The 57671-nt window shown below is 46.3% G+C and carries 55 protein-coding genes (2 of these 55 only partly in view); 20 read left to right on the top strand and 35 right to left on the bottom strand.

From position 1 onward, the window contains the following. Positions 1-662 carry the 5' portion of a M20 family metallopeptidase gene (locus GVN16_RS03925; RefSeq protein ID WP_166562521.1) on the bottom strand. The gene continues 526 nt to the left of window position 1, outside the view, so the window shows 662 of its 1188 coding nt (coding positions 1-662); it begins with the start codon at positions 660-662; the stop codon falls past the left edge of the window. 342 nt (positions 663-1004) lie between these two features. On the opposite strand from GVN16_RS03925, the gene gndA reads away from it, so the two are divergent. Together gndA and GVN16_RS03915 are read left to right on the top strand one after the other, a co-directional pair. Further along, the gene (gene gndA / locus GVN16_RS03920; protein ID WP_310587412.1) at positions 1005-2897 is read left to right on the top strand and encodes an NADP-dependent phosphogluconate dehydrogenase; all 1893 of its coding nucleotides are present in this window, start codon (positions 1005-1007) and stop codon (positions 2895-2897) included. A 91-nt stretch (positions 2898-2988) separates the two neighbouring features. Further along, positions 2989-3543 carry a DUF255 domain-containing protein gene (locus GVN16_RS03915; RefSeq protein ID WP_166562520.1) on the top strand — a complete coding sequence of 185 codons (555 nt, stop codon included), beginning with the start codon at positions 2989-2991 and terminating at the stop codon, positions 3541-3543. A gap of 714 nt (positions 3544-4257) precedes the next feature. On the opposite strand, the gene nth is transcribed toward GVN16_RS03915, so the two are convergent. The 5 genes from nth to GVN16_RS03890 form a co-directional block, all read right to left on the bottom strand. Continuing rightward, entirely contained in the window at positions 4258-4944 is a 687-nt protein-coding gene (gene nth, locus GVN16_RS03910) for an endonuclease III (protein ID WP_166562519.1), read from the bottom strand. Next, positions 4937-5248, bottom strand: coding sequence for a hypothetical protein (locus GVN16_RS03905; RefSeq protein ID WP_166562518.1), 312 nt, complete (start codon positions 5246-5248; stop codon positions 4937-4939). Before GVN16_RS03905 ends, nth begins: the two co-directional genes overlap by 8 nt. A gap of 160 nt (positions 5249-5408) precedes the next feature. Continuing rightward, positions 5409-6512 (bottom strand): VWA domain-containing protein, encoded by a 1104-nt coding sequence (locus GVN16_RS03900; protein ID WP_166562517.1) that lies wholly within the window; start codon positions 6510-6512, stop codon positions 5409-5411. Between the two features lie 107 nt (positions 6513-6619). Next, complete coding sequence (locus tag GVN16_RS03895; RefSeq protein WP_166562516.1) at positions 6620-6979, bottom strand: hypothetical protein; 360 nt, start codon at positions 6977-6979, stop codon at positions 6620-6622. Between the two features lie 512 nt (positions 6980-7491). Next, positions 7492-7686, bottom strand: a complete 195-nt coding sequence (locus GVN16_RS03890) for a hypothetical protein (RefSeq protein WP_166562515.1) — start codon at positions 7684-7686, stop codon at positions 7492-7494. A gap of 132 nt (positions 7687-7818) precedes the next feature. On the opposite strand from GVN16_RS03890, the gene GVN16_RS03885 reads away from it, so the two are divergent. Next, complete coding sequence (locus GVN16_RS03885) at positions 7819-9366, top strand: helicase HerA-like domain-containing protein (RefSeq protein WP_166562514.1); 1548 nt, start codon at positions 7819-7821, stop codon at positions 9364-9366. Between the two features lie 12 nt (positions 9367-9378). Continuing rightward, complete coding sequence (locus GVN16_RS03880; protein ID WP_205748771.1) at positions 9379-9930, top strand: uridine kinase; 552 nt, start codon at positions 9379-9381, stop codon at positions 9928-9930. A 56-nt stretch (positions 9931-9986) separates the two neighbouring features. Here the strand turns inward: GVN16_RS03880 and GVN16_RS03875 are convergent, their stop codons facing one another. From GVN16_RS03875 to GVN16_RS03825, 11 genes are read right to left on the bottom strand one after another with little or no spacing between them, the layout of a single operon-like run. Then, on the bottom strand, positions 9987-11495 hold the full coding sequence (locus GVN16_RS03875; RefSeq protein WP_166562513.1) for a hypothetical protein: 1509 nt from the start codon (positions 11493-11495) through the stop codon (positions 9987-9989). Positions 11496-11509: 14 nt separating this feature from the next. After that, entirely contained in the window at positions 11510-13441 is a 1932-nt protein-coding gene (locus GVN16_RS03870; RefSeq protein WP_166562512.1) for a hypothetical protein, read from the bottom strand. Between the two features lie 25 nt (positions 13442-13466). Next, complete coding sequence (locus tag GVN16_RS03865) at positions 13467-15263, bottom strand: hypothetical protein (protein WP_166562511.1); 1797 nt, start codon at positions 15261-15263, stop codon at positions 13467-13469. After that, positions 15260-15766 carry a hypothetical protein gene (locus tag GVN16_RS03860; RefSeq protein ID WP_166562510.1) on the bottom strand — a complete coding sequence of 169 codons (507 nt, stop codon included), beginning with the start codon at positions 15764-15766 and terminating at the stop codon, positions 15260-15262. Before GVN16_RS03860 ends, GVN16_RS03865 begins: the two co-directional genes overlap by 4 nt. Before the next feature lie 4 nt (positions 15767-15770). Further along, the gene (locus tag GVN16_RS03855) at positions 15771-17750 is read right to left on the bottom strand and encodes a hypothetical protein (protein ID WP_166562509.1); all 1980 of its coding nucleotides are present in this window, start codon (positions 17748-17750) and stop codon (positions 15771-15773) included. Positions 17751-17763: 13 nt separating this feature from the next. Beyond that, the gene (locus GVN16_RS03850) at positions 17764-18465 is read right to left on the bottom strand and encodes a hypothetical protein (protein WP_166562508.1); all 702 of its coding nucleotides are present in this window, start codon (positions 18463-18465) and stop codon (positions 17764-17766) included. Next, a complete protein-coding gene (locus GVN16_RS03845) occupies positions 18453-19112 on the bottom strand; it encodes a hypothetical protein (protein ID WP_166562507.1) in 660 nt (219 codons plus the stop codon). The genes GVN16_RS03850 and GVN16_RS03845 overlap by 13 nt, the downstream gene beginning before the upstream one ends. Position 19113: 1 nt before the next feature. Next, entirely contained in the window at positions 19114-20841 is a 1728-nt protein-coding gene (locus GVN16_RS03840; protein ID WP_166562506.1) for a hypothetical protein, read from the bottom strand. Positions 20842-20874: 33 nt separating this feature from the next. Next, the gene (locus GVN16_RS03835) at positions 20875-22677 is read right to left on the bottom strand and encodes a hypothetical protein (protein ID WP_166562505.1); all 1803 of its coding nucleotides are present in this window, start codon (positions 22675-22677) and stop codon (positions 20875-20877) included. A gap of 17 nt (positions 22678-22694) precedes the next feature. Further along, positions 22695-23798 carry a hypothetical protein gene (locus GVN16_RS03830; protein ID WP_166562504.1) on the bottom strand — a complete coding sequence of 368 codons (1104 nt, stop codon included), beginning with the start codon at positions 23796-23798 and terminating at the stop codon, positions 22695-22697. Positions 23799-23818: 20 nt separating this feature from the next. Beyond that, positions 23819-25972: a hypothetical protein gene (locus GVN16_RS03825; RefSeq protein WP_166562503.1), complete on the bottom strand. Its 2154-nt coding sequence runs from the start codon at positions 25970-25972 to the stop codon at positions 23819-23821. Between the two features lie 607 nt (positions 25973-26579). Here GVN16_RS03825 and GVN16_RS03820 point away from each other — a divergent pair. The 6 genes from GVN16_RS03820 to GVN16_RS03795 all read left to right on the top strand — a co-directional run bounded on the left by GVN16_RS03820 (position 26580) and on the right by GVN16_RS03795 (position 31436). Then, positions 26580-27275, top strand: coding sequence for a DUF1080 domain-containing protein (locus GVN16_RS03820; protein ID WP_166562502.1), 696 nt, complete (start codon positions 26580-26582; stop codon positions 27273-27275). Between the two features lie 144 nt (positions 27276-27419). Next, positions 27420-27761 (top strand): helix-turn-helix domain-containing protein, encoded by a 342-nt coding sequence (locus tag GVN16_RS03815; protein WP_166562501.1) that lies wholly within the window; start codon positions 27420-27422, stop codon positions 27759-27761. Next, a complete protein-coding gene (locus GVN16_RS03810; protein ID WP_166562500.1) occupies positions 27754-28845 on the top strand; it encodes a type II toxin-antitoxin system HipA family toxin in 1092 nt (363 codons plus the stop codon). Before GVN16_RS03815 ends, GVN16_RS03810 begins: the two co-directional genes overlap by 8 nt. 219 nt (positions 28846-29064) lie before the next feature. Next, positions 29065-29547 carry a hypothetical protein gene (locus GVN16_RS03805; protein ID WP_166562499.1) on the top strand — a complete coding sequence of 161 codons (483 nt, stop codon included), beginning with the start codon at positions 29065-29067 and terminating at the stop codon, positions 29545-29547. A gap of 64 nt (positions 29548-29611) precedes the next feature. Further along, positions 29612-30172, top strand: a complete 561-nt coding sequence (locus GVN16_RS03800) for an RNA polymerase sigma factor (RefSeq protein WP_310587411.1) — start codon at positions 29612-29614, stop codon at positions 30170-30172. A 1-nt stretch (position 30173) separates the two neighbouring features. Further along, the gene (locus tag GVN16_RS03795) at positions 30174-31436 is read left to right on the top strand and encodes a hypothetical protein (protein WP_166562498.1); all 1263 of its coding nucleotides are present in this window, start codon (positions 30174-30176) and stop codon (positions 31434-31436) included. Positions 31437-31467: 31 nt separating this feature from the next. On the opposite strand, the gene GVN16_RS03790 is transcribed toward GVN16_RS03795, so the two are convergent. The 4 genes from GVN16_RS03790 to GVN16_RS03775 all read right to left on the bottom strand — a co-directional run bounded on the left by GVN16_RS03790 (position 31468) and on the right by GVN16_RS03775 (position 35922). Further along, entirely contained in the window at positions 31468-33402 is a 1935-nt protein-coding gene (locus GVN16_RS03790) for an SGNH/GDSL hydrolase family protein (RefSeq protein ID WP_166562497.1), read from the bottom strand. A 78-nt stretch (positions 33403-33480) separates the two neighbouring features. Next, positions 33481-34014, bottom strand: coding sequence for an SRPBCC family protein (locus tag GVN16_RS03785; RefSeq protein ID WP_166562496.1), 534 nt, complete (start codon positions 34012-34014; stop codon positions 33481-33483). 95 nt (positions 34015-34109) lie between these two features. After that, complete coding sequence (locus GVN16_RS03780) at positions 34110-35234, bottom strand: NADH:flavin oxidoreductase (protein WP_166562495.1); 1125 nt, start codon at positions 35232-35234, stop codon at positions 34110-34112. A 67-nt stretch (positions 35235-35301) separates the two neighbouring features. Further along, the gene (locus GVN16_RS03775) at positions 35302-35922 is read right to left on the bottom strand and encodes a Crp/Fnr family transcriptional regulator (protein ID WP_166562494.1); all 621 of its coding nucleotides are present in this window, start codon (positions 35920-35922) and stop codon (positions 35302-35304) included. Positions 35923-36205: 283 nt separating this feature from the next. Here GVN16_RS03775 and GVN16_RS03770 point away from each other — a divergent pair, with 283 nt between their 5' ends. Then, on the top strand, positions 36206-38614 hold the full coding sequence (locus tag GVN16_RS03770; protein ID WP_166562493.1) for an ABC transporter permease: 2409 nt from the start codon (positions 36206-36208) through the stop codon (positions 38612-38614). 445 nt (positions 38615-39059) lie between these two features. Here GVN16_RS03770 and GVN16_RS03765 read toward each other — a convergent pair whose 3' ends face one another. Further along, positions 39060-39254, bottom strand: a complete 195-nt coding sequence (locus GVN16_RS03765; RefSeq protein WP_166562492.1) for a hypothetical protein — start codon at positions 39252-39254, stop codon at positions 39060-39062. A gap of 93 nt (positions 39255-39347) precedes the next feature. Continuing rightward, positions 39348-40898, bottom strand: coding sequence for a DUF262 domain-containing protein (locus GVN16_RS03760; protein WP_166562491.1), 1551 nt, complete (start codon positions 40896-40898; stop codon positions 39348-39350). Between the two features lie 160 nt (positions 40899-41058). On the opposite strand from GVN16_RS03760, the gene GVN16_RS03755 reads away from it, so the two are divergent. Together GVN16_RS03755 and GVN16_RS03750 are read left to right on the top strand one after the other, a co-directional pair. Further along, positions 41059-41622: a uracil-DNA glycosylase family protein gene (locus GVN16_RS03755; protein ID WP_166562490.1), complete on the top strand. Its 564-nt coding sequence runs from the start codon at positions 41059-41061 to the stop codon at positions 41620-41622. Beyond that, the gene (locus GVN16_RS03750) at positions 41619-42242 is read left to right on the top strand and encodes a hypothetical protein (RefSeq protein ID WP_166562489.1); all 624 of its coding nucleotides are present in this window, start codon (positions 41619-41621) and stop codon (positions 42240-42242) included. Before GVN16_RS03755 ends, GVN16_RS03750 begins: the two co-directional genes overlap by 4 nt. Before the next feature lie 163 nt (positions 42243-42405). Here GVN16_RS03750 and GVN16_RS03745 read toward each other — a convergent pair whose 3' ends face one another. The 3 genes from GVN16_RS03745 to GVN16_RS03735 form a co-directional block, all read right to left on the bottom strand. After that, a complete protein-coding gene (locus tag GVN16_RS03745) occupies positions 42406-42762 on the bottom strand; it encodes a hypothetical protein (protein ID WP_166562488.1) in 357 nt (118 codons plus the stop codon). Between the two features lie 156 nt (positions 42763-42918). Then, complete coding sequence (locus GVN16_RS03740; RefSeq protein ID WP_166562487.1) at positions 42919-43494, bottom strand: MOSC domain-containing protein; 576 nt, start codon at positions 43492-43494, stop codon at positions 42919-42921. Between the two features lie 117 nt (positions 43495-43611). Next, positions 43612-43836, bottom strand: coding sequence for a DUF2798 domain-containing protein (locus tag GVN16_RS03735; RefSeq protein WP_166562486.1), 225 nt, complete (start codon positions 43834-43836; stop codon positions 43612-43614). A gap of 103 nt (positions 43837-43939) precedes the next feature. Here GVN16_RS03735 and GVN16_RS03730 point away from each other — a divergent pair, with 103 nt between their 5' ends. After that, complete coding sequence (locus GVN16_RS03730) at positions 43940-45001, top strand: CocE/NonD family hydrolase (protein WP_166562485.1); 1062 nt, start codon at positions 43940-43942, stop codon at positions 44999-45001. A 1-nt stretch (position 45002) separates the two neighbouring features. Here the strand turns inward: GVN16_RS03730 and GVN16_RS03725 are convergent, their stop codons facing one another. The 4 genes from GVN16_RS03725 to GVN16_RS03710 form a co-directional block, all read right to left on the bottom strand. After that, positions 45003-45443 carry a hypothetical protein gene (locus tag GVN16_RS03725; RefSeq protein ID WP_166562484.1) on the bottom strand — a complete coding sequence of 147 codons (441 nt, stop codon included), beginning with the start codon at positions 45441-45443 and terminating at the stop codon, positions 45003-45005. A 7-nt stretch (positions 45444-45450) separates the two neighbouring features. After that, positions 45451-45696: a redox-active disulfide protein 2 gene (locus GVN16_RS03720; RefSeq protein ID WP_166562483.1), complete on the bottom strand. Its 246-nt coding sequence runs from the start codon at positions 45694-45696 to the stop codon at positions 45451-45453. Positions 45697-45769: 73 nt separating this feature from the next. Next, positions 45770-46384 carry a DUF2306 domain-containing protein gene (locus tag GVN16_RS03715; protein WP_166562482.1) on the bottom strand — a complete coding sequence of 205 codons (615 nt, stop codon included), beginning with the start codon at positions 46382-46384 and terminating at the stop codon, positions 45770-45772. Positions 46385-46915: 531 nt separating this feature from the next. Next, a complete protein-coding gene (locus GVN16_RS03710) occupies positions 46916-48343 on the bottom strand; it encodes a serine hydrolase (RefSeq protein WP_166562481.1) in 1428 nt (475 codons plus the stop codon). Between the two features lie 183 nt (positions 48344-48526). Between GVN16_RS03710 and GVN16_RS03705 the strand changes: the two genes are divergently transcribed. From GVN16_RS03705 to GVN16_RS03695, 3 genes are all read left to right on the top strand, one after another. Continuing rightward, positions 48527-48733 (top strand): hypothetical protein, encoded by a 207-nt coding sequence (locus GVN16_RS03705; RefSeq protein ID WP_166562480.1) that lies wholly within the window; start codon positions 48527-48529, stop codon positions 48731-48733. A gap of 138 nt (positions 48734-48871) precedes the next feature. Beyond that, the gene (locus tag GVN16_RS03700; RefSeq protein WP_166562479.1) at positions 48872-49528 is read left to right on the top strand and encodes a hypothetical protein; all 657 of its coding nucleotides are present in this window, start codon (positions 48872-48874) and stop codon (positions 49526-49528) included. Between the two features lie 195 nt (positions 49529-49723). After that, positions 49724-50434 (top strand): hypothetical protein, encoded by a 711-nt coding sequence (locus GVN16_RS03695; RefSeq protein WP_166562478.1) that lies wholly within the window; start codon positions 49724-49726, stop codon positions 50432-50434. On the opposite strand, the gene GVN16_RS03690 is transcribed toward GVN16_RS03695, so the two are convergent. After that, on the bottom strand, positions 50424-50867 hold the full coding sequence (locus GVN16_RS03690; RefSeq protein ID WP_166562477.1) for a hypothetical protein: 444 nt from the start codon (positions 50865-50867) through the stop codon (positions 50424-50426). The two genes, GVN16_RS03695 and GVN16_RS03690, sit on opposite strands and share 11 nt — an antisense overlap. 192 nt (positions 50868-51059) lie before the next feature. Between GVN16_RS03690 and GVN16_RS03685 the strand changes: the two genes are divergently transcribed. Together GVN16_RS03685 and GVN16_RS03680 are read left to right on the top strand one after the other, a co-directional pair. Then, on the top strand, positions 51060-52196 hold the full coding sequence (locus tag GVN16_RS03685; RefSeq protein ID WP_166562476.1) for a hypothetical protein: 1137 nt from the start codon (positions 51060-51062) through the stop codon (positions 52194-52196). Positions 52197-52208: 12 nt separating this feature from the next. Beyond that, positions 52209-53372 carry a hypothetical protein gene (locus GVN16_RS03680; RefSeq protein WP_166562475.1) on the top strand — a complete coding sequence of 388 codons (1164 nt, stop codon included), beginning with the start codon at positions 52209-52211 and terminating at the stop codon, positions 53370-53372. A 62-nt stretch (positions 53373-53434) separates the two neighbouring features. Here the strand turns inward: GVN16_RS03680 and GVN16_RS03675 are convergent, their stop codons facing one another. The 3 genes from GVN16_RS03675 to GVN16_RS03665 form a co-directional block, all read right to left on the bottom strand. After that, positions 53435-53875: a low affinity iron permease family protein gene (locus GVN16_RS03675; RefSeq protein WP_166562474.1), complete on the bottom strand. Its 441-nt coding sequence runs from the start codon at positions 53873-53875 to the stop codon at positions 53435-53437. A 61-nt stretch (positions 53876-53936) separates the two neighbouring features. After that, positions 53937-55046: a DUF748 domain-containing protein gene (locus GVN16_RS03670; protein WP_166562473.1), complete on the bottom strand. Its 1110-nt coding sequence runs from the start codon at positions 55044-55046 to the stop codon at positions 53937-53939. A gap of 15 nt (positions 55047-55061) precedes the next feature. Next, positions 55062-56027: a YihY/virulence factor BrkB family protein gene (locus tag GVN16_RS03665; RefSeq protein WP_166562472.1), complete on the bottom strand. Its 966-nt coding sequence runs from the start codon at positions 56025-56027 to the stop codon at positions 55062-55064. Positions 56028-56562: 535 nt separating this feature from the next. Here GVN16_RS03665 and GVN16_RS03660 point away from each other — a divergent pair. Next, positions 56563-56982, top strand: coding sequence for a hypothetical protein (locus GVN16_RS03660; protein WP_166562471.1), 420 nt, complete (start codon positions 56563-56565; stop codon positions 56980-56982). Between the two features lie 142 nt (positions 56983-57124). Here GVN16_RS03660 and GVN16_RS03655 read toward each other — a convergent pair whose 3' ends face one another. Then, positions 57125-57671 carry the 3' portion of a TraB/GumN family protein gene (locus GVN16_RS03655; protein ID WP_166562470.1) on the bottom strand. 335 nt of this gene lie beyond the right edge of the window, so 547 of the gene's 882 nt are visible here — the last part of the coding sequence; the start codon falls outside the window, past its right edge — the gene reads right to left on this strand; the stop codon is at positions 57125-57127.

Genomic DNA, 57671 nt, shown 5'->3' with positions numbered 1-57671 from the left:
ATGATATGAGAAGCAATTAATACCGGGTCAATGAGCTGGTCGGGAGCCGCCCCGTGTCCGCCTTTGCCTTTGACGGTCAGGTACAGTTCGTCCGTGCTGGCCATGTACATACCCTCTCTGAAGCCGATCTTACCCACAGGCACATTGGGAGCCACATGCTGCCCGATCATCGACAGCGGAGCCGGGTTTTCGAGCACCCCCTCTTTGATCATGATAGAGGCCCCGCCTGGAGCTTTCTCTTCAGCAGGTTGGAATATCAGCTTGACCGTCCCTTCAAACTCCCCTTTGAGTTCCTGAAGGATGCGGGCAGTGCCCAGCAGCGAGGAAGTGTGCACATCATGTCCGCAGGCATGCATCACACCCTCATTCAATGATTTATAGGGAACGTCGTTTTGTTCGAAAATCGGCAGGGCGTCCATGTCGGCCCTCAGTCCGATGACTTTCTTGTGGGGATTTTTACCTTCAATAATGGCTACGAGGCCCGTTCCGGCAATGCCCGTCTGGGGCGTCAGCCCGATGGCCTTCAGCTTTTCGGCTACAAAGGCGGCCGTTTTGTGTTCGTCAAAAGAAAGCTCCGGATGCTGGTGTAAATGTCTGCGGGTAGCTACGGCATCAGAAGCGTAAGAAAGGGCTAATTGTTTTATTTTCTCTTGAAACTGCATATCTATTGGGTCTTTATCCGGGTGGCCGGTATGCCGCAAAATTAAGGCTTTGGTGTTTCAAATCCTAAAAAATATGTCAATCAGTATTCTTTTGTGGTTTGGGGCGGTAATGCCCGTCTGTTCGTCCTGAAAATAAAGGGGGTGTGAGTCATTGGTTATCCTTAAAATTATTGTTTTCTTTACCGATATTATCTCTGACCTGTGAATAAGCATGCTTTTTTATCCGATAATCACCTGGTGTGTACCTGTTATAAATAGTGCCTAAAATGTCAGGAATGTGCTATAGTCTTATAGATAGTTTTTTGTTAATTTCGCAAAATATTTTTTAATACTCATACTGGTGTGCAGCAAACAATTTTTTTTATAATGGGCGTGTCCGGTAGCGGCAAAACTACCGTCGGCAAACTTCTAAGTGAGCATTTATCTGTCCCTTTTTATGATGGAGATGATTTCCATCCGAAAGAAAACGTCGACAAGATGCGGGAGGGTATACCCCTGACAGACGACGACCGTGTAGGCTGGTTAAACGCCATCAATGAGAAAGCCCGCACCCAGACCGGCGGAGCGGTGTTTGCGTGCTCGGCCCTGAAAGAAAAATACAGGGAGATGCTCTCACACAAGCTGTCTAAAAAGATCGAGTGGATACACCTCAAAGGCGATTTCAAGACCATCGTCGAAAGGATGGAGAAAAGGACCGACCACTTTATGCCCGCCAAACTGTTGCAATCTCAGTTCGAAACCCTCGAAGAACCCTCAGCGGGGATTTCGGTGGATATATCACAAAGCCCTGAAAAGATATTAGAAACGATTATGGACAATACAAAGAAAACAAAAACCGAATTCGGCCTCGTCGGATTAGGTGTGATGGGTAAAAGCCTCAGCCGCAACCTCGCCCAGAAAGGTTTCAGGCTGTCATTATATAACAGGCACGAAGCCGTGGTGGAAGAAAAAGTAGCCGAGAGGTTTGTGGCTGAGTTTCCTGAGCTCGACACCGCCCGGGGGTTTGATGACCTCGGCACCTTTGTCGGCTCCATGGCCACCCCCCGCAAGATATTCCTGATGATCAAAGCCGGTGCTGCCACCGACGAATTCATAGAAAACATTCTGCCGTTCCTGTCGCCGTCCGACGTGCTGATAGATGGCGGTAACTCCTTATATACCGATACCAAACGCAGGATAGCCTACCTCAAGACCAAAGGCGTGCACTTTATCGGCACCGGGGTGTCGGGTGGGGAAGAAGGTGCTCTGAAAGGCCCCTCTGTCATGCCCTCGGGCGATCCGGAGGCCTACGCCATCGTCAGCAAATACCTGACGGCCATTGCCGCCAAAGACAAACACGGCAACCCTTGCTGCACTTACGTCGGCAAAGAAGGCTCCGGCCACTTCATCAAGATGGTGCACAACGGCGTGGAATATGCGGAAATGCAGCTCATCGCCGAAGTCTATGCCGGACTCAGGTATGTCAATCAATTAACGCCGGACGAGATCGCCGATATCTTTGAAACCTGGAACGCCACCGAGCTGTCGAGCTACCTGCTGGAGATCACCGTCTCCATCCTCCGCAAGAAAGAAGGAGACCAATGGCTGATCGACCTCATCCTCGACAAAGCCGGTAACAAAGGCACGGGCAACTGGACCACCGTTTCAGCTGCCGAACTCGGTATTCCTGCCACGATGATCAGTTCCGCATTGTTTGCCAGGTACATTTCTGCATTCAAGGCCGAAAGGGTGAAGTTCTCCGAAAACTACCACTACCAGGGCATCGACGCCGAAAGTGCCTTTGACCCCGAAGTATCTAGGGTGGCTTATGCTACCGCCCGCATCCTGAACCATCACCAGGGTTTTGAGTTGATGAAAGCCGCCTCTGACGAATTCCAGTGGGGCCTCGACTTCCCGGAGATCGCCAGGATCTGGACCAACGGCTGTATCATCCGCTCCGTGCTGATGGACGAACTGTCGACCGTTTTCAAAGACAATAAATCGATGTTCGACAGTCCTGAGATCAGGTCCCAGCTGGAGCACGGTCATAAAGAACTGAAGGTTTTTGCCATCCAGATGATCACGGCGGGGATCTCTATTCCGTGCCACCTGTCTGCCCTCGATTACCTCAATGCCTACAGCACAGGCTACGCCACCGCCAATGTATTACAGGCCCAGCGTGACTTTTTCGGGGCACATACTTACCAGCGGACAGATGACCTGACGGGTAAATACCACCATACCCAGTGGATTTGATAAAATAAAAGGCCTGATGGTCAGTATTTCTGGCCGTCCGGTAAATCTTTGGAATATTTTTTGCGTTATGATAGAATAAAAATAAAAAGATATGAAGCGTTTAGCATTATTGATGTCGTTTGGCCTGGTGATGGTCCTTGTATCGTTCAGAAGCTCACCCGAAGAAACCCCGAAGATCAACTGGATGACGGTGGAAGAAGCCTACGCCAAAACCCAGACGGCCCCCCGCAAGACCATCATCGATGTCTACACAGGCTGGTGCGGCTGGTGCAAGGTAATGGACAAGAACACCTTCACAAACCCTGAGGTGGTTAAATACATCAACGAAAACTATTACGCTGTCAAATTAGACGCCGAGTCAACCAAAGACATCACCATAGGCGGCAAGACCTACAAATACGACGAAGCCAACCGTGCCAACGAAGCGGCGATAGCCCTGCTTCAGGGTAAAATGAGCTACCCGAGCATCGTGTACCTCGACGAGAAATTCAACATGATCCAGCCCATCCCGGGTTACATGGACGCCAAAGTGTTCCATCAGATCATCACTTTCATCGGCGACGACAACCACAAAAAAGAAGCCTTCGAAAACTACAAAGAAGGAACCTACAAAGAGAAATATAAGAATGAGCTGGTGAGGCTTTGAGGGGCTGTAGGCTTTAAGCAGTAAGCTTTAGGCTGTAAGCGATTAGCTGTTAGCTTTTTGGTCAACCTGATCCTGTCAGTTCGAGCGTAGTCGAGAACTTGTTACTTTACATGCACCATTTTGTGCTAGATTTATTTCTTGCCAGTTCGGTTTTTTATTTCTTGTCAGTTCGATCCCGCCCGGCTCTTGTCAGTTCGAACCGCCCTGACTGTCAGTTCGAGCGGAGTCGAGAACCGTTATCACAAGGTCGCGATTTTTGTGCTGAACTTTTAACAATTAACCTGCCTCTCGACTACCGCTATCATTAACCTTTTTCTCTAATCTTACTATAGATTCATTACTATCCCGGAGGGATTTAATATCTGTAATAAAAGAGTCCATTAACTTGAGCTAATCCCAGCGGGATTTAATATGTCTGAGAAACAGCCTGCACAAATGTTCCATCCCTCCGGGATGTTAAATCATAGTTGAGGTTACTTTTATAGATATTTTGTCCCGCTGGGACATTCATCAAATAGTCATGATTGATAACTCAACGTCAATACATTTTACTTTTTTACATCGTAAAATTATTCCTCGAGCTGACACACTACCCGAAGCTACTGAAAAACTGAAAGGGTTGGTAAAACCTATCTGCCTAAACCTTACCGCTTATAGCTCAAACCTTAAAGCTAAAAGCCAACAGCTAAAAGCCAACAGCTAAATAGCTAATCCCTAATTAATCGACGGCAGCTTATCATCCACTGCCTTTATCCCGTATTTCTGTATCGCTTCGTATGATTTACACAGAGACGTTATACCGCATTCGTGGCATTTCGGGCTGCGGGCCAGGCAGACGTAACGTCCGTGGAGGATCAGCCAGTGGTGGGCTTTAGGGATGATTTCGTCGGAGAATTCTTTAACCAGTTCCTTTTCAACAGTATAAGGTGTAGTAGCTTTCAGGCTGACAAGCCCCAGCCGGTGCGACACCCTGAACACGTGCGTATCCACCGCCATGGTAGGCAGGTGATGCACCACAGAAGCAATCACATTGGCCGTTTTGCGACCCACGCCCGGCATTTTGGTGAGGTCTTCTACCGTCGACGGCACCACAGATTTAAACTCATCCACCAGTATCCTCGCCATCCCAACCAGGTGTTTGGCTTTATTATTAGGATAAGAAATACTCCTGATGTATTCAAAGACTTCGTCCGACGTAGACACCGAAAGAGATTCCGGGGTAGGGTAGCGGTCAAACAGGCGGGGTGTTACCATATTCACCCTTTTATCTGTACACTGTGCCGACAGGATCACCGCTACGAGCAGTTCATAAGGATTGGTATATTGTAATTCCGTTTCAGGATTAGGCTGGTGGGTAGTAAAGTAGTCGATAATTCCCTGAAAACGTTGTTTCTTAAGCATAAGTATAAATGAGTTCGGATGGACTGCAAATTAAAGGGATTGGTTTTGATTTGGAAACAGTGGTAGGGAAAATGTTTTGCTTTCCAACGTCTTCAGACGTAAGGAAGGCGTATTGCGGTCTCTGACCGCCGAGTAGAATATACCTGTTTATAATTTCAATAAACGGCTGTCCGACGTCTTCAGACGTAAGGAAGGCGTCACGCGGTCTCTGACCGCCGTTCAGAATATACCTGTCATTTAATAAACCATCAAATTCTTGTAGAGACGTGGCACTGCAACGTCTGACAGCGAATCCCTTTCGCATGATATGATTGTTTTAGTCTACACGGAGGAGACGTTGCATGCAACGTCTCTACTAATATCTTTAGCGAGTGCTTTCAGATGAAACTTGCTGATTCACGGATTCCCTTTACACCGGTCGGAGACCGGATGTCGCCCTCCTTACGTCTGGAGACGTTGGAGAGCTATTTCACATTTCTTCTGCGGTTTTTCTGGAAATCTTCCAGGACGAATCCGCCGAGTCCGTCGAGGTTGCTGTAGTAGGCCCTGCCGTTGTTGACTTTCGTGAAATCCTGCACGAATTGCTTCAGATAAGGGTCACTGGCAATCATAAACGTGGTGACAGGGATGTCGAGCCTTCTTGCCTGGGCGGCGATGGTCAGGGTTTTGCTGACGATCTTCCTGTCGAGGCCGAAGCTGTTTTTATAATAACGGATGCCCTCTTTCAGACAAGTCGGCTTACCGTCGGTGATCATGAATATCTGTTTGTTCTTGGTCTTCTTTCTCCTGAGTAGGTCCATCGCCAGTTCAAGACCCGCCACGGTGTTGGTATGATAAGGACCCACTTCAAGATATGGAATGTCTTTGAGTTGTATCTGCCAGGCATCATTACCGAACACGAGGATGTCGAGGGAATCTTTCGGATATCTCGTCCGAATCATTTCGGCCATGGCCAGGGCTACTTTTTTAGCCGGGGTGATGCGGTCTTCGCCATACAGGATCATGGAGTGAGATATGTCGATCATCAGCACGGTGGCTGTTTGTATGTTCGCTTCGCGGTCGTTGACTTCAAGGTCTCTTTCCATCAGCATGAAGTCGTCGTCAAGGCCGCTGTTGACCTGTGCGTTTTTCAGTGATTCGGTCATCGATATCTGGTCAAGGCCGTCGCCAAACTGGAAAGCCCGGAGGTCAGAACTCATTTCATCGCCGTTGCCGGTGTGTGGTGACTTGTGGTTACCGCCCGATTTGGCCCTTTTGAGTTTACCGAATATTTCTTCAAGACTCTGCTTGCGGATGCTTCGCTCAGACTTGGGCGTCATGTTCATTTCGCCGCTTTGCTGTTCTTCGGTAATATATCCTTTGTTTTTAAGGTCGTCGATGAAGTCGGCGATCCCGTATTTGTCGTCGGTGAGCTGGTATCTCCTGTCGAGATCATTCATATAAGACAGGGCCTCCGTCACATTTCCTGAAAAAATGAGCAGCAATTGCTGGAAAATGTTCAGCAACTGGTCAAATTTTGTTCCTCCTTTCATATCCGGCTTAAAATCCGAAAATCTGAATCCCTGCATTTTGATGAAGATTTTGTTTGTAAAGAGATAACAAGAATAGGAGGCTGTAAGTTTGAATGCCTGTTAAAAAAACAGGCATTCAAATGTTCCGTTGGTTTTCGCGTTGCCTATTTGATCCAGACATTGCCCGGCTCGCCGATAGAGAGGCTGGGTTTTTCACGGTATTCTTCCAGCGTACCTTTGAAATAAACCGTCTTGCCGAAATCATCCTTCGTCAGTTTGAATGCCGGGTAAGCTTCTTTAAATATCCTGATGCTCATCGGGAGATCGGGATAAGTACCGTCCACATCCAGCAGGTACATTTTGTCCCCGTCGCGGTTGGTGAAGTCCTTGATGCCGTTTAGTTTACCCTTGACTACCACCAGTTTTCCAATGAATTTTTCTGCCTGGGCAGTGGTGATGGTGTCTACCTGGGCCGAGGCCCCGATGCTGATGAATAAGAAGGCGAAAAATGCTATTAGTTTCATGTTTGAGATTTTTAAGGCAAGTTAAAAATAATTCCGGGATGATTGAATAAGGAATATCAGAAAATAGACGACTGTGCTGTAAAAAGGCTTTGAAACTCAGAAATGTAAAGTCGTAAAAATAAAAAAAGCCTCTATCCAGCAGACAAAGGCTTTAAGAGCATGATTACGTGTTGGATCCACATAAACAGTTAATCCTCTATTTTGACGGACAAATGAGACAGAGGTCACATTTAAATTCACAAAAAAAGCCCCCAACCATCAGTCGGGGGCTTTAAAGCTCTGTTATGATATACAAAAAGCAAAATCTCATAATTAAGACGTCACCCGTTGATATAAGTCACATTAATTTTTATCAATTCTTTATATTTCACTGAAAATAATGTTCATAGCCCAGGAATAACCCTGATTATGAATTGATTTTATTTCCTTATTAAAAACAGGTTATGCTGTATGCAGGCCTGTTTTGTCTGTTCTGAATTTTATATTTTCTTAAGAATTTAGATATTATCAGGTCACTCCTTCAGATTACGGCTGTAATAAAGCGACAGCCCCCCGACGAGCAGGATCAGGAAAAGGAAAATAAAATAAAACGGAGAGATTTTTACCTTACCGGAAGTATCCGTGGTAACAAGAACGGTGGTGATGATGATCATAAAAAGTCCGAAAACCAGCATTGCCCAGCCAAAATATGACGATAGCTTTTTCATTTTTAATTATTTGCCTAAAAAAACAATTTGAGAATGATTTGAAATTTGATTTTATTATTTGTCGAAGATTTCAGAAATTGCCGCAAAATAATGCTTTTTTAAACAGCAAACCTGAAAGGACCCAAATATACCATGAGTAAGGAAGAAAAATTCAAATCGGAAATAAACGCCGGATATACTTTTAAAGGTGACTCCCTGATTCTGGGAGCAGCCAAACTGGACGGAGTGGTGGTGCCTGGTACCCAGGTGAAAGTCGCTCTGAAAACGATGAACCGTCACGGGCTCATTGCCGGGGCCACCGGTACCGGGAAAACCAAGAGTCTGCAGGTGCTGGCTGAGGGATTGAGCGATGCCAGCGTACCGGTATTGTTAATGGACATCAAGGGTGATTTGAGCGGCATCGCGGCGGAAGGTAAAAGCGAGGGCTTTATCCTGGAAAGGACCGAGGCGGCAGGAATTACTTATAAACCAACAGCTTATCCGGTGGAATTGCTGACCTTAAGCGAGCAGCCCGGAGCGAGATTGAGGGCTACGGTGTCAGAATTCGGGCCGATTCTGCTTTCGAAAATCTTAGGACTGAACGATACCCAGGAAGGGATTGTGTCGGCCTTGTTTAAATATTGTGATGACAAGCAACTGCCTTTGCTGGACCTGAAAGATTTCATCAGGGTAATCCAGTTCCTGAGCGATGAAGGCAAAGCCGATTTTGAGAATTCTTACGGTAAAATGTCGACGACCTCGCTGGGTACTGTCATGCGTAAGGTGATCGAACTGCAGCAGCAGGGTGCTGATTTGTTTTTCGGAGAAACCTCCTTTGATATTGATGACCTGATGAGGATCGACAACCAGGGCAGGGGCATTATCTCTGTGCTGAGGGTGATGGACCTGATGGACAGACCTAAGTTATTCTCCACTTTTATGCTCAGCCTTCTGGCCGAGCTGTATGCGGGATTGCCTGAAGCCGGTGACGAAGACCGTCCTAAACTGGTGATCTTTATTGACGAGGCCCACCTGGTGTTCCAGGAAGCTTCGAAGGCTTTGTTGCAGCAAATCGAGACGGTGATCAAACTGATCCGTTCGAAAGGCGTAGGGATTTATTTCTGTACCCAGAACCCGCAGGATGTTCCGGCGTCGGTGTTGAGTCAGCTGGGTTTGAAAGTGCAGCATGCCCTGCGTGCCTTTACGGCCAACGACCGCAAGACCATCAAAGAAGCGGCTGATAACTATCCTCTTACTGAGTTTTATGAAACTGAAACGATACTGACAGCGATGGGAATCGGGGAAGCCCTGGTGACCGGACTGAACGAAAAAGGTATTCCGACGCCATTGGCTGTGACCTACATGTGTCCTCCGAAAAGCCGTATGGATGTACTTTCAGGAAGTGAAATAGACAGCCTGGTGAGCAGGTCACGCATCGCCGGGAAATATAATGAGGTGGTAGACCGCGAAAGTGCCTACGAGATTCTGAACAAGAAGATCACAGAGGCGGCAGCGGCCGAAGAGGAAGAAAAAGAAGTGAAAAGCGGCAAACAGGAGAAATCTACGCTGGAGACTATCCTGAGTAGTTCTGTTACCCGCCAGATCGGCCGTACGGCTGCGTCGATCATTACCCGCTCTTTACTGGGGGCGTTGGGGATGAGCAGCACGACGAAAAGAAAGAAAAGTACAAGTTGGTTCTAAATACACCTGAACATGGTCATTGGAATTGGTGGGGTAAGCAGGTCCGGAAAGAGTACACTGGCGAATTTGCTGGTCACGTATTTCAGGAAAACGGGTAAGAAAGCGATCATTTTTCACCAGGATGATTTTGTTTTTCCCGAAACCCTGATTCCCAAAATCAAAGGTAAAACCGATTGGGAATCGACCAGGTCCATTGACCATGACTTATTGCTGGAAGTGGTAAAAGACTTCAAAGACCGGTTTGACGTGGTGATCGTGGAAGGTTTCTTTGCTTTTTACCATCAGCCGCTCAACGAGGTCTACGACAAAAGAATCTACATCAAAATCTCCAAAAGGACCTTCCTCATCCGCAAAGCGATGGATTCAAGGTGGGGCTATATTCCGACCTGGTACATTGACCACATCTGGAAATCATTCCTGAAACTGGGTAAGCCCTCACTCGTGAAAACCGACTACCTGATGGCTTCAGGGGAGGATGAGTTTAACATGAAGAAGATACTGACTTACCTGGAGGGGCCGTCTGTAAAAACAATTACCCCGGAAGCCCAGGGTATTGTACTTTAGCGGTTGACTCTAAAACAAACGGAGAAGGTCTCTCCATTTTATCTTCATGAAAGTTCCTATTGTTTAAGGATAGTCGGTGCGGTCTGCAAATAAGCCCGCATGGCGACTACAGCCCCCCTGATGTTTATATTGGGTCCGTTGATAAAAGGATTGGCCGCTGTTCTGAGGTTGGCCCGGTGCCTTTTGTACGCTTCCATGGCAAAGGGAATGCCGCTACCGTAGGAATAGGTCCGCATGTCTGCTTCAAAATCAAGGTCACTGTTAGAGAAATGCCTCAGCAAGTCCAGCAGGGCGTAGGAGAACAAGCTGGATGTGAGCCGGTTGGCGGTTTGTTCAGCCTGGCCATGAGCGGTGTTGGCATATCTTTCCATCTGGAAAGCCAGGTGATTGGCCAGGAACCCTACGTGCCAGTCGCGTGAATCGCGGGTGGAATACAAGGTCCTTGCGAGGTTTTTGATTTTGTTCATCGAAGAATCCGGACGGGCAAAAGCGTATCGCCAGTATAAGTAAAGATAAGCCTGTGACATCTGCTCGCTGTTCATGATGTACCTTCCCGGCATGTCTTTCCATTTGTAAAGCCTGGTTTCATACTGAGCGGTATCCGGAACAAAGAACCTGGATATGGCAGCTCCGCAAACGGCTGTCCTCAATGAAGCCGGAGAAGTAGGATGCGGGGTAGTCGGACCTGCACACTGGGTGGTATGCGGGGCATTCCATGCCTCGTGGACATTGAACAGCGGAGAATATTTTTCAATTCTTAGTCTGGCGGTACTGTCTGTCATCAGGTTCAGCACCCAGGTGCTGTCCTGCAGGGTGTGTGTCATTTTCCAGAAGTTACCCATGGCCTCGTCCAGGGCACTTTCTTCACTGCCCTGCAGCTCATTGAAAGTGTGTCCGGGAATGGCCCCGTAAGAAACCCCCGTACCGACTTCGCCCCAGGTATTGGCCCCACGGGCATCCCTGGCCCTTTGGGTGTGGGAGATTTCGTGCAGCATGACCCCTTCAAACTGGTTGCCGAAGGCATTCATGAAGTGGTCTCCGATGTAAACCTCACCTGTACCGGAGCTTTCAAGGGTGGTGTTCAGATAACCCCTGGCTGCAGGCCATACATATTTTTTATTATCAGCTGTCTCAATCTGCTGCCCCACGTAGTTTTCACTCATGGGGATAGAAGTGCGGTCGTCGACGAGGTGGATCACCACCCGCCTGTTGCCGCCCAGACCCATGATTTCGTCCATTTTCCTTCTCACTTTGGAAGCCGGGGCATTGAGCGAATCATAGAGTTTCTTCAGATTGACAGGAGCATTGTTTCTGAACAAAGTCACATTGGCAGGCGTGATGTGCACCCAGCGGTAACCGGCCATGACCGAAATGGTGTCTCTCCTGGTGACGGGCACGCCGCTCTCGACGACCCTGGCCCATTGCCTGATGTTGGCTGAACCGAAGATGGTCCGCATGGTAGCCGTAGGAGCGAAATATACAAATCTTACCCTGTCCTGGGCGGATACCGCCTGGATAGCAAGCAACAGGATAATAATGAGCGATTTAAATTTTAAAATTTTCATGACTGAGTTGAGATTTAATTTGGCAAATTGTCCGCAAAAATGATGGTACTTGCCGATGATAAGCGGCCTGAATTCTTGCTTTGTCCGTTGTTCAGAAACCATACGATCTCGTAATCAAAAGCATTGGCTTCTTTGGGCTGTATGATCTCAATCTGGCCGGAGAACTGATTGGCTTTGGTGTTCAGCCTGATCTGGCGGTTGAGTTCCTGCGTGCCTTGTTTATAAAATACCTTGACTTCGATAGACCTCACATTAGCGGCCTGGATGGCGGTCGGATCAGCTTCCACATCAATCAGTTTGCGGCTGAAAGGCGGTGCCAGCGGAATGGCGGCCACGTCCACGGGTTTGTAATCGCTGGTGACGCTCTGGCCCCCGAAGAAATTCCAGGTGACTTTGTAGTCGTATTTCAGCCATTTGGTGCGGTTGTTATCTCCTTTCCATCCGTACAGCATTTTGAAGTTGTTGCCTGACTGGTTGAAATTCGTTTTGTCGATCCTGATCTCGTCCTGGGTCAGGTCACCGTTTTCGTGTTTTTTCTGGATCTGTACCGCCACAAAGTTGATGTACTTCCCGAAGTCGTCGGCGTTCATACCGTCCAGGTAAGAAACAATCTCCCGTTGTTTGTAAAGCGGGTCGTCGAGGTTCACTTCTCGGAAACATGCCTGGCAGTTGATCTGGCCAAAGTTTTCGTCAAACCTGATGGTCAGTTGATCAGCAGTGTATTTGTTGAGATCGATCCGGAAAGTACCTTGCTGACGTACCCTTTTCATCTCAAAGACAGCCGCGATGGCAAACTGGGGCAAAGCCTGCTGGGTAGCCTGAATTTGCTGTTCCCTTTCCCTTCTCTCCTGTGCCCTTTCAACCCTCTCGGCTTCCTGGTCTGACAATTCAATCAGCGGCGAAGCCCTTCTGCTCGTGTCGGTACTGGTTCTGGGTCTGTTGATGGCATCCGGTGGCAGTGATTCCAGCATTTGCTGTCTTCTTTTTTCATTATCCTGTCTTGTTTCTGTCCTGGCGTTGTTGAGCATGGTCGTGGCCCTGTCCAGAAGGCTCGGGCGGTTTGCCGCTGCCCCGGTCAATGAACCGAGTTCAGGGGTGCCTGTGCCGCCCACCGGCTCAAACATCAGGCGGGTCAGTTTGGTATAAGCTTCATCTACTGCCTTTTCCATGTTTTCGTCGGCACCGATGAGGGTAACTTTGATGGCCCCTGTTTTGACCAGGTCATCAAATGCCGTGTTGATTTCAGCAGCCAGGATCGGGGCCGCTATGGCCGCCTGGAAGCTGGTGTGCTGGTAAACCTGTTCGAAATTGGCTTCCACAATGGCTCTTTTCGGGGAACGGAAACCTTTCAGGTCCATTTCGAAAGAGATACTCATGTCGGGTGTCGGTGTTTTGAATGATTCCCAGAGGATCTTAGACCCTTGTTTGGTCAGCTGTATAGACACCGAAGCTTTGCCGCCATCCAGGATCGGGGCTTTGCCCAGTCCGAGGATTTTGGTCGATAATCCACCTTCAGGACTGGATACCGACGAGATGAGGGCGATGGAGCCACCGGCATAAATGATGGGTCCTTTGATGGTTCCGGCAGAATTGACCCTCCTGAGGTCACCCCTGGCTTGTTCAAGCATGGCCGGGGTCAGCGACAGTTCTATGACAGCATGGACGATCCCGCCGCCGTCGCCTTCACGGGTTTCTGTTTCGGCACCGCCGCGGACATTCTGCACATATCTCAGGAAAGAGAACTGGGGTTGTCCGTTAGCTGCGGTGGCTATGCGGGCTTTGTCCGGCAGATAATAATAGTCGTTGGGATTGTTGAGGTCCGGAAATACCGTCACACTCCCGATTCTGAGCGGTTTGTCAATCAGGATTTGCTGAGCTGACAGATCCGCCACGGCCAGTATAAGACAAAGGCTTATCCATAGCAGTTTTAAGGCATGTTTTTTCATTTTCGTTTTATTTTAGAGTTTTGTTTCAGGGCAGGAGCTCTGCCGGAATTTCATCCACATAAAGGATGGTGTCGTTCGATTTCTTTCTCCCGGTGGTGACAGTCCTGTTGCCCGTTAACCGCCAGATGATCTCGTATTCGTAGTCGTAATTGTTCTTATTGAGCATAAAATCAGCCTTTTTAGCCATGACAGGGTCTTCACTGCGGATGGCCACCTGCTCCACTTTTTCTCCGCCGCCATAGTTATAGTAAAACTTGGTGGTAACGAGCCTGATACCGGCAGCTTTGATAAGGGCCGGGCTGGCCTCTACGCTGACGCTGACCGGATGGAAAGGCGGGGCAAGGTTGAGGCCGATGAGATCGGTATTTGACCAGTCCTGCACAATCTGATGGTCACCGAAAAAGCTCCAGACCGTTTTGTAGTCATATTTCAGCCATTTGTTGCGGTCATTGTCGGTGTTGTCCTTCCAGCCGTACATGAGGCGGTAAAGGTTGGCTGCCGCAAAATCCTTGGTCCCGATACGGGCTTCGTCGATGGTGTATTGTCCGCCGCCGTGGTCTTTTTTGAGGCTGACGGTTACGAAATTGACGTACTTACCAAACTGGTCGGCATTCAGACCGTCGATAGATAATAGGATTTCTCTCTGTCGATACAAAGGATCATCTATGTTGACCTGTCTGAAACATTTCGGGCAACTGATGGCTCCGAAGTTTTCGTCGAAACGGAAAGGCAGTTCATCTGAAACCGACTTGCTGAAATCCAGCACATAAGTCCCTGTTTTACGGACCTGCTTAAACTGGTAAGCGATGTTCAGTTTTACCTGGGTGCTGGCAGAACCGGATGATGATCCCCGGGTCCTGGAGCTGTCGGCGTTGAGGCGGTTGGCCATGGCCAGCATCTGTTCCATCTGTGCCTGGTTGCTGCCGCCACCAATGTTCGGATTGAAAGGTTCGAACATCATGTCGGCCAGTTTTCTGTAGGCAATGTCAATGAGTTGTTCCATTTTTTCGCTGGCTTCAGCTCCCTCGATTTTGATGGCCCCGCTTTCACGCAGCTGGTCAAAAGCCAGGTCTACGCCCGCTTTCATCTGGAAAGGTGAGGCAGGTTGTCCGCTGCCACCTGATCCGCCCACGGCTACATCCAGCCCGGCTTTGAAATCATGGTGTTCATAGATTTTATCAAAGTCGGCCGTGATTTTGGCTTTTACAGGCGACCTGAAGCCGCCGGTATTCATGACAAAAGAAAAACTCATGTCAGGTGTGGAGGTTTTGAACGATTCCCACAGCACCTTAGCCCCCTGTTTGGTCAGGGTGATGGACACCGCAGCTTTATTGCCGGCAATGATGGGGGCAGGCCCGAGTCCGATGATCTTTTTGCTGAAGCCCGAGGTCTCGTCGGCCAGCGAAGAAACCAGGGCCATGGTGCCGCTTTTATAGATCACCGGGCCTTTGATAAAGGCATTCTGAACGGTTTTGCGTTTCAGGTCCCTTTCGGCTGCCTTGATGAGGTCTTCGGCTACGGATAACTCTACCACGGCGTGGATGATACCGCCGCCGTCACCCTCACGGCGGGTTTCCTCCCCTTCTTCGGTTTTGATGTTTTCGACGTACCTCAGAAAAGAGAACTGCGGACTGCCGTCCTTATTGGTGCCCAGTTTGAGTTTGTTGGGCAGGTAATAATAGGCGTTGGCTTCGGCAATGTCCGGAAAGAGGATCAGTTGCCCGGCCTGGATGGGCTTGTCGAGGTAGATCGCCTGGGCGTTTACCTGGCAGGCCCACAACACTGGCACGAGGAATGATAAGATATTGATGATTTTTTTCATGGCTGTAAATTTTTATGTGTCGTGTACCCGGTAAGCCTGATGGGGCCAATCCAAAGTTTATCTCCCCCCGGAATACCTAATCTGATGGCCAGTGATAAGGCACCCTGAGGCTTTAAGTCCGGAAGGTCTAATGGCCCGGGTTGAGATCCGGTCTGGTCAAAGATTACCTTGGATTCTCCTGCCCATGACATATCCAGAAGCCTGGTTTGCAAAATATGGGACCTTCCCGAAGTGTTTACAGAATAGCTGAGTTTCTGAAGTACAGCTGATTCCATGTTTAAAGGAATAATTATCCATTGAGCCTTATCTTCCAGGGCATTTCCTGTAACTTCCAGGGCTGTGACCGGGCAACAGGAGGGCTTTACGAAGACGGTAACTGAAGGTTTTCCGTCAGGGGCCACCGCTGTACCACCTGCCGGATTAAATACCCAGGTATGCTGCAGGGTGGTCTGTGCCCGGAGGGCACCGGCCGTAATGAGCAGAAGAAAAATGATCTTTTTCATGATTTCAGCGGGTAATGATGCCTAATACATCTTTGAATTTATCCAGGACCTGTCCGCCGGGGCTGTCCGGTTTCAGGATCACTTTTCCGGCTTCGATGGCTTTGTTGAAAACCTCCGAGGTGGTGTCCTGGAACTGCTCAGGGATGGTGGCATACACATAATCTGAAGTCTCGGGTTTCCAGTCCAGGGCGAGTTTGCCTTTGTCTTTGTGGTCAAAAACCATCCTGTAGGCATATCCTTTGGTATCCCTGTCGAGGTAGATCTGACCCTGGGCAAGCGGTACACCCGCAGCAACGCTCAGCGGAATATTCGTTTCCTCTTCCTTACCGAACTTCATGTATCTCAGCTGCAGGGTAGCTCTGACCACACCCGAGGCCTTCAATTCTTCCAGGTTACCTTCAAATTCCACGGTTCTTGGTTTTACCGGAGCAGAAAGGGTGATGCCACCCCAGTCTCCCTGTACCCACTGAGGATCTTTCGGGTATTCGTTGCCGCCACGAAGGCTCCATTTTACTTTGTACTGGTACATGTCCGAGTTGTTGTCACCCTCACGCGAGTAAGTCACTTTGGATGTCACCCCGTTTTTGGCGATATAGTCTTTGGTCAGCTGGAAACTGGCAGAGTAAGGGTTGCCGGTATTACGTTTTTTCCTGACTTCTACGGCTACCATGTTGATTTCTTTGCCCACAGAGCCTTCCGCTTCGGCGTCCAGCAGGAAGTTGATGTCCCTGTGCTGGAAGAACGGATCGTTTAAGTTGACCGCCGACACACATTTCGGGTTATCACGCACGCCATCATACCATGAGGTCAGGTTTTCTGTTAAAGTGAAGTTTTCGATGATCGGCATTTTGACGTTCATGTTAAATTCTTCCCTCTTACGGGCTATCCTCGTTTCGATTTTGGTGCGGTTCAGGTGGTATTCATACAGATCGGGATCCGGTTCATAACGAGGACCTTTCACGTCGTCCTGCTGAACAGGTTGCGGAGGAGCCTGTTGTTTTTCGGCGATCATCTGCATGGCCATGTCCCAGAACGAGCTCATCGCTTTCTGGATGATCGGATCGTCGGTTTTGAATCCTGAACCCACTTCCAGCTGCATGTCAATGAATTTATTCTCTTTCATAAAGGAATAAAGACTGTCTTTTTCTGTGTCGGTGATGACGTCATCTCTCAGGCTGTTTTTGTAAGGCAGCGTGCCGTCGTCCTTGTCGGTATGGGTGTAGTCGCGGGTATATTTCTGGTACAGTTTCTCAAATTTACTCCAGTCTACGATCACCTTGCCTTTAATGGCCGGGGCCATGATGTCGTACGCGAATTTCAGTTCAAGGCTGACATCAGAAATCGAGCGGTTTTTCTCCAGGGTGGCGGCAAGAAGCTGTGCGGCGTTTTTCTCGAGCCTCGCTGCCACGGCGATTTTGCTGCCTTCAAGCAGTGAAGCCTGGCCTGAAGTCACCATGTTAGGAGTAAAAGTCTTGTCGGTAAGAATAGCCGAGATGACCCTAAACGAGTCTTTGGTGTCAGACCTCAGCTTGGCGGCTCCCATTACCATCGGTTTTTTGCCTTTAAGGGCCGCAAAACCTGATCCCGGAACCAGTGAAAGCTCTTTTACTTTTTCTTCCACTTTTTTTTGCAGCTCAGCCAGTTGCACCTGGGTAAGGCCCCATTCCATTAAAAAGTGCATCAGTGCTCCCTGCACACCACCTGCATCTGCTTTTTCTTCGGTAGTGTATTTGATCAGCAGGAATTCCGGGGTGCCGTCCTGTTTCCTGGATAGCCTCAGGTTGGTAGGCAGGTAGTAGTATTCATTCGTAAACACGTTGCTGGTGCCGGGGCTTGATTTGCCCAGCAACCTGACCTTCACACCATCGGTGAGGGTAATGTCGATGCGGTTGCGGTCGTCCAGGCCCTGTGCCTGAGCTCCCGTCAGTAAGCCTCCCCAAAGTAAGATGAGGAGAAGGAATCCGAAGTTTGATAAGTGTTTCATGACTTTGTTTTTATTATGAATGTTTATTTAGGAACTTGTATAAAATGCGTTCTCTAACGAACGTGCCCTGCACTTTTCCGGAGGCATCTTTGAGTACTTCGGCCCGGGCATATTCTTTTAAAATGGTCTTATAAAACTTGTTGGGTGTACTCGAAAGCCGCATCGGGATAAACTCCCTGGCTTTAAGCCGCTGCCCGGTGATGAAGTTGAAAGCATCCACCACATAATCGGTGCAGTTGTACTTTCTCGTATTGAAAGGCCTCTTTTCAGACGATTTCTTATCCAGGAAAGCTTTCAGCAGGTAGTCTTCGGTAGGAGAGGTCCTGATCCTGAGCAGGCCGTCGCAAGGGTATCCTTCTTTATGCGGAATGCCGTGGCTCAGCAGGCTTTCAATAGTGATGGACCGTTCTGCTGAAGAATTCGGGAGGCGGAAATAATCCGGCTCGGTGTCTTTCAGTATCTCCATTTTCCGGTCGCTTTTCGGCCACAGGTCGAAGTAAGTCAGCGAATGGGTTCTGACGGTGTCATTGACGTACGACCAGTTGTCAGCTGATCCGGTATCCCTGATCCTGATTTCGTAGTTGTCTACCGCGATGCCTGTGTGGCCTGTTTTACCCTCATAAGTGGCATACACGACCAGGTAGACATCCGCTTTTGCTATCATGCAGATGTGTGCAAAAAACACGAGAATGATAGGTCTGATCAACGGATACATGGCGGACATTTTTTAGCAGTGGACAATATCTGACCTAAAGAAATCTCTGTTTTCCAGACCAGGTTAAAGCCTTTGGGCTCGAAATTGAACCGGAATCTGACTTCTTCCAGGTTTTCGTTGTTTTCGATGGCTTCAATCATCCGGTTGGCCTGTTCAGCATTGAACCTGAACGAGGCTGCCATGCGGTCGTTGGGCAGCAAAGGCACCTGGCCCGAGCCGCTCATAGATTCCCGCAGGATTTTTGCCACCGGATGATTAGAACTGATCATCAGACCCGCTGCAGACACAATAGGATAAGCTCCGGCCAGTTGGAGCGTGCTGTCTTTTTGGGTCAGCAGGCGTTGGAATTCTGCTTCCTGTTGTTCATCCAGTCCCCAGGTCAGCAGCAGGTGCATGATGCCCCCCTGAACAGGCGAGAGGCTGTCTTGCCGATAAGAGAGAAAAGAGAACTCAGGAAGGTTGTTTTTTACTGAAATCCTCATGTTGGCAGGCAGATAGAAACAGGCCTGAGAGCCGTTTTCGTCTGCTTCACCGACCATAAAGGCTACTTTAGTGCCGTCCTTAAGCTTCAGCTGCTCATATTCGATCTGGGCGTTTGCCGAAGCAATCCCCATCACAAAAGCGATTATTCTGACCAGGTTTTTCATCTTATTCAGGTATTTCATCTATGAAAATCAAACCGAATTTATCCTTGCCTTTCAGGGTTTTCTGCTGCCCGTTTTTGTCAAACCAGGTGATGGTGTAGTCCACCTCTTCCGTGTTGTTTGGTAGCGTCACTTCAAATTGTTTTCCGGTCAGGTTGTCTGTAGGCCTGATGGTCTGACGCATCTGTTTTCTCTGTCCGAAAAACGAGTAGTCGATCTGTATAGAAACCGCCCTGATGCCCTTGTCGCCCAGTGATTTCAGGTTACCGTCCAGTATAATAGACCTGTGCTGAAAAGGTGTGTACAGGTTGATCATCGCGGCTGCACTTTTGTTCCAGTCGGTTTCCAGTGTGCCGCCTCCCTGGAACTGCCAGATGGTTTTGTAATTATAGTTCAGCCACTCCACACGGTTGGTGTCGGCCTTGAAGCCGTAGATGAGCGGGGCGGTATTTTTCAGTGCCTTGAATGATTCACGGTTCAGGATGAAATTCTGTAAGGTATTCTGCCCGTTCTGATGGTCTTTGTTCAGGACGATGGAAACGCTGTTGATCATTTTGGCGAATTCCTTTTCCAGTTCTCCGTCCACCCCCACATACACTTCCCTTTGTCTGAAAGCATCGTCGTCAATATTGCGGGTGGCGAAAAGTTTGCTGTCGGAGCCGTATTGCTGATAAAGATCGCCGATGTTGAAGACAATGAAATGATTGAGGTTTTTCTCGGTCCGACCCTTGAAATTCAGTTTGCTTTTGCCTTCAGAATGCATTTCCTTGAGCTGGAAGCCCACATTGGCTCCGAACCCGGTCAGGCTGCGGCTGCCCAGGATCCCGCCGGGACCGAACATCCCGGTGATGGCCTGCAGCATACTGCCCTGCTGACCTTCTGGGACGGTTTCAGGTCTTACGGGACTGAACATCAGGTTCAGCAGTTTATCATAAACCACCTGGATCAGGCCTTCCATCTGGGCGTTTGAGCCGTTTGATTTCAGTTTGACGGCCCCGTTTTTAATCAGCTTGTCAAACCCGAGTTTCAGGTCTGCCGAGATGAAGTATACGGATGCTCCGGCTTCAAAGGCTTTGGAATCCCGCACCTCCGACCAGTCGATTTCAATTTCGGCGTCATAGTTTTCAGATAAACCTGAAAACCCCAGTTCAAAAACCAGCGAGACATCCGGCGTTGACATCTTGAAGTTTTCCATCAGCAGGTTGGCATCTGCGGGTTTCAGGTCGAAAGTCAGGGCAATCCTGCTGCCCTCCAGCACCGGGGCCTCGCCGGTCGATAGTATTTTCTTTTCGGTTTTGGTGGTGTCTTTCGTCAGTACAGAAGAGATGAGTGTCCAGCGGCCTTTGGAAAAAACGATAGGCCCTCTGACTTTAATGGCTTCATTTTTAAAACGTTCTCTCAAAACCTTCTGGGCATTGGTCACCAGTTTTTCCGGGGTTTCGTATTGTACCAGGAAATTGAGTATCCCGCCGCCGGTAGCATCGGTGATGGCACTCGTGCCGCCGCCGGTAGAGGCCTTGGTGGCCACATACCGCATGAACGAGAACTGCGGGGTATTGCTTTCATTGACCGAAAGCCTGGCTGAGCTCGACAGGTACATGTAAGTGGTGGTGTCCTGGTAAAGCGGGAAGCACCAGAGTCCGTCTACCTGCACGCCCCTGTCAATCAGGACCTGCTGACCGCAGGCTGCCCTGATCACCAGCAGGAGAACGATGATGATGATATTTTTCATGGTATGTTTCAGATAGTCAACCTTGCTTTGCCCTTACTCTGTAACAGGAGGGATAAGCAGCAGGTAGTTGTCGGTGATTTCCTTAAGTTCGCTGTCGGACGCCTTTCCTTTGTTGTCGTACCAGGTGATCTGATAAGCTACAGGCTGGTTTACATCATGGAAAAGCGTTACTTTCGAGGTATTGGAGGTGTCTCCGGCCCTGAGGGTAATCGTTTTCTGTATCTGGGGCTTGCCGCCTACAATGGCCAGGAATCTTACGGTTGCTGTCAGTATTTTCGCCTCCTTGAATCCTGTTCTGTCGGCGTCCACCTCTACAAGTCTTCTGCTGAAAGGTGGAATCAGCGAAATGGCTGAGGCTTTGGAGCTTTTCCACTGGTTTTCGCCGGATGGCTCCTTGATGCTCAGGTTATTGCCTTTGAGACTCCAGCTGATGCGGTATTCGTAGTTGAGCCAGTCGGAAGTGGAAGTACCCAGTCTCGGGTATTTGATCAGCTGGATGTCATTTCCTTTTTCAAGGTCACCTCTTTTGAAGATCAGGTCGGCTGTGGCGTCATTCTGGCTGCCGCCATATTTTTTCCTGAAGCTGACAGTTACGAAATTGAAGATGTCCTTGAATGATTCGGCAAAATCGCCATCCACCTGGAAGTGCACGTCTCTTCTCTGGAAATCAGCATCATCCAGGTTCACGGTTCTGAAATAAGTCGTATCTGCCCCGAAGTTCTTGTAAATGCCGCTCAGGTTTCCGGAAGTATAAAATGGTACCCTGATGACTGCAGTTTTGCTCAGGTTAAGATAGAATTTATTGGTGCGGATATCGGTGCGTTTTTTCAAGACAAACTGGTTGTCTGAGAAATAGGGGGTGTCCTGTGCTCCGCCGAAAACCTCTGAGAAAAAGCCTCTTTCCTGGCGGCCCAGGATCTGGTTGACTTCCACAGCCGCTTCTCGCGGCGGCTCTTTCGACCAGCCGTTCTGGGTGTCAAACATCAGCTCGATCAGCTTGTCTGTTACCGCATCCAGGATGCCCTGCAGGTTTTTAGTGTCCACACCCGATCCGCCACCACCGTCAAAGATGTCGATTTTGAGCGATTGGTCCCTTCTGAGGTCATCGGTGATTTTTCTCAGCTGATCGCGGGTATAGCCGCTCTGTATATTGGAGAGTTTGCTGTAATGTTCATAAATGACCGATGATTCGGCAGTGACTGTAGCATTGTAGGCCTTGGTGGTGGCTTCGTAATAGCCGTTTAAAGATACAGACACATCCGAAGTCGGTTGTTTCAGCGACTCAAAAAGCAAAGTGGCTCCTTCCTGGCTTAACCGGGCAGATACCGCCGCCTTCGATCCCGGCAAAAGCGGGGCGTGTCCGGAGGCAATGATGTTCCTGGTAAAAGCATCCTTACCCGTCGTGTTGGTCAGGATTGAAGAAATGATCTGGAACCCTCCTGGAGTATTTTCGCCTTCTTTCAGCGTTTGCTGCAACGGCACGGGGCCGGCAATGGTCGCATTTTTGTTGGCGGTCTTTTCCTGCAATTCTTTCTGCAGGGTTTCCACAAACTCCGACGGCATCGAGAACTCGATCAGGGCATGGAAAATCCCCCCGTTGGTTTCTGCACCACCCTGTCCGACGTATTTCATGCAAAGCAACTCATAAAGCCCTTTTTCGTTGCGTGAAAGCCTCGGGTATTGCGGCAGATAGTAATAGTTGTTCGGATTTTCATATTCCTGCAGAAACAGTACACCCTTCACCATCACCTGTCCTTCATTGTATTTGACGGTGGCCTGGCTCCAAAGGGCTGAGAGGAGCAGTACGGAAATCAGTAATAATTGTCTTGTTTTCATGGCTATATCGATTGTTATTATTCGTTCGTGATCGTTTTGGTTGTGGTATTCAGTTCGCGGTGCCAGGCGGTTTCAGCTACCCAGTCCAATTTTTTCTCTTCTCCGGCTTCCGATATTTCGATGATCCTGTACCGGAAAGGTTTGTCAAGCCTGACGGCATACTTGAACTTAGCGGCAGAGGCATACAAATCAGGTTGCCGTTTTTTGAAGATCACCTGGGTGGTCACAGTACCGCCTCCGGCTCCTTCGGCTGCTATTTCCACTATTTTCTCATACAGGTCGTTCCTGATCTCATTGTTGAAGTCGAAATCATAAACATTCAGCAGGGCGTATCCTGGAGGAACGGCGTCATTCAGATCGATCTGGCTTACCAGTGTTTTGTACATCAGGGTGTCCGTTTCGATCTCAAAGGCATTGGCTTTTACCAGGCATTCTTTGATTACATTGGCACTGGTGTCAGGTTTCGGGATAATCTCTGAAAGCATTTTGCGGTATTTTCTCGGTCCGCTGACCGAACTGACCGGATCTGCATCGGCTTTTCCTTTGCTGAAAAATGCGTAGCTCAGACTCAGTATCAGTCTGCCGCTTTTCAGGGACTGGTTAAACAAGTCTGCGGTCTGGTTGTCGGGGTAAATGGTGAATGTCCTTTCACGCCAGTATGAACTCGAAGTGCTCAGGCTGCTTTCTCCGCCGGTCTCCCAGTTGCCTTTTCCCAGACGGGTGGCCAGGGTGTCGTTTACCGCCACATAATGTACAATGGCTTCGAGACGGCTGACAGGCACGGGTCTCAGGGTAAAACCCGGGTTGATTTTTCTCAGGCTTTTTTTCAAAGCAGCCAGGGTATCCTGCGATATGGCTTTCAGGGCCACATCCATCTGCATGATGTTTCTGAAACGCTTTGAGTTCATATCTCCGAAAGTGCCGTTGCCGGTATACCGCATCATGATAAACCTGAAAGCGGGCTGACCATCCTTGTTTTTCATCAGTTCCAGATCTTCGGGAAGGAAATAATACACCTGTTTTTGTTTCATATCCGGGCAGATCACCACACCGTGCAGCAAAGCCCGCTGAGAGAAATCAGGCTGTGCACTTAGCTTGAGACTCAGTAGTGCTATGAGCATCAATATGTTGATCCCGGTTTTCATGGATTGACGATCAGCTGTGGAAACATTTCTTTCAATTGTGAATTCCCGATGAAGACATTCAGCGAGTTGCGTTTTACCCAGTCGCTGTTGTATTCCTTGCCGTCGCTGGTGACCAGGTGGAGGCTGAATTCAAAGTCAGGTTGCTCGCCCTGCGGCACATATATTTTACCTGAATTGTACGACTGCTTGTCTTTGTCGGCGGGTATTTCGGGCATGGTTTGTACCTGTGTTCCTTCTGCGGTGGCTTGTTTTGTCCTGACAGTGATGCCCGCAAAAACGATCTTGTTGGCTTCAAAGATTTCCAGGAGGTTGAATTTGATGGTTTGTGACTGGGCCTGTGTGGTCGAGTGGATCACCTTTTTCAGGATATCCTCATGACATGGCACACAGCTCATGATTTCGTATTCGATCCAGTAGCGGGTGTTGGGTTCATTGTCCAGCCAGGCCGGAAGTTTGCTGTGGTCAAATTTGACCTGCGACTTAGCCGGAATTTCGACATCGCTCAGCTGCCAGGTGTAAACGGCCGCCTGGTTCTTGGTCTCATCAACCCAAAGCACATGCAGGTTGCGTAGTTTGACCGGGTATGGAGAGATATTCTGCCAGTTCTGGTTTCTCCAGCCGGTTTTCAGTGTAAACCTCCCGATGGTCCTTTCGTCTGCCAGCCTGATCCTAACGGGCACATCCTGGTCAGGCAATACGCCGCTTTGCGGTTTGATTTTCAGGTTTCCGATGATGCCCACGTTGGCTTTCAGTGAATTGCTGATGTCGGTGGCATTGGCCTGGTCGGTTCTCCACGATACGTCGATCTGCTCGTCCAGGTTCGGGGCACTGATGCTCTGGTTGCTGATGTTGTATTGTTTCAGGTCGGTGTCAAAACTCACCTGCAGGCTGCCTTCCGGTTTGACCGGGGCCAGGGAGGTGAATTTGTAGCCGAATTGTGGATTTTTCTTGATATACAACCTGATCAGGGCAGAAACCAGCGATTTCTCTTTGGTGTTGACGCCATGCGTCAGTTTTCCGGACATTCTCACCGTCTGGTCGGCTGAAGCCTCACCCGAAGTGCCGTAGTCTATCACAAACTGGTGTCCCTGGTCTTTGTCATAATCAATATAGTAGGCCGACGGCAGGTAGTAAAAATAACCGGAGGCTTTGTTCTTATCAGGATAAACGTCGAGCCGGATGTTGGTGATTTCGAACGGATATTCAAATTCATAGTCGGTTACCAGGCTCTCAAACAAAGGGATGGCCTGATCACCGGGGCCTTGCGGGCTAGGATCCGGTGGCGGGGGAGGTGTGGCGGGTCTTGTGCCTGCCACACCCGGGCGGACTAATACAGCGGTAGCTAAAATTTGTGGGGAAGTAACGTACGTAACACGGGCGTCTCTGCGGATGGGTGTGGCTACTTTCACGGGTGTTGTGGGTACGGGTTGTTTTTCAATATTCAGTCGCTGGCGGTCTACTTTGTCCAGGTAAAGTTTGTCGGTTTTAATATCAGGCTGCACCAGCAGGGCATTTTTGTTGATTTTGTCATAAATCCTGATGTTGGGCATAATAACATCTGCCGGTTTTACGGTGGTTTTGGTCAGGGTGGCCGCACTACCCAGGGGCAAAAGAGAAACATTGGTCACCAGGTTGGCATCACTCACCGGGATTTTGAATTTCTTCTGGGTACCGTAAGTGAATTTATAGCCCTGGTCCGAATCCTGCTTCATAGAAGCCACCAGGACGAGTTTGGGAATCATAATGTCCTGGTTTTCAGGATATGCTTTCCGGTCTATCGTAAAGCTGAGGTCGATGGTGCCTTTATCCTGCGGAAATTTGACCCTGGCCACCTGGAAACCCTGCATGGGTGATTTGCCGGCATCTACAAGCTTGGCAATAAGGAAGCCGTTGGCAAAGCCTTCGTAGCCGACACGGACATTAAATTTCATTTCTTCATCAGCCGTTACCTGTACGGTGTTCAGGTTGCCTTTGAATTCGCCCCTGGTGAGTAAAAGACTGACCAGCAGGTCTCCGGCAGATTCGCGGCTGAGTTCAGGCATCAGGATTTTATCCTGCAGACCACTGTAATTAGGGGTCTGTGCGGTGGCTTGGTTCAGGATGCTTGCTCCTGTCACCAGGAGAAGGAGTAAATGTTTCAGAGTTTTCATGTGAGTCTGCTATAATTATTTCAGACACAAAATAATAGTATATAAAATCGCTATACTAGAGTGCAAACACCCAATTATCAGGCTGGTAGATTCACTGCATAAAACCCATAAATGACTTTCGAGGGAGGGTTAAAAGAACATGGGGAACCAGGGGTTTCTACGTGGTCAGTTGGCACTCAAAGTAGGTTTTGTAAAGAAATTAAGTAAACCTGTTTTTTTGTAATCTACTTATAATTAGTCTTTTAGTTGTTTTGTATTACAGGCTGAGTCTGTTGGAAACAGTAGGGTTAAATAACCCCGGAGAAGGGCAGGTTTCAAAAGCTTACTCAGTATTCATGGGTTTTAAAATGTGGCTGAGAATGGTAAGTATAAAATAAGCCTGATAAAAAAATACGGGCCGTTGGTTCCCTGATGAGCTGTGTTTTTCATCCTGCTGCAAAACAGAAGACCTGCTGAAGCGAAACCCGTAAGCTACTTCCTGTCTCCAAAAATGATTAAAATGGGCCGTTTATATCACTTATTAAAAGAATTTAAAAATATTCCGTCCCTTGTTAGCATTGCTGTGATTTATCCGTATTTTTGAGGCCTAAATTTCAACTTATTATATATGAAAAAAATACAATTGGTGGTTTTATTGGGAGTTATTTCCCTTTCATCTTTCGGACAGAAAAAAGGTAAATTTACTTCTATCTTTAACGGTAAGGATTTTACGGGATGGCATGCCTACAATAAAGCAGGACAGCCTGTCTCTGACAAATGGAAAGTAGAAGACGGAGCTATGGTGCTGACTGCCAGAGGTGGTGGAGACCTGGTAACCGACAAAGAATATGAAAGTTTTGAACTGGAACTGGACTGGAAAATTGCTGAAAAAGGCAACAGTGGTGTGATGTGGGGTGTTGTGGAAGATAAAAAATATGGTGCTCCTTACTCTACAGGTCCTGAAATGCAGGTGTTGGACGACGAGCGTCACCCGGATGCTAAAGCTGGTAAAGACGGAAACCATAAGTCTGGTTCGCTGTATGATATGATTCCTCCTGCGAGTTTTACTGCTGTAAAGCCAGCCGGACAGTGGAACACCGCCAAGATGTCAATCGACCGTAAGAAAAACAAAGGTACTTTCTGGTTGAACGGTGTTAAAACGGTTGAGTTTGACCTGACGGGACCGGGATGGGATGCTTTGGTAGCGAACAGCAAATTCAAAACATGGGATGGTTTCGCTAAATTCCCTAAAGGTAAAATCGCCCTTCAGGACCACGGCGATGTAGTATCTTACAAAAATATTAAGATTAAAGAGTTGAAATAATTCCTGATATTCTCTGAAAAAGCCCGCATCGCAGATGCGGGCTTTTTTTGTGCTGAAAACGTATGGAATAATACTCATATTTATAGAAATAATTGATTATATTTGTATAATAATGAATAATATATTATTTGTTATGTGTAAATAATGAATATAAATGATAATATATTAGCTTTTAATTTATTGCTGGACGATAATAACCCCCAAAAGATTATCAAGAGTCTGGCAGAGCGTGTTAAACGGAATCGCCTTGAACTTAACCTGACCCAACAGGCTATGGCAAAAAAGGCTGGTATGAGTTTTCCAAGCTACAGGAGGTTTGAAGCAACCGGAGAAATTTCATTTAAAAGCCTTGTCAAAATTGCAGTGGTACTTAATGCCACCGAGGAATTCGGAAATTTGTTTACGAGGAAGCAATACAGGAATATTGATGAGGTAATAGCAGGAAATCAATCTTTGACAAAAAAAAGAGGACGAAAAAATGTATAATATTAAAGTAGTAGAAGTAAGACTTTCAAATGTAACTGTTGGGAGAATTGCCCTCACTGCTGACAGACATTGCGTATTTGAATATGATCCTGACTACCTGAAAACAGGCATTTCAATAGCTCCGTTTTATTTGCCTCTGAGAGCTGAGTTGTTTACCGCAAGGTCAACACCCTTTGATAGAAATTTTGGTGTTTTTAGCGATAGTCTGCCTGATGGATGGGGAAGTCTGTTACTTGACAGATATTTGCAGGAAAATGGTATTGATCCTTATAAATTATCTACTCTGGATCGCTTATCTATCATCGGGACATCCGGCAGGGGAGCTTTGGAGTACTTCCCTGATCATAGCACTGCGATTGAAGAAAGTAATGTCTCATTAAATAAACTTGCTCAGGAAGCCGAAAGAATTCTCAATTCAGATTACTCAGCTTCTTCAATTGATATGCTGTACAGATATGGTGGATCTTCGGGTGGTGCCAGACCGAAAGTATTTGTAAAGATAGATGGAGAGGAGTGGTTGGTGAAATTTAAAGCAGCCATAGACCCTGATAATGTTGGTGAGGTTGAGTACCAATACTCTTTACTGGCAGGAAAATGTGGAATTGAAATGCCGGAAACAAAATTGTTCGAGGGGAAGTACTTCGGAGTCAGGCGTTTTGACAGGACGAACGGGAATAAAATCCATACGATCAGTGCAGCCGGGCTATTGAACGCGGACTATCGGATTCCGAGCCTTGATTATTCGATGCTCCTTAATGCTTGCTTCCAGTTGACACTCAATATGGAGGAAGTGTATAATCTTTACCGGGTGATGGTCTTTAATATACTCATCAAAAACCGGGATGATCATGCAAAAAACTTTTCCTTTATCCTGAAGGACGGAACATGGAGGTTATCTCCTGCATATGACCTTTTACCTGGAGGTGGTTTTAACGGCTACCATACTACTACCTTGAACGGGAAGGGCGAACCAGGAAAAAAAGATATCTTCGATGTGGCTGATAGTGTCGGGCTGCAGAAGAAAAAGTATCAGGAGATTTATGATGAAATCTCGGATCATGTGAGCAACAGTGGATTTAAATAAGTTTTTCAGATTCTAAATATAGCACATTCATAAATCTGGATAAAATCCCTCTCCCCACCAACCATTTCCCTCTTTTTCAGATCATTATCAATGATAAGCCTGCTTACTCACGGAGTCAGTTTCCGCTTATGATTCAGAACCCGTAGAAATTTTTTTACAAAACCTGTAGCGTTTTGATCATGGTTTACGACTTATCAAAAATTAAACATGATAAATACTATGAAACTTCAAGTCAGATTATTGTTTTTAGCTCTTTTGGGCACTCTTGTGATGGTGGCGTGTAACCGCAACAATAACGTTGCTCCTGAAAAAGAAGATGGGTTTCAGTTACAGACGAACAGCGAAGAATACAAGAAACTGGTCAATGCTAGAACGGAGTACAAAGGAACACCGTTTGAGATCAAAAGCGTGGTAAGGGACGGAGACATTCTTAAAATCAGTGTGGAAGGCGGATGTCTGGAGTCTGATTACAAAATTGTCTGGGACGGTATCCTGATGGAATCTTATCCTGAACAGGCGAGGCTGGTAGTATATCACGAGCAAACGCAAAATGTACAGTGTCTCGTCATCGGTAAATTCACACTGGAAGTAGACATGAAAAAACTTTTCGGCAGAACGGGCGTCATCGTCCACGTAGCCAACGGTTCACAGGTAAAAGATGTGACCATCAATCCGGACGGATCAGTTACAGATAAACCTTAATTCATATTCTATCTGCTGCTGGTCCCGGTCTCTGGCCGGGATCAGCAGTTTTACTCCTTTACATGTGGAATGGTTGTCTGATTGTACTTCTGAAGAAAAAGGCTGGATAGAAGGCTGCGGCAAACGCCATGCATCCTCTCAGGAAAGTTTATTCAAACATTTTTTTGGTTTTGCCATGGGTATTTGCCTGCGATATCTGCACGAGAGGCCGCTGTCACAGGAAGCCGTCAATGACTCTTTCCTGAAGGTATTTGACCAGTTGCCCCGTGAATTACACCAGATCAAAGCCTTCAGACCCTGGCTCAGAAAGCTGGTCATTCATACCGCCATTGATTATTTCAGAAAAGAAAAAAAGCATTTCTTCCTGACCGATGCCGCTGCGGAAGAAGCTGTACACCAGGACACATTTTTTGACCGTGAATCTGTAGAGGAAATCATGCGGTTGCTCAACAACCTGCCCCCGCTCTGGAAAGTGGTCTTCAATTTGTATGAAGTGGAAGGCTACAGCCACGACGAGATTGCCCTGATGATGAAAATTCCTGCCTCTTCTTCCCGCACTTACCTGACCCGTGCCAAACAACAACTGAGAATTCTGATCACCGCTCAAAACCGTACAATGCAATAACATGGAGCCGATTAACAAACATATGACCGACAGGCTGAGAGATTATGCCACCTCGTATGAAGAGGAGGCCTGGGAGGACTTTGAGAAATTCAGAGCAAAGAAGAAAAGACGTCCGGTAATGCTTTTCTGGAGAATAGCGGCGGGTTTGCTGATTTTCGGAGGTTTGGGATGGGGGCTGATGCAGATTTCAGGTAGTGAACTGACGGACAATAAAGCAACATCGGATATACAAAGCAATAAACCTGGAAAACCTGAGATAGAAAAACAAGAAACAAAGGAGAATGACTATCTGGCAGAAACAGAAAAACAGGCCGAAATAATAGAAGAAAGTCAGAAAGCCCTCTTGAAAGATAAAAAGGCAGGGCCGGAAAGAAGTAATTCATCGGCAGAAAAGCCGGAGATTAATGTTGTAGATCAAGCTGAACGGTCATCTTTCGTTCCCGGATCAGTCCTTGCTACGGTTTATCAACCTGAAAAGATCGGCACCAGGCCTTATGAATATCTGCTGGTGAGGGCCAGAACACCCTGGATGTCGCCTTTTATTGCTCAGGATGATCGTGAAGAAACGCCTTCGATATCAAAACCATTGAAACTCAGTGTGGCCCTGGCCAGCCAGGCCCACCAGGCCCAGGACGATAATCCGCAACAGAACTTTGGGCTGAGGGGAACCACCGAGATCGCCCTTGGTAATAAAACTGAACTCAGCACAGGTTTGTATTTCGGAAGGGAATCGCTGAACCTGAACTCTGCCAGGAATGAGCACAGCCTGGCTCCGGGCTTGCCTTATCTGACGCAAGTCAATTACCGCTGGCTGAACCTGGAAGTACCGCTCAACATCAGGCGGCAAATACTGAGCACCCGCTCTTTCAACCTCAGCACGCAGGCAGGGGTGTCTGTGATGGGGGCTTTGGGCCAGAACTCTCAGCTGTTTTATGAAAACCACAGAACCATCACCACGGTTTCGACGGGAGAAAACGGACAGGTGCAGGAATCTACGACGACCGTGATCGACAGGGAAGTGAAAAAAAATGAAGCCAATGCCGGCAGGTTTAATCTCGGGGCTGCTTTGAATTTCTCTTTGGGCATACATTATCCGCTGGGTAAAAACCAGGTATCGCTGGAGCCGTTCTTTAAATATCCTGTCGGATCGTTTACGGCGGATAAACTGCACTTCAGCAGCTATGGTGTCCAACTCCGCTGGACAGGCCTGCTTTCACGTAAAAAAGAGGCCTCTCTGAAACCGTCAGGGAAACCTGTCCGGTAAAGGTATCGATCTTAATGTCTTTGATCTGTTTTCAGTTCACCAGGAAAGTGACGATACGGCACGCATTGCCTGTGCTTTTTTCATTCTTCTTGTCGGATATTTTCAGGTGCAGTGTATGCTTTCCTTTTTTCAGGTTACCTTCCAGCATCAGGAACCACGGCAGATGCAGCTGGTTGCTCCATTGGGTATATAAATCCAGTTCTTTAAACCTCCCTTTATCTATCGCATAAGAAATCACCCCTGCATCCGCTCCCGAAACAATGTTGATCCCGATGGCTGTTCCTTCAAAATCTAAACTCAGGCTTGCTCCCGGTGTTTCAGCCGTCAACACCGGTACATGCACAAACCCAGGACGGGTAGAGAGTTTGTCCGTTGGTGTCCAGTCCTGGTTCAGGGTCCATTTTGCATCTGGTTTGGCATTCTGAATACCTACATGCCTGCCGTTTTCAAAGTTATTTTTCTGCAATGCCTCTGGCATTACTAATGGCTTTGCGACAGGGTTTTCAAAAGCAACCGTCAGTAATTCTTTGATAGCAGCAAAATAGAGCTCCTGCCCGAACACAGAAGGGTGCAGGTCTTTAAAGTCAAACTCCCAGCTGAATTCCTTGTTTTGTATCTTGTCATAAACCGTTTTGGCAAGGTTAATGGAAGGCAGTCCGTATAAACCGGCGATTTTTTCATGGTTGCTGATTTCTGCAGGAATCCGGCCCTCCGAAAAATCTTTGTTCTTGTCCGGATCTGCAAAAGACATGAAGACGATGTCCATCGCCGGATTGCTGTTTTTGGCATGGCGGACAATTCCTTCGAGGCTCAGTAGCTGTGTCAGGCTGTCGGTGCTGTTGGCCCGGTCATTAACGGCGGCTTCTACAAAAAGCAGGTCGACCTTGCCTTTATCCAGTACATCTTTTTGTAACCTGAATGCGTGAGGCAGGCTCCCCAACGAAGGAATTCCGGCGGCAATCAGATTGAATTTGGTATCAGGATACCTCTCTCTGAGGTAATTGCCCACTTTGTCTCTCCAGCCTTTGTTATGGGTAATCGAACCTCCCAGGAAGGCTACGGTCAGAGTTTTCCTTTCTTTGATGAGGTTCAGGCTGTTATCCAGTCCGTTTCTTAACGTAAACCAGGTCGAATAGTCCTGTATTTTCTGTACCGGAACGGAAACACTCATGATGAAATCCACCCAAAGTTGAATGGCTTCAATAGGGTAGTGGTGACCCGCCAGGGTTTGTGTACCGCGGGTCATCGGATAGATCATCACCGGGCCGCCCAAGGCCGCGTAACGCTCCGCAAAAATATTTGAATTCTCTTCAGCAGGAACATACTCGTCTTTCAGTCCTACGGCATGAATCACAGGAACCTTGTATGAAGCCAGTCCTTCCAGGTTATCAACCGGGTTGTCTTTATAGGCCATGGCCTCAGCCTCGGTCATTCCGTAGACTTCGAGCAGTTGTTGCCATGATTTGGGATCGCCCTTGCCTTTCAGCTTACCTCCCGGCCAGCTTTTGAAATCGCAGACAGGCCCCTCGCCATAAATACAGTTGACCTTATCAGGATTGCGTTTGGCCCAGCCGAACACGTACAAACCACCCCTGCTCACACCTTCCAGCGTCATTTTCCGGGCCAGGCCAACTGAATCTGTAAGGTAATTATACCACTGGTCCCACACCTGCATGGCATACGGACTGCCATACTGATCGTCGATGCTCACATAGGCCACATGAAACCCTTTGGTGAGCAACAGGCTGTCCATTTCTGTGTGCCAGTCAGGAAAAGACCCTCTCCATATCCAGGGATTACCCTCAATGGCCTTAGCCGGCTTGACATAATAGGCCGTATGTTTACCAAGTTTGAAATTGACCCTCTCAAAACCTTTCCACCGGTCATTTTTGGTGGGGATAATCTGGGCATGGCCCGAAATAAAGATAAAAGACAGCAAAAGAGCAGAGAAGATCGTTTTCGGCATTTGAATAAATTTGGTACTACAAGTTTACAAAAGAATAATTTTATTCAACCGGTATTCCCTGAAATTAAGCTTTCTTTATCAGCCTTCCATTATCGCTTTCACATTTATCAGGTTCTGATGCTGTGTTTTGGTGATAAATTTCCTCCCGATCACATAAGAAGGGAGATTGAACGGAAATTTGGCATAAGAATAGAAATTAAAAGTTACCTGTGACTGGTTTTCTCCCAAGGACTTCACGGTGTTCACAGCCTGGCAGACGCCCTCAATCGGTTTGAAGAACCTCAGTTCCATTTCTATGCTGTCGTCGGTAATGAGTTTAATCTCCTGTTCTCCTTCCCCCACATTTTTATCTTCGCTTTTCCACTTCTGAACCGCCCCGACAGTACCGTCTGTTCCGGTAATCACAGGGTTAAGATTCGGGTCCGCTTTCAGCCACTCGCTGTATTTTTCCTGGTTTTTGAGGATTCTTATGTAGTCGAAAATCTTTTCTTTGGGCTGGTTGATGGTTTCAGATACCGTCACGGTGTAACGTTTAGGTGTCAGCAGGGCGGCAATCAGCAGAAGTACAACAATAGCGGCAATGACAATCAGGATAGTAACTAAGATGTTCATATATGTTTTGTTTTTAGGTTTGTACAAAACTATGAATTATTCACCTGGCCTGAAGGGTGTCAGAGCGACAAATTAGAGGCGGTTTGCGACTTTATTTATGCTAAACGCATCTTTACATCTTTTTCCAGGTACTTTTTGTGCTTTTCATAGGAGAAAAGTGAGGGGTTTGGAAAAAGGGTAGTTGGGTCAAAAGGCATAAGTTCTTCATGATTCATGACCTTTTTTACGAAATCCGGATTGGCCAGGGCTGCTTTTCCAATGGCCAGAAAGTCGGCCTGGCAGGTGTCAAGCAGGTGTTGAGCCAGAGTCAGCTCGTCCAGTTTGCCGTTCGCCACGACAGGCACCTTCAGCAATTCTTTGGCAATGCCGCTGAGCGAACTGCCGTCCGGATACCTGGTTTCCTCCCGCCAGCCCTGGTGTTCTGCCGCCACATGCAGATAGTTTATGGGCATTTTGCTGATTTCGACCAGTATGGCCCTCGCCGTTTCACTTCCGCCCTCCCAGCGGTATTTGAGGTGATTGACCTTGCCTTCTGAAATCCTCAAGCCGACGATGAAATTTTCTGAGACTTGCTCTCTCAGTCTTTCAGTGATCTCCGTGATAATTCTCAGTCTGTTGGGAACACTCCCTCCGTATTCATCTGCACGCAGGTTAAGATACGGCGTGATGAACTGGTCCAGCAGATAACCATTGGCGGCATGCAGTTCAACGCCGTCGAACCCTGCCTTTTCGGCATTAAGGGCTGCATTCACAAAACCCCCGATAACCGTTTCGATGTCTTTTTTGTTCATTGCTTCCGGAATGGGGAATGGCCCAGACCCGCCTCCGTAATGCGGAAGTTTCTGACCCAAAGGGTTGATTACCGACGGGGCTTTGGTTTGTGCTAATGCCTGTGAAATAGAACCTGCGTGCATCAGCTGGGCGATCATCAGGGTACCGTAACCTGTGACTTTTTCGGTAATGGATTTCCAGCCGCTGACCTGTTCCGCATTGACGAGTCCGGGCTGATTGGGGTAAGATTTAGAGAATGCATCATCTGTATATATGCCTTCTGTGATGATCGTACCGAAGCCTCCGGCTGCGAATGCCACGTAGTAATCTTCCATTTCCTGTGAGGGGATGCCCTCCTGGTCTGCACTCACGCGGGTCATCGGAGCTACCATGAAACGGTTGGCGGCAGTCTTGCTTTTAAGCTTTGTTTTATCAAAAAATGTCTTCATTGTTTTGTGCTTTGTTAATGTTCGGTACAAAACTACCCGGCTGTTTTCTGATAAATCTTTAACTGGTTTAAGAGTTTTCTGATTTTTGCCGCTTAAGCATCTGGCTGAAATACTCCGGCGTTACTCCCAGGAAACTCGCGATGATCTTTTGTGAAAGGCGGTTATGAAGCGAAGGGTATTTGCGGTGAAACTCATGGTATTTCTTTTCTGCGTTGTGTGAAAGGTTCTGAACGATCCTGTCCTGCAAAGAGATACCTGCATTCTCATTTAATATCCTGAAAAACCGCTCAAAAGAAGGCAGGGTCAGGAACAGTTTTTCCAGAGCGGGTTTGGAAATTTGTAAGAGCACCGCATCTTCAAGGGCCTGGATTTCCATATTACTGCCTTTTTCGGTCTTGAAGCTCTTGAAATCACTTACCCACCAGTCTTCATGAGGGAAATACAAAGTATGCATCCGGCCTGAGTCGTCCACGATCGAAGTCTGAAACAGGCCTTCTACCACATAGCTTTCATATCGGCACACCTGTAGTGGCTGGATCAGGTACTCTTTTTTACGGACATGTTTCACCGTGAAAAAAGCGGCCAGGTGTTCAAAATCCTCATCATTGACCACGATGGTTTTCTGAAGATGTTTCCTGAATTTCCGGAAATACTCTTCCGTATTTTCCGGCTGGCTGTTTTTAGGCATGATGCTGATTTTAATTAGAACAAAAATAGAGAGTCTGAAACGGATTTTTATCATGGTGTATGGAAAAGAGTTCTGATACCTCCGGAGTGATATAAGCCGGAAAGACTTCACTTTTCAGAAGAGAGGATCTGCGTTAAGCCATTCAAAACCGTACACGTACCTGTTCGGAAATGGACAAATATCTTAAAGGGAAGTTTTGTAACTGATTGTTTATGAGTATATTGTATTGTTGGCATCAGAATTGAGTAGTATTGAAGAAAAGCACCTTAATGTATTTATCATTATGATTAAGAATTACTTTAAAATCGCCTGGAGGAATCTCCTTAAAAACAAAGTCTACAGCTTTATCAATATTGCCGGACTCGCTACAGGCATGGCGGTGGCCATGATGATCGGTTTGTGGGTCTGGGATGAATTATCTTTTAATAAATCCTTTAAAAACTACGACGACATTGCCCAGATGAGGCTTTTTGCGATTGAACCGTCGACAGGAGAGAAGCTGGGTTCTGAATCTATGCCCGTGCCAATGGGGCCAACCCTCCGGAAAGATTACGGTCAGTACTTTAAACATGTACTGATGTCGAACTGGCAGGGCGATTACACCGTCAAATACAATAACAGCAATTTCCAGAAAAGCGGTTTGTTTATTGAGCCGGGGGTGATCGATATGCTTTCCCTCAAAATGATAAAAGGAAGCAATGAAAGCCTCAAAGACATCCATTCCGTCATCTTATCCGAAACCGGAGCCAAAGCCATTTTTGGAGACAAGGACCCAATCAACCAGGTGATGAAAATCGATAACCGCATTGATGTGACGGTAACCGGCGTTTATGAAGATCTGCAGAAAAATTCTACCTGGAGTAAGCTCGATTTCTTTGCTCCGTGGGAGCTGTTTGTGGTTTCCAACGATTGGGTAAAAATGAACCGAGATATCTGGGATAACACCTCCCACAATACCTTTGTGCAGCTGGCACCGAATGTGTCCATAGAGACGGCCGATGCGGCGATAAACCAGTTGTATGTCAAAAACACACCCCGCGATTTCAGTGCCCTGGTGGTTAAATATAAACCTGAGATGTGGCTTTACCCTATGCACCAGTGGCACTTGTATTCCGAGTTTAAAGACGGGAAACCATCCGGCGGGCGTATCACTTTTGTCTGGTTGTTTGGTATCGTCGGTGTATTTGTGTTGTTGCTGGCCTGCATCAATTTTATGAACCTCAGTACAGCAAGAAGTGAGAAAAGGGCCAAGGAAGTCGGTGTCCGCAAAGCCATCGGCTCTATGAAAAGCCAGCTGGTTTACCAGTTTATGAGCGAATCCTTCCTCGTGGTTTTCCTTTCTTTTGTGTTTTCTATGGCCCTGGTGTTTTCTTTACTGGGATTGTTCAACGAACTGGCGGCCAAAGAAATTGAAATACCTTACAGCAACCCTTATTTCTGGAGCTCTATAGGCATATTTGTGATCCTGACCAGCTTCCTGGCAGGTCTTTACCCGGCTTTTTACCTGTCGTCGTTTCAGCCTGTCAAGGTACTGAAGGGCACCATCAGGCTGGGAAGATTCGCCTCGCTGCCCCGCAAAGCCCTCGTGGTGGTGCAGTTTACCGTGTCAGTAGTCCTGATCATCGGAACCATGGTGGTTTACCGGCAGATTCAGCACACCCGTAACCGCCCGGTAGGATATGACAGGGACGGGCTGATCACCGTCAGCATGAATGACCCCAATTACAGGGGTAAACACGAGCTGATCAAGCAGGAACTCATCAATACCGGTATGGTTCAAAATGTGGCCCAGTCCAGCAGTCCGTTTACCGCGGTATGGAGCAATACCGGCGGATATACCTGGAAAGGCAAAGATCCTGAGTCTGAGGCTTCTTTTGCGGTCGATGATGTCTCCTATGAATACGGAAAAACATCCGGTTGGAAACTGATTGCCGGCCGTGACTTCTCCAAAGACTTTGCCTCAGATTCACTGGGGGTGATCATCAATGAGACGGCGGCTAAATACATGGCCCTGAAGAACCCCATCGGAGAATACATCAAACTCGGCGAGGGCTCATGGCAGATCATTGGAGTGGTGAAAGACCTGCTCAAAGACTCGCCGTATGACCCGGTTAAAAAGACTTTTTTCTTTCTCGATAAAAATTACACTTCATCAAGTCAGATGCACATCAGGATCAGTCCGCAGGTCAGTGCCAGCGAGGCGATGCCGAAAATTGAGGCCGTGCTGAAACAACTGGTCCCGACGGCGTCCTTTAATTACAAATTTGTGGACCAGGAATACGGCCACAAGTTTGCCCAGGAAGAACGCATTGGCAAGCTGGCTACTGTGTTTGCTGTGCTGGCTATCCTTATTTCTTGCCTCGGCTTGTTCGGACTGGTTTCTTTTGTCGCCGAGCAACGCACCAAGGAAATCGGTATCCGCAAGATACTCGGAGCCACTGTTGCCAATCTATGGCAGATGCTGTCAAAAGATTTTGTGGTCCTGGTGCTGATCTCCTGCTTCATTGCCGGGCCGATTGCCTGGTATTTCATGAACCAGTGGCTGCAGAAATACAATTACCACACCGAAATCTCCTGGTGGATATTCGCCTCTTCAGGTGCCGGTGCCCTCATCATCACCCTGCTGACCGTCAGTTTCCAGGCCATCAAAGCCGCCCTGATGGACCCGGTGAAGAGTTTAAGATCGGAGTAAGATTTTACGTCATTATTCTGACTCAGTAGATACGCACGGCCGTGCATATCCACTGAGTCAGAATAACCATATAATCAGGCGGTGCAGGCCCTTTCGAAACTAAGTCTCAGGCCGGCAGGCCCTTCCGGGACTAAGTCTCAGGCCGGCAGGCCCTTCCGGGACAAAGTCTCAGGCCGGGCAGGCCCTTCCGGGACAAAGTCTCAGGCCGGGCAGGCCCTTCCGAAACAGAGTCTCAGGCTGGGCAGGCCCTTCCGGGACAAAGTCTCAGGCCGGGCAAGCATCCAATATTTCACCCCTCCGGGGTTTGTTTCTCTGATGACTTCGATTTGCTACAGATATACCGCCCCTGCGGGCTTTCGTGATTCGGACATTTCTCTATTCTATCACATCCGGTTCGGGTAAAGCACATGTCGGGCATTCAATCACTCTATCATTCAATATTCCATCATTTCTTCACCGCTCTATAAACCAGCACCCCAACGCTCACCAGGAAAATAGCAGAATAAATCAATTTGTTGTGTCTGGCCAGCCAGTTGGGCAGGTAAATGTCAAAGTTGTCCCTGGTAGAGTCTGAATATTTCCGGGCCAGGACCGTCAGCGGACATTGCAGGTTAAAACAAAGCAATACGGCTACTTCCATAATTACGAGCCTGATACTTTGATATAGTTCTTACTATTGGTTGATTATTAAGTTTTTTAAGTAATTGAAAGACTGGGTTATAGATAATTAAATTTAGTTTTTAAACGTAGTGTTGCAGTAAGGATGTGATATCTGACCATTTTCAATATTTCCTAACCCTCCGTCTTCTTTTCTATCTATATGATCTATTGTTATAGAGTTACGATGAATATAACCACCACATATTTTACATCTAGGAGCGTTCAGTAAAGCTTCTTTAATATAAATCGCAGATTTTCTATCAGATGAAAACTTATTAGATGATATATCATTTTGGTCATTATTAGAAGTTAAGTAGTTAAACTTTGATAATTTCATTATTTCTAATAATACATTATTTTGTTCTGTACCATTGTTTAAATGATCTACTATCTCCAAATAAAAATCTTTTATATATATATAACTGGCAATCGCACTTCTATATTTTCTACTTATTTGTTGGACAAGATGATCCGTTTGTAATATAATATCTTCAAAAGGAGGTCTTACTTTTATGAAATCTTTAAATTTATTTTTCTCTCCAAGTTCTTTGATAAAAGCTAATGTGGCATAAAATGAAGCTACTTTGTATCTACCGTCCTGAGAGTAAAAATAAACTACAGGATGTAATCCCAGAGAAGAGGGCTGATTACTATTGATTCTCCAAGCAATTTTCCGAGCTTGTTTAAGTATTATTACTGTTGAGTCTCCAGTTAAGTCGTCTTCAAGGCTTTCTTTAAAGTCAACAGGAATATTATTTACGATATTTATAAATTCTAATATTAGTGGTAAAGTTTGTGCAGAATAATTTTTGCCACCAATAGGAATGTCTAGAGTTTTAATAGGGGTCTCAAGTTTTGGAGCAAAGAGAACATTATTTATTTCTCTTGCCATCTCTTGAATTATAGTTTGGTTTTCTTTTGAAAAACTTGACCAATATTTATGGCCTTTTCCACTTCTTATTATTGCTCTTGCTGCAATACAATTTGGTTTTTTTCGAGATTCGAGAAGGATCAACTCGGTTTTATCAATAGGTGCGGCTTGTTGGTTAATTTTAAAAAATGAGTTTTCTGCTTTACTTGCACCCCCATCTACCCACTGAAGCTGAATGGCTAACGCACCCAAATTTTTAGCCTTTTTTTGTATTTCAAATGAAACTTTATCAGGATTAGTTAAAGCAAGTTTGAAATCCGCGTAGGAGCCTATTCTTTTTCTGACAATTTTTCTTGTTTCTTCTGCTATTTCAATTTGCTCGTCAGGGATAATACCGTCGTAAAATTGTTTCGAAATAAAGCCATCTCCATAATCATCATTTATCCAAGCAGCCAAAGAACTTAATCTATGGGAACCATCGATAACAAATAAGTAACCACCTGTACTTCTCCATAATATTATGGCTGGTATCAAATCTCCATCTAAAAAGCTCTCCATAAAATCGGCAATTTTTTTACTATCCCACTCATTAGTTTCTCTTTGAAAGTCTGGTTTTCTAACGTTCGAAAAAAAGAAAGAGTCTGATTTGATATCTTCTATAGAAAGTGTTTCTTTTTTTTTCCCTGGAATCACATTCTCTTCAACTTCAAAGTCTTCGCGTGGTATGATTGCATCTAAATTAACTTTTGCCATGAATATTAAACTTTAATACTATCTAAAATGAGCTATATTTTACTAAAGGTATCAAATTTAGGTAAAATTCGTATAAACAGCATTTAGTTTTCGTATATTTTATATATTTACTGAGATTCTAATTTATAGCCTCATTTTTTTAATGTGTTTGAAATAAGACATGTACAAAATTAAATTCTCTCCCTACATCGGTGTTAATTATAATGCCCAAAATCCTAAAATTTTAATTGTTGGAGAATCTCATTACAGAGGAGAAGGAGATGAAAACGGCAATGCCTTTACTACTTATGTAGTTAATCGTTTTGCTAAACGAAACAAAGGAGAAAAAAGGAAATTCTTTACAATAATAGCTAAAATATTGGGAGAGAGGGTAAATGAATGGCTTGATACAGATTCTGCTATAGAAATATGGGATAGACTGGCTTTTTATAATTATGTTCAGGAATTTGCTGGTGATAAAGCACGAAAAAGGCCTACTGATGAAATGTTTAATGAATCGGCAGAAGCACTAGAAGAGGTATTTCAAGATCTAAAACCTGATATTGTTGTATTCCTAGGCAAGAAACTTTCATATCACATACAGCAAAATCATGTGTCTAAAAATGGGGTCATTTTTTGTTATTGGACGCATCCTTCTACTCCAAAATATTTCAGATACTCTGAGTCAATAGATTCTTTAAATGAAGCAAAAGATAAGTTTAAATTAAACGCCGGTATTCTATGAAAAAGACAGTTTTTATACTATTGCTTTTTTTACCCTTAATTCATCTCTTCGGGCAAAGTAAAGAAGCTCTTAAAGGAGAAATAGACATATTAAGAGAAGAAAACCGGAAACTGAAATCAAGGTTAGATTCATATATGCTGAAAGATGGTAATTATGAGAGCCAACTGAGACTGAAAGATATGGAAATTCAAAAACTCATTACGAAAAACCAGTCTGATTTAGCGGCATTACAAGAATTAACACAGAATTGTAAGAAGTATGTGGGGTACTCTCAAAGTTTGGAAAGTCAAATTCTCGATCTGAGGAAGTTGCTTTTGGCGAATAAGATTTCATTACCCAGTAATAATGAAAATCTCGGACTTGAGTACTTTAATAGTAACTACGAAGAAAAGAAAACAGTAATACCCAATACTGATCATAACAGAACTTATTCTAATTCTCTTAACGGTACTAGCAATGGAGGCTCTAACTATAAAGAAACTTCCGGTTCTGCGAAATCATCATATTCTCCCAGAGTCCCGGCCAGTAGCCGCACTTATATCAGAGGACCAAAAGGCGGGTGTTATTATTTAAGCAGTGGAGGAAATAAAGAGTATGTTGACAGAAGCCTTTGTCAATAAATTAGAACTAAGGACTTTTATTTTCTCATCCTCGATGTAAAGGTCGACATCTTGGGCCACACTTTTTTTTTAATTCAATTTATATGAGAATTTAAAATAGAAGTTTCTCACAGCCATTCACACAAACAAACAGGTAACACCTCACCCCTTAAGATCGGAGATATTATTTTGACCAGGAGCCGGATGTTTTTTGGTTTACGAAAACAATGAGACACTCCCAGGTATTCTGCCTTGAGTTTGTCAAGCCCGGAATCACTGTAAATAATGAGGGGTAATTTTTATATTGTTCAACGGCCCTGAGCATTCTGATACAGTCCAGCCCGTTATTATAAGGTATGTCCAGGTTGATAAATATGATATCAGGAGTGCTTTGAATAAGAGCATTGGGTATAGTTAAAGCTTCATCTATGAATGTAAACGGGTAATAATCTATGTCACCTTTAACTTCCTGCACGGCCATTCCGAAGGCGACGCGGTTTTCCAGATTGTCATCAATGACAACCATTGAATTAATTTCCATGTGATTTGAATTTATAAGTTGGTAAATACTACCAAGGCCTTATAAATATACCATGTAAAATATTTTTTAGGTTTAAAGTAGGCCTCAAAATACATAATTGTAATTAAGACTAATACCAATATAGGTAAGTATTCCTGGTTTTATCTGGCATGTTGGTCAGCGAACCAGGCTTCGCTCCATCCTCTTCAACATCCCCGGAATAGCCCGGTAATACCCTCTCGATAAGCCCACTCCGTAACATAACTGAGGAATGGAAACCGGTCCGGTTTGATGGTCTAAGTACCATCTGATGCGGTCTTTGATGTCGTAGGGGATGGATTCGAAACGTTTTTCCCTGATGATGACCTCGTCGCCGGTGTGAATATGACCGCTGTTGAGGAAGGTGCCGAAGTAGCCTCTTTTATGCAGCAGGTTTTTGACGCTCCCGAAGCTTTTCATTTTGATGCAGGGTTCGCAGTGATAAGTGAGCCGGATGTCTACGTCACCGATGCTGATGACCGTGCCCGATTCCAGGCTGTGGAGGTCGTGGCCTTCGATGAGGATGTTTTCGCGGAGGTTGCCGGGTTGAAGATTGAATTCAGTCAGGGTGGAGGTGGGTAGCAGCAATATCTGTCGTTGAGGTAAGCAAGGAACAGTATCTGCCACACCGTCAGGAGATACGTTCATTTCAGACACCTCTTTTAAAGGCATTCCCTTGGCGGTTTTGAGCATTAAGGTTTTCACTACGATCATACAGCACGGCTCTTTTTAATGCAATTTATTCATTTTAGAAATAAAGGCACATCATTTACTTTACGATCTTCTTAATGTCCCCTTAATGCCCTTAATCCTTAATGGTAAAGCATGTTTTCAATCCTTTATCCCATCCACCCATTTCCTGGTAATCGGTACCACCAACAGCCCCGTTGGAATGCCCAGACAGCAGGCTATGGCGAAATCTTTGATCCAGGCTTTCATAAATCCTTCAAACCAACCGGAATGGATGAGCATCATGCCCGTGGTCATTACGGCTGTCATGATGAGTGAAACGAGGATGTTGGAGATAAAGCCGGCCTGCTTTTTAGTTATTTTCATGGGGTGAATGTGATTTGATGTTGAAAAAAAAATAGACAAAATTTTCCATCAGTTCAGGCAACGAAACCTTCTTTCAATGGATTATGCTATCAAACAGATCAGTATGAAAAAAATGTTCCCTCTTATTATCGCCCTCATAGTACTGGCTTGTACATCTTCTCAAAAAGAACAATCAAAAACCTATGCAGCCGGTTTTCAAACTTTCCGCATCCGTGATGTCTCTAGGTTTTATAAACCAGGTACGGATACCGCAGATGTCCTTTATTACAGACCCGTAGACATAGATGTGTGGTATCCGGCACAGGCTGGTGCTGATTCTGCTCTTTTGTTTCGTGACCTGTTGGGATTGCTGGAACAGAGAGCTAACTATTACACAGATTCATTTGCCGGAAACGGCCTGACAAAACAGGTGGCCGGGATATTCTGTGATATTTTTAAATGTTCTGATACGACCAGGTTGCTCAACTTTAAAACCGGGAGTATTAAAAATGCCTCTCCCGTTAAAGGTAAATTTCCATTGGTGGTTTACATGGCTTCTTACAACGGCATGGGCTATGAAAACTTCACTTTGCTGGAAGAACTGGCTCAGAAGGGATTTGTGGTGATTTCCGTCAACTCCATCGGGCGTTTTCCCGGCGACATGACCATGAAAAGGGAAGACATGATGGAACAGGTTTACGACGCCATCACTGCCCTGGATTTTCTGAAACAAAACCTCAACATTGACTTTTTAAAAATAGGAATACTCGGTTACAGTTGGGGAGGGCTTTCCGGGGCCGTTCTGGCTGATAAGATACCCGGTGTCAGATGCCTTGTTTCTTTTGAAGGTTCTGAGTTTCATCATTATGGTCAGTCCAAAGAAGAAGATGCTGATTTTGATGGGATCAGATACCACGCAGACTTTAAAAAGATGAAAATATCTGTTCCGTACCTGCGACTGGAAAGTGCCCCGGCAAGCAAGCAGACTCAATATGATTCGGTGTACAATTTCGCAGAAAAAGTATCCGGCAATAAACAGATCATCAAAATAGATTCTGCACAGCACCATGATTTCGGATGTATTCCACAGACCGTTCTCGAATCGGGACATTGCCCCGGCACTCAGCATTATCCAAAGATATCAAAACTGGCGGTTGACTTTCTGACGAAGCATTTGAAGGACTAAATCACTCTACCTTCCTGTGATTATCCGCCATTTCAATCACGCTTTTGAGCAGACCGATAAGACCCATGCCGAACGTAAAAGCTCCCATGGATACTTCCTGGATGGTATCATTCTTCGAAATGAAATAACCGAACAGTCCGAATATAATGAAACCCAGCGTCTGGAAAAAGACAAGATAGATAAAATACATCGAATACTTCGGGCTCTCAAATATGATCCTGGAAATCTTATTCTGGGTTTTCCGGGTATCCTGCAGAGACGAAAAACCAATCGCCAAGCCCAGGAAAATCAGGGCCTTGTTGTATTCCGCCCAGAAGTTATGCATCTTGTTAAACATCGGCATAAACATATAATAACACGTAACCAGCATCAGCGGGTACTGGATATAACTGATGTACTGGAAGATCTTGCGGGTATCTTCCACTAATGACTTTCCTGCCATAAACGGTCTATTTTTTGGTTCTGAGAGCAATCTCGGCTTTGATTTTCTTCAGATTAGAGGCCAGGGCAACATAAACCGGCAGAAAAGCCAGCGGGATGGTCGTGAATATGTTGAATCCCTTCTGGAAGGTTATAAAGATGCTGGATGCGGCCAGGACAATGAGGACGCCTCCCAATATGGGCATAGAATACTTATGTGTTTTTTCTTTCTTCTGAAGTTCTTCAAGGCTTAGTTCGGACAAAGGTTTTTCCATGGCTTTTAATCAGAGTTTAGGGTATGTGCTGCAAAAATAGTTAAAACGCTTAAGCAAAGAAACCGGGGGCGTATTAAATTTCCTGAACCTTCAGGTTTCTGATGATCAGGAAAGCCACGGCAATATTCGGCACCCAGCAGAGCCAGGCCACAATCCGGTAAGCCGTGATGAAATCTCCGAAACCTATGGACAGGAGCGGAAGCCAGATCCTGAGCGTAACTGCCGCAAAACAGGCAGCATAACTATAAATCATCATTTGGCGGTGCTGCTCCAGCCGCTTATTTTTAATATAAATATAAGCCATCAGGGTGGTGTAAAACCAGATGATGCCCAGACTGATAAATCCTGAAGCGGCGACTATCCCGCCACTGGCAAAGAAACCGATATAAATGCCCGCCGAAGCACTCAGAAGCACAGCAATGACATAAACCTTACCGCTCAGCCTGTGGAGTTTGAGGTTCCTGTTTCTGAATTTCTCGCTGAACTGAATCCAGCCGATCAGCAGGGCCAGTCCACCTAAAATGATGTGCGTATAAAAGCCCGTGTTCCAGGCGATATTGGCTAAAAGTTCGTCTGATTTGCCGCCGAGCAATCCGAATTTCCGGTCCTGGAGAAAGTAAATGACAGGATAAAGGCCTATCAGTATAGCGAAAACAGCGAAGAGGACCCAGAGTATTTTTTTAGCCACTATTGTTTTGTTAAGAATTGAATAAAGTTAATAATATTTATTCATTCGGAAAACCAATCAGCGGATGTTCTTTTTTATTTTTATTGCTGACAGGATTTCGGGATTTAAAGGAAATTCTTATCTACAATATATTCCGATGTTGAATAACCGTAATTTTTGTTTTTTAACGGTAGCAGGCAGTTCAGTCTGAAACGAATCCGATGGATTCCCGTGTTCATAAAAAAGACCCGGCGGAGTCAGATATTTGTAAAAAAAGATGCTCCCCTTGAAATCCTCGACCCCGGAGGGGTCGCATATTCACTGTACCGCGACTGAATCCGATCGATTCCCATATCCATGAAAATGACCCCGGCGGGGTCAGATATCTGTAAAAAAAACATGCTCCCCCTGAAATTCATGACCCCAGAGGGGTCGCATATTCTCTACGCTGCAAATAAATCCTACGGATACCCACGCTTATAGAAACGTAAACTCCATAAACCAAAACGACCCCGGATGGGGTCGCATGAATTCACAGGTCTGAATGTCAGATTATTTCTTCACCAGCTCAAACGTCTGGCCTTCTGCCCTCACAATAAGTTTGTGTACCGTACCTCCCGTATTCTTGACAAAAGTCATGTCTACCGGGGCGGATTTGAGGAAGAAAGTTTCCATACTGCTCGGGAAAAGGGTACTTTTAGGAAGTCTCGCCTCTTTGGATTCAACCTTCAGCTGACCCATGTTGTCTATGGAAACGGTCGCTTTAAATTCTCCCTGGTAATCGCCGGCCAGTGTGGCCAGTACGCTTTCAGGTACTTTCACCGTATTTTTATAAGGCGTAAACCTTTCCCATTTCCAGGGGATTGTAACACCTGCTACTTTCTCAAAAAGCTCTTTGAAAATGCTTTCGGCATTAGAGCTGTTACTCATCACCAGTAAAGCGATTTTCTGTTCAGGCAGACATAAAACATAATGTTGCCAGCCGTCACTGTGTCCTTCTTTAAAAAACGCTGTACCATTCGGGATCTTAAACAATCCCCAGCCCAGGCCGTAAGACAGGCCTATGGTGCGGTTCTCGACAGTCAGCTCATCAGATAAAGTCGGAAACTGGTATTTCGAACGGATCTCGATCTGGGGCTTCAGCATTTCTTTTTTAGATTCCGGGCTGATGCCTTTGCCTTGCATCAGGGCAGACATAAACAGGGTATAATCTACTATCGTGGTTTGCATAGAGCCCGCCGCATTGGCTTCAGCCCGTTTGATCAGGTCCAGCGGAACTTCATCGACGGTATGACCATAAGCAACGTTGTCGTTAAAAGACTCCTGCCATACAAAACTCGTGCGGGTCATACCCAGCGGAAGAAACACTTTTTCGTGGGCCAGCTGTTCGAGCGGTTTGCCTGAGATGGCTTCCACCACCAGTTGCAACAGGTGAATACCTTCGCCTGAGTAAGCGTATTGTTTGCCTGGTGTAAAGAAAAATTCCAGTTTCTTATTGTTTTTCGGGTTCAGTTCCCGCCAGTTGGGGAATCCCGTGGTATGATCAAGGCAATGCCGTGCGGTGAGCAGTTTCCAGCGTTCGTCACCGGCCAGGTCTTTATAGTTGTCGTATTCAGGCAGTGGCTTGGGCAGATAAGTATAGAGCGGTTTGTCCAGGTCAATGGTCTTTTCGTCGACCATCTTCATGACCAGGTAAGCAAACAGCGACTTGGCCAGCGAGGCGGCATAAAAACTGGTGGAGTTATCTCCTAACTGATTGAGGGCTTTGTTTTTATAGCTGTAAGTCATCATATAAACCGGCTGGTTGTCATTGATGATGCCCACTGAAAGGCCCGTTACGCCCGCGGCTTCCATGAGCCGGGTGACCTGCTGGTCAACGTCATAAGTGAGAATGGTGGAGCCGTCGGCTTTGGTGATCTGTGCACAAAGAATTTGCGTGGTAAAGAACAGACTTAAGAACAAAAAAAGTTTTGAATACATGAAGATGATGTTTTAGCGATGATCAAAAATAAGAAAAAAGTAGACATCTATGGTGCAGAGCGATGATAATGTACCCGTATAACGCTCAAAATTCCCCAATAATTTCCTCAAAGTCAACATTTTAGATGGGGAAATTTGTGGAACGATTATTTTATGAGATATCGTACCAACCATGACACAGCTATGAAAGAGATCAGAAAGTATTTCGGAGGTTTGATTTTTATCTTGTTAATACTGATGACGGCAATCGTTTTGCCACTGGCTGTTCTCTGTATGTTTGTTATCTGGCTGCTGATGGGCGGGTCGCTCGATGATTTTGTGACAGGTTCTTATGCCTTGCTGCTCATGCATCTGGCCAATATCCGGAAAACGTGTGAGTATTTTTATTGAGGGTTTCAGTAACGGACAGCCTTCATGAAAGTAAAGGAGCAGGAATCGATACCGTAAAATAAGATCACTTAAGTCTTAAAACCCTGGTTTTTAATTTATTAACACTGAATTTTATAAGCCATTAAACTACAGCACGCCATGACCAGAAAAACAACTTTAATAGCCATTTTCACCGCCGGGATTGCGGTGATGACTACCCCTCGTTATCTCTTTACTGATGCTCCCCGTGAAGGTAACGCTCTCTATATGCCTGTAAACCAGGAGTCTGCCCCCTTGTCTTTCATTACGGCAGGGTTCAGTGACTATGATGACGACGCTGACATTGAAAGAGCCCTGAACCGTAAAAACAAATCGGTTTACCTGGCTTCGTTCAGAAGGGCTGTGGAAGAATCCGGCAAAATCTATACTTACAAATCGATTCCAAGGTCAGTTAATGTCAATTCGCTGTATACCTATATCCTCGAAAAAGACGATCAGTTTTATCTTCACCTGATGGCCCGCTACACTTCCAATGATCCCGTGGGTTTTGATCACCTGGTGTTTTATCTGGACAATGAAGTGATTGAATACTACCCGGCAGAGAAATTTATATTGGAAGAGTCGGAGCTCGGCCTGCATGAAAATTGTGATATACTGGTCAGACAGCCTGATGAAGCTTTGCTGAGAAAGATTATTAACGCTGAAAAAGCAAAAGTAGCTTTTGTGGGTTCAGGTAAAACGTTTGAGATGCCCGTCACCAACAATGACAAGCTGGCCATGGAGCGTTCACTGAGTGTTTACAATGATCTGAAATAAACATTTTTATATAAAGAGTCTTTGGAAAGTCCTGTGTAAAAGGGTTTACACGGGACTTTCCGTTTTTAAACCGTAACACAGGAGCTTTTTCCTGGTCACAATCATCTGAAACAGTTTCCATAATGCCTTTTAAGTATTTCCGGTGATATCCGGGCCTATGTTTCCCGGCTTTGAACCCGGGTTGGTGATGTCGAAGTGTCTATTCCCGAGCTTTTAGCTCGGGTTGATAGTGTCGAAGGGTATATTCCCGAGCTTTTAGCTCGGGCTGATGGTGTCGAAGGGTATATTCCCGAGCTTTTAGCTCGGGCTGATGGTGTCGAAGGGTATATTTCCGAGCTTTTAACTCGGGTTGATGGTGTCGAAGGGTATATTCCCGAGCTTTTAGCTCGGCCTGATAGTGTTGAAGAGTATGTCTCCGAGCTTTTAGCTCGGCCTGATAGTGTTGAAGAGTATATCTCCGAGCTTTTAGCTCGGGCTGATGGTGTCGAAGAGTATATCTCCGAGCTTTTAGCTCGGGCGGATAGTGTTGAAGAGTATGTCTCCGAGCTTTTAGCTCGGGTTGATAGTGTTGAAGAGTATATTCCCGAGCTTTTAGCTCGGGCTGATGGTGTCGAAGGGTATATTCCCGAGCTTTTAGCTCGGCCTGATAGTGTTGAAGAGTATATCTCCGAGCTTTTAGCTCGGGTTGATGATGTCGAACAACGTAGCCCCGGGCTTCCAGCCCGGGGAGAAGATATTAACGTGCATATTTCGGGGCTATCAGCCCATACGGATCATGCCGGAGACCCCAGCCCCGGGTTTCAACCCGGGGGAAATAATCCCGAAGAGCATTTAAGAGGTGTTTCGCGGGCATCAGAGACCATATTACCCGCCTTTTATCCTCTCAGAGGTGGCATCATCTTTTAAAACGCTGGCTGATTTCGTCCACGACAGACTTGTAATTTCCGCTCTGCAGGCTTGCAATCTTAAAATAGTCATAAATACTGTCAGCGGTGATCATCGCATCTGATCCGGCAGCCATCATTGAGCTGTCGATTCCCGCCATAAGGGTACTCAGATGGACTTTGATCTCTGCCAGGTCCTGGTGAAGGGAAATGTCCTTACGCATTTCTTCCACATCTATGGTAGGAGGCATGGCATCGGGAAACATCCGGGCTGACCGCTCGCAATCCAGCACATAAGACAGGCTTTTTTGACCCATTTTCCTCATGCTCATGCGTTCGTTGCTGTCGATACCGACCAGGAACGGCAGGTAATTGCTGATTTCTTCTATTCTTTTGATGATTTCCTGCTTGGCTTCAGCAGACAGTTCCGCCGAAATTTTCTGGTTCTGTGCCATGTGAATAAGGGGGGTTAAGTTGTATACCTGCAAATTAAGGAGATTAAATCCGAAAAACCATACAGGAATTTCTCCGGATTTATGCCGTTTATCGGACCGTTCCATAAAAATGACTTGTGAATAATGATCAGGTTGTTTACTATTGACCCGGGAATTGGCTCAATTCTGAAACGTACTTATCCTCTTAACACAATGAAAAAGAAAATTTTACTCTTCTGTTGCTTGTCTCTGCTTGCTGTTTTGAAAAGCAGGGGGCAAGCCGATGAACTGGTGTCGTCGAGATACCGGTTGTACAACAGTTTTAAGGTTTCCGGCAGTTTTTTTATCCATGGCGGTGGTTTCCTGGGCATCGGGTATGGGTTTGCGGCCCGGGGAAAGTTCATTCAACCCGCTCTTAACCTGTCGGTGAGTGCCCGGTTCGGGAAAAACAACCTGGGTAACCGTGACCGTTTTAAAACCGCCTGGCAGATCAACACCATCATTTCGCCTTTGGTGACGGTGGGGTCGTCCAATAAGACCGGTTTTTTTGAAGAAATCAACCCGGCGTATTTCGGCAACGTCAGCAGTGTTTATTCCAATTACATGCACGCCGTCACCCTGGGCTCCAGTTTTGTGGTGATGCCCAAAGGGCTGGGGTTAAACATAGAAACCAGCCGCAACCGCTCTCAGCAGCTGGTTTACGTGCAGCTCAAGGTAGGCTGGGAGTATAAAAACAAGGATTCGCTGAAGAAAGACTACGGCAGTTTTCAGTTCAATATGTATGAAGACTACCTGTTTACCGACCGCCCGGCCCTGCAGGCCCTCGCTGATAATTTTGACCGCTTTTTTACGGGCGGGGGCAATGTGCAGCTGAGAATTAACAGGAATTTCCAGATCAAACTGTACAATGAAGTGTATACCGGGAATAACTACCGTGATGATTTTGATTACCCCGACTGGGTGGATTCAAGTGACGTATCTCTGAAAGACAACAAATGGGGAAACCGGTTTAAAAAAAGGCAGGCCCGGTATGCCTACCAGGATGCAGGCCAGCAGCAGTTTAACAAAGGCCGTTCATTTTTTGTGTTCGAGTACTCGCCTCAGCAGACTCACCGGCAGAGACTCAGCTACCAGGCTTATATGGGATGGCAAAAAGCGGCGAGTATGCGGTCTCAGAACTTCATCCACAGCCATATCAACAGGATAGACAAGGCTCTTCCGGGCTCCTACGGAGAGAAAAAGCTGATCACCAGGGGCAGGGACAAAGACCAGCTGCATTTCTTTTATCCTTCCAATAAAGAAGATAAAAGATGTATTTATGGTGGTGGAATTCAGTTTCAAACTTATTAACCGGCTAATCACATGAAACGTATCCTGTTTTTCACCCTGATCTCATTTTCACTGACGGCTCAGACCACTGATAATCTCCAGGCCATCAGGAAGAGTTTTTATGACCCGCATACCGTTTATGTCAGGAAAGTGCTGGAACACAATCCTAAAAGACAGAAAAAAGAAAGGGACCCTGATAAGAAAACGGATGTTTCACTCGACAGGTCCGCTTATTTCCTGAGGATCAAAAGCAGGATATTCGAGTCGCCTGAGGGGTTTGATATCATCGAAGTGTTTAAAAGTGAAAGGTATTTTGAAGATACTTTTATGAAGAGATACAAAAAGATACCTTATGTAAAAGATACGGACGGGTATTATTTCCTGGCCAAACTGACCTACAAATCAGATGAAGAAAACCTGGCAGGGGTGGATATCTATCCGGGACTGATTACAAATGTCTGTTATCCGGGTATGCATGGAAATAAAAAGAGCTGCACGGCAGGAAAAACAGATGAGCAGAACTTCAAAACCCATTCTGACGCCCTGGTCAGGTATGCCCTGCTGATTGAGAAGGCCAAGATTTCGCATAACCAGGATTCTATTCAGTACTGGTATAAAACAGAAATCAAACGTTTTGACCTGGAAATCGAAGATAACGAGGTAACCGGTCTGAAAAAACAATATACCAAATACGGTCTGAGTGACGACCTGCTGCTGAATGACTTCTACAGGTTTGACAGGCTGGAAGTGAAGACCGACACCACTTTCGGGCTGGCGGTTTTTAATAAGCTGATTGAGAACACGGCGGAGGATTCAAGACAAAGTGTGGCGGTAGTAGATTCGGTGACGCTCAAACAGACTGCGGAAACGGCCACCGAAGTGCCGACTGCGGTAAATACGGTAAAAGCCTGGCTTTATGCCGGGAAGCTGAAACAGAAAGTGGTAACCCTTGATTCTACGGTGTTTCTGCCCAATAAGTCCTATGTTTTTCAGTCGGAGGGCAACCAATGGCTGACCAAAGCGGCCCTCAATTACCGCCAGGAGGCCCCCAGAAAGGTCAACAATGTATGGCAAAAGGGGAAGGTCGTTGGCATCATTCCCGGCAAGTGGAAGTTTAAGATCCTTGAGAATGCCCAGATTCCCGGTATCGACGGCTACCCTTTACTGTGGTTGCTGGTGGAGTTTGTCAAACCATAAAGGATTACCTTCTATTGGCGAGCAGGGAAAAAGTATTTGTTGTTACCCTGTTCTTTTATGCCTTATTTCTTCGTTTTCCATTGGTGGAGGTCATCGGCAGCGTCAATAGAGTGAGACTCGTGGATGTCTTTGGCCTTCTCGGCTTTATCAGACAGCCTCTGATAGTATTTCCGGAGCACGTCCAGTTCCTCTTCATCCAGGTCTTCGATATCGACCATGACATTGCTGGCGGTTTTGCTGGCAGCAATGAGCTCATTGAGCTTCAGCTGTATGGCCTTCGAGTCTTTATTCTGTGATTTCTGGATCAGGAACACCATCAGGAACGTGATGATGGTGGTGCCGGTATTGATGACCAGCTGCCAGGTGTCGGAGTAATCAAATACGGGTCCGGTAACCAGCCAGGTGATGACAATGCCCAGGGCAAAGCCGAATGCCACAGAACTGCCGGTCCAGCAGGTGATTTTGTTGGCAAAGTTTTCGAAGAAGCTCTTTTTCTTTTTCATACGGACGGGTTTTTTGTTCTTTTTATAATATTATTAGATTTGATCTCAGAGGGGCTGACCGCTATTTTTTATCTTTTTTTCCAAACACTTTTTGGAGCAGGTTCTTTTTATCATCCTTTATTTCTACTTCTTTGATGTTGATGGTATTGTCAATAGTAGGCGTCAGAGCATCTATAAAGGCATTCCGGAGAACATAGGAGATGGCTGTCCAGAGATTGGTGTCAGGGTTTTCGAATTTACCTTCTATGGGTACTTTGGTGGCCAGCTGGTCTTTGCGGTGGTTTTTGAAAATCTCAGCCACTGAAGCTACCACGGTTTCCCAGAGGATCTGCAGGGGCTTGCCTTCTTCTTTATTGAATTCCACTATGTCAAGGTCTTTGATCAGCGGTTTGACGTACCCCTTAAAAGCCCCGTCTTTGGCCGCAAACTCAGTGTACATCCCGAAATTGCCTTTGCTGACATCAAAATTGCCATAGGCTTTGAAAAGATCGTTCATCCTGACCATGTTCACGTCGGTGATCCTGGCATTGAGGTCAAAAGTAGGTTTCTTTTCCAGCGGATTCAGGTCGGCATTGAGTTCAAACTTACCTTCATAGGCGTCTCCTGTGGCTTTTAGTCTGGCCGGAAGCACTTTGACACTGTCATTAACATTGGTGAGGTTGGAAGCCCCGGCAAAGATGTTTGTCATCGCAATGTCCACCTTAGGACTGGTGCTTTTATCGATATAATGGATCTGGCCGTCGAGGATCTCAAAATGGTTGACCTTGAGGGGCATCAGATCCCGGATCACATCCCTGAAATCGGAGGTGTCGGCTTTGATGTCTTCACCTTTGTGTTTTCCCCGGACAAAATAGAGATGGGGTTTATTGACGACAATTTCACCTACCATGGAGCCTTTGAAAATGGCTTTCCATTCTACCGAAAGGTCGATTTCAGGGGTGGTGAAAAACGGGATGGTGTCGTTATCCCCGGTCTTTTCTATTTTCATGTCTTTGATCACATAGGCCCCGCGGATGAGGGCAATGTCGATGTCTTCCACATGTCCGTGATACTGGTCGATGTCTGCCAGCACCCTGTTGACGTATTTGAGCACAATAGAGGGCAGCATTAATCTGAATATGATCAGCAACAGGGCCAGTACGGCTATGATGATAAATCCTTTGTTTTTCATGTCTATGATGTTTAATTAAGAACTTATTTTGTCCACTTCCTTATTTTTAAAGGAAATGAGTTGTTCTTCTTCTGTTAACTGGATGTGTATGGCGTCTTTGGCAGGCTCAATGCCCCTGCCGAAATGAATGGCGTGCTGTTTGGTGAATTCTGCTCCGAAAAATACGATCATACAGGAATAAGAAACCCAGAGCATGATCAGGATCACGGACCCGGCTGCTCCATAGGTAGAGGCAGGTTCGGCTTTACTGAAATAGATGCCTAAGGCGTATTTCCCGAGGATGAATAGCCCGGTGGTGACCATCGCCCCGATCCAGACGTCCTGCCACTGCACCTTTGCGTCGGGCAGGATTTTGAACATCATGGCAAACAGGACTGTGATGATCGAAAATGAGATGGTGAAATTGAGGATCTGGAATAATGAAAGGGTAAACTCCGGCATATGCCGCCTGATCCATTCACCAAAGGCTGCAAGACCGGTAGTCAGCACCAGAGAAATCAGCAGTAAAAAGCCGATAGAAAGCACCAGTCCGAACGAGAGTAAACGGTCTTTAAAGAGTTTGATCCATCTTTTCTTACCGGTAATTTCGGGTTTTATTTTGACTTCCCAGATCTGGTCGAGGGAGGTCTGCAATTGAACAAAGACACCAATAGCCCCCATGATCAGGGTGAAAATACCGGCTATGGTAGCAATCAGTGAGTTTTTTTGACGGCCTGCATTGGCTATGAAAGCTTCAATCTGCCGGGCAGTATCGATACCCATGATAGAGCTGATCTGTTTGGAAACTTCTCCCTGCACAGCTTCCTTACCAAAGGCAAACCCTGCAAAGGCTATAATAATGACCAGCAGCGAAGGAATAGAAAAGACAGCATAGTAGGCAATCACGGCACTCTGACGGAACGGGTCGGCGGCATTCCAGGCCACGAAGGTCTTTTTCAGGATAGTCCAGATGTGGTTGAGTACTTTATTTATTCGTTTCATGGCTAGGTAATTCTAATGTCATGGATCTCAATGATTTACATTAAAAGATCATTCCGTGGTATACGGGGGAATTAATTGCACGGAAGGAATAATGAATGAGTGATAGAATGATAGAATGATTGAATGCCTGCCCGGCCTGAGACCTAGTCTCGCAGGCCTGCCCGGCCTGAGACTTAGTCTCGGAGGGGCCTGCCTGGTCTGAGAGGTAGTCTCGGAGAGGGCTGTCGGGTCTGAGGCTGTGGCTCTAAAGGGGGGTGATAGAATGCTTGCACGACCTGGGCTTCGCCGGGGGGATGGAATAGAAAGATGGCAGTGTCATGAAAGCCCTGTAGGGGCGGCACATCGATAGTAAAGCAAAGTAATCGGAGAAATAGAACCCCGTAGGGGTGATACATGGGCGTCAGGGGCGGAATATCCGGGGCGAAGATCGTAAAATCCGGGAAAACAGGGCAGGGGAACAATTTTTTAGCAATAATAAACATCCGCATGGCAGAAAGTATTTTAAAAGATTATTTAACGCTAACCAAAGAATATTATGATTACGTCAAAGTTGTTTTTAGTTTCGGACGAAACGTCTGTCAACCTGGATAATGAAGATATATTATCCATTAATTTATTAGATGATGTCTTTGAAAAGGATTTCCCGGTCCTGCTGGACAGTGTCATCATTGTAGGTTTTCTCACCAAAGAAGACGAAGACCCGGATCAGGCTATTTTGTGGCTTACGATTTATAATAACAACATCAGCCTGAAAAAACAAAGCATAAGGGCAGATTTTAAAGGCAAAAGCATTTACGGACTCATCATCCACGCCAGGGAAATATCCATCATAGAGGAAGGCTCTCTTGATTTTGTGCTGAGCAACCAGATGGGGGATGAAATGGACCGCTATGCCATCAGTGTTCATCACGGCGAGCTGTTGCACGAAATAGAAACGCCTGTTCCGCCGATGTGAGCCGATGTGACGCATTGTTGACGGTTCAGCGAGTTGAATGTTGAGTTCAGAAAGATTGAGCAAAGCAAAATCTACGGATTGGTGCGACCCACATGATCTTAACCAACCCGCGATTTGAATGGTGGGCCCGGGGGCGTATTCATTACCTCGCCGGAACCGGCTTTACCTCATATCCAAGCCTGATCAATTGTTGCACAAGACCTTCTTTATAAAAAAAATGACGAAGCCCCACGGCAACAAAACATTGGGATACTTTAAAAGATTTGTCCAGGATGGCTACCCATTTGTTGTTCCTGTCCAGCACAAACTGCGGAGGGAAGCCCATTTTACTGATCTCGGTGTCGAACTGATAATTGAGGTTGAATTGCTTGTAATCATTGATGAAATTGCACTCAGAATCGTCGTCAGCCAGCATTTTTTTCATGAGATCAACAGAGCTGGCTGTCAGCAGGGAGTCTTTGGACTGGTGCATGTTCCGGGACGACTCTTCGATGATGTTGAGCTGGTTGCCGTCGAGGGGCAGTACCGTCTGCTCGTTCTTTAGAGCCAGTTTTTCAATATAGCCGTCCATGATTTCACGTGAGGTCCCGGTGTAGGAGGTGTCGCAGAAATTCTGTCCGTAAATCCTGAAGATCGTCAGGAATAAAGGGAGCGGAGGGAGTTGATAATAAGAGATATCTTCAGCTTTG

Origin of the sequence: Emticicia sp. CRIBPO (genome assembly GCF_009905725.1) — a bacterium.
Taxonomy (GTDB): Bacteria; Bacteroidota; Bacteroidia; order Cytophagales; family Spirosomataceae; genus Leadbetterella.
This window is presented reverse-complemented; position numbering and strand designations above follow the sequence as displayed.

Coding starts and splice junctions, on each gene's coding strand:
- GVN16_RS03820 (WP_166562502.1), top strand. CDS start 26,580: ATGAAAAAAATACAATTGGTGGTTTTATTGGGAGTTATTTCCCTTTCA.
- GVN16_RS03790 (WP_166562497.1), bottom strand. CDS start 33,402: ATGCCGAAAACGATCTTCTCTGCTCTTTTGCTGTCTTTTATCTTTATT.
- GVN16_RS03780 (WP_166562495.1), bottom strand. CDS start 35,234: ATGAAGACATTTTTTGATAAAACAAAGCTTAAAAGCAAGACTGCCGCC.
- GVN16_RS03735 (WP_166562486.1), bottom strand. CDS start 43,836: ATGAAAATAACTAAAAAGCAGGCCGGCTTTATCTCCAACATCCTCGTT.
- GVN16_RS03855 (WP_166562509.1), bottom strand. CDS start 17,750: ATGAAACACTTATCAAACTTCGGATTCCTTCTCCTCATCTTACTTTGG.
- GVN16_RS03670 (WP_166562473.1), bottom strand. CDS start 55,046: ATGAAAAACAAAGGATTTATCATCATAGCCGTACTGGCCCTGTTGCTG.
- GVN16_RS03660 (WP_166562471.1), top strand. CDS start 56,563: ATGATTACGTCAAAGTTGTTTTTAGTTTCGGACGAAACGTCTGTCAAC.
- GVN16_RS03755 (WP_166562490.1), top strand. CDS start 41,059: ATGTACAAAATTAAATTCTCTCCCTACATCGGTGTTAATTATAATGCC.
- GVN16_RS03880 (WP_205748771.1), top strand. CDS start 9,379: ATGGTCATTGGAATTGGTGGGGTAAGCAGGTCCGGAAAGAGTACACTG.
- GVN16_RS03725 (WP_166562484.1), bottom strand. CDS start 45,443: ATGGCAGGAAAGTCATTAGTGGAAGATACCCGCAAGATCTTCCAGTAC.
- nth (WP_166562519.1), bottom strand. CDS start 4,944: ATGCTTAAGAAACAACGTTTTCAGGGAATTATCGACTACTTTACTACC.
- GVN16_RS03770 (WP_166562493.1), top strand. CDS start 36,206: ATGATTAAGAATTACTTTAAAATCGCCTGGAGGAATCTCCTTAAAAAC.
- GVN16_RS03720 (WP_166562483.1), bottom strand. CDS start 45,696: ATGGAAAAACCTTTGTCCGAACTAAGCCTTGAAGAACTTCAGAAGAAA.
- GVN16_RS03905 (WP_166562518.1), bottom strand. CDS start 5,248: ATGCGAAAGGGATTCGCTGTCAGACGTTGCAGTGCCACGTCTCTACAA.
- GVN16_RS03760 (WP_166562491.1), bottom strand. CDS start 40,898: ATGGCAAAAGTTAATTTAGATGCAATCATACCACGCGAAGACTTTGAA.
- GVN16_RS03915 (WP_166562520.1), top strand. CDS start 2,989: ATGAAGCGTTTAGCATTATTGATGTCGTTTGGCCTGGTGATGGTCCTT.
- GVN16_RS03815 (WP_166562501.1), top strand. CDS start 27,420: ATGAATATAAATGATAATATATTAGCTTTTAATTTATTGCTGGACGAT.
- GVN16_RS03865 (WP_166562511.1), bottom strand. CDS start 15,263: ATGAAAAAAATCATCAATATCTTATCATTCCTCGTGCCAGTGTTGTGG.
- GVN16_RS03710 (WP_166562481.1), bottom strand. CDS start 48,343: ATGTATTCAAAACTTTTTTTGTTCTTAAGTCTGTTCTTTACCACGCAA.
- GVN16_RS03680 (WP_166562475.1), top strand. CDS start 52,209: ATGAAACGTATCCTGTTTTTCACCCTGATCTCATTTTCACTGACGGCT.
- GVN16_RS03870 (WP_166562512.1), bottom strand. CDS start 13,441: ATGAAAAAACATGCCTTAAAACTGCTATGGATAAGCCTTTGTCTTATA.
- GVN16_RS03690 (WP_166562477.1), bottom strand. CDS start 50,867: ATGGCACAGAACCAGAAAATTTCGGCGGAACTGTCTGCTGAAGCCAAG.
- GVN16_RS03825 (WP_166562503.1), bottom strand. CDS start 25,972: ATGAAAACTCTGAAACATTTACTCCTTCTCCTGGTGACAGGAGCAAGC.
- GVN16_RS03900 (WP_166562517.1), bottom strand. CDS start 6,512: ATGCAGGGATTCAGATTTTCGGATTTTAAGCCGGATATGAAAGGAGGA.
- GVN16_RS03775 (WP_166562494.1), bottom strand. CDS start 35,922: ATGCCTAAAAACAGCCAGCCGGAAAATACGGAAGAGTATTTCCGGAAA.
- GVN16_RS03750 (WP_166562489.1), top strand. CDS start 41,619: ATGAAAAAGACAGTTTTTATACTATTGCTTTTTTTACCCTTAATTCAT.
- GVN16_RS03745 (WP_166562488.1), bottom strand. CDS start 42,762: ATGGAAATTAATTCAATGGTTGTCATTGATGACAATCTGGAAAACCGC.
- GVN16_RS03850 (WP_166562508.1), bottom strand. CDS start 18,465: ATGTATCCGTTGATCAGACCTATCATTCTCGTGTTTTTTGCACACATC.
- GVN16_RS03835 (WP_166562505.1), bottom strand. CDS start 22,677: ATGAAAACAAGACAATTATTACTGATTTCCGTACTGCTCCTCTCAGCC.
- GVN16_RS03895 (WP_166562516.1), bottom strand. CDS start 6,979: ATGAAACTAATAGCATTTTTCGCCTTCTTATTCATCAGCATCGGGGCC.
- GVN16_RS03795 (WP_166562498.1), top strand. CDS start 30,174: ATGGAGCCGATTAACAAACATATGACCGACAGGCTGAGAGATTATGCC.
- GVN16_RS03685 (WP_166562476.1), top strand. CDS start 51,060: ATGAAAAAGAAAATTTTACTCTTCTGTTGCTTGTCTCTGCTTGCTGTT.
- GVN16_RS03730 (WP_166562485.1), top strand. CDS start 43,940: ATGAAAAAAATGTTCCCTCTTATTATCGCCCTCATAGTACTGGCTTGT.
- GVN16_RS03805 (WP_166562499.1), top strand. CDS start 29,065: ATGAAACTTCAAGTCAGATTATTGTTTTTAGCTCTTTTGGGCACTCTT.
- GVN16_RS03765 (WP_166562492.1), bottom strand. CDS start 39,254: ATGGAAGTAGCCGTATTGCTTTGTTTTAACCTGCAATGTCCGCTGACG.
- GVN16_RS03810 (WP_166562500.1), top strand. CDS start 27,754: ATGTATAATATTAAAGTAGTAGAAGTAAGACTTTCAAATGTAACTGTT.
- GVN16_RS03785 (WP_166562496.1), bottom strand. CDS start 34,014: ATGAACATCTTAGTTACTATCCTGATTGTCATTGCCGCTATTGTTGTA.
- GVN16_RS03705 (WP_166562480.1), top strand. CDS start 48,527: ATGAAAGAGATCAGAAAGTATTTCGGAGGTTTGATTTTTATCTTGTTA.
- GVN16_RS03840 (WP_166562506.1), bottom strand. CDS start 20,841: ATGAAAAATATCATCATCATCGTTCTCCTGCTGGTGATCAGGGCAGCC.
- GVN16_RS03860 (WP_166562510.1), bottom strand. CDS start 15,766: ATGAAAAAGATCATTTTTCTTCTGCTCATTACGGCCGGTGCCCTCCGG.
- GVN16_RS03700 (WP_166562479.1), top strand. CDS start 48,872: ATGACCAGAAAAACAACTTTAATAGCCATTTTCACCGCCGGGATTGCG.
- GVN16_RS03740 (WP_166562487.1), bottom strand. CDS start 43,494: ATGATCGTAGTGAAAACCTTAATGCTCAAAACCGCCAAGGGAATGCCT.
- GVN16_RS03830 (WP_166562504.1), bottom strand. CDS start 23,798: ATGCTCATAGCACTACTGAGTCTCAAGCTAAGTGCACAGCCTGATTTC.
- GVN16_RS03665 (WP_166562472.1), bottom strand. CDS start 56,027: ATGAAACGAATAAATAAAGTACTCAACCACATCTGGACTATCCTGAAA.
- GVN16_RS03890 (WP_166562515.1), bottom strand. CDS start 7,686: ATGAAAAAGCTATCGTCATATTTTGGCTGGGCAATGCTGGTTTTCGGA.
- GVN16_RS03885 (WP_166562514.1), top strand. CDS start 7,819: ATGAGTAAGGAAGAAAAATTCAAATCGGAAATAAACGCCGGATATACT.
- GVN16_RS03675 (WP_166562474.1), bottom strand. CDS start 53,875: ATGAAAAAGAAAAAGAGCTTCTTCGAAAACTTTGCCAACAAAATCACC.
- GVN16_RS03875 (WP_166562513.1), bottom strand. CDS start 11,495: ATGAAAATTTTAAAATTTAAATCGCTCATTATTATCCTGTTGCTTGCT.
- GVN16_RS03845 (WP_166562507.1), bottom strand. CDS start 19,112: ATGAAAAACCTGGTCAGAATAATCGCTTTTGTGATGGGGATTGCTTCG.